This is a genomic window from Grimontia sp. AD028 (assembly GCF_000973155.1).
GTDB classification, from domain to species: domain Bacteria; phylum Pseudomonadota; class Gammaproteobacteria; order Enterobacterales; family Vibrionaceae; genus Enterovibrio; species Enterovibrio indicus.
Genome location: NZ_LASY01000036.1, coordinates 1 through 57,671 on the forward strand (window position 1 = coordinate 1; position 57,671 = coordinate 57,671).

Genomic DNA, 57,671 nt, shown 5'->3' on the forward strand with positions numbered 1-57,671 from the left:
TTCGAGACCTTGAGGGTCGGAGCATCGTTATCGAGGATAGTACCTGTGCCTGTAACGGCATCGGTCTGGCTGTCGGTTTTGCCAGACAGGGTAAAGTCTTCTGTGCTTTCGAACACAGGCTTGCCGTCAGCATCCAGGTTATCTGTGGTGATGACGCCCACGGTGAACTCGGTGTCACCCGGCTTCACAGTGACCTCAAAGGTGCCGTCAGCATTCACCGGTACCTCATCGCCGTTGACGGTGACCGTGGTGCCCGTGAAATCGACGTTTTTGTCGGCACTGCCACTTGCTAGTGTCATGGTGACTGTGGTGTCGGAAGTGCTCTCGTTGGTCAGGGTGACGGTGAAGGTCGCCGTGTCTCCTTCAGTCACGGTTGGGCTGGTGATGCTCGCGACGTCCGGGCGGTCGCTATCATCGGTATTTATAACAGTCTCTACCGCATTAGGCAGTGTTGGGAGTGCTTCAAAACCACCGCCAGTTATGCTCGTTACGCTAACGGTAAATTTGTCATCATCTCCGGCTTCGTATAGGTCGTCGTCTAACGCCTCTACTTTGAAAGAGACACTCGTTGCATCTGCTTCTATTGTTACGGTTTTTTCAACAGGAACGACGTCACCATCCTCTGTTGTTTTGTGGCCGACGACCACAGTAATGGTCATATCTTCAGCCGCGGGCTCTGATAGCGTCAATGTGTATGTTGCATTTTCCCCTTCAGCGACAAACTCATCTCCTGACAAAGTAAGCGTTGGTGCATCATTGTCGTCTACGATATCTACTGTGACCGTGTCGGAGCTCGCTTCAAGGTTCTCAAAGGCATCGCCACCTTGAACTTCGTTAATTGTGGCTGATGCAGTGCTACTTCCTGAATAAACGTCATCGCGATTGACCTCAAACTCGAAACTAGATGAAGAAGTACCACCTTCGATGGTTACTTTTTGAGATGAGCCATTTGGAAGGAGCACTGTTACTTCAACACTGTCACCTTCTGCGACGGTAACTAAGCTACCTTCGGCATCGCGCAGTTCAACCTTGTAGATGATGCTTCCGCCGTCTTCACTAACCTCGGAAGTGTCAGCATTCAAACTAACGGTTACTGTATCAGCATCATCAGTGACAATAGTGGTAACAGGGGTTGAGTCTGTGGTTAAGGAGTCGAAGCTTTCTCCGCCGGATACGCTATTGATTGAAGCACTTGCTTCTTCACTTTCTTTATAAACGTCATCAGCGTCTACGATGTATTCGAAAGTGGCTTCGCTGGAGCCTGAGCCGATTGTTATATCTTGCTCAGTCCCATCTGGGAGTGTGATGGTGACGGTCACTGTTTCCCCGTCAGTGACGGTAAGCGGAGCACCTTCATCATCGACAAGTTCGACTTTATAACTAATGGTTCCTTTGTCTTCGGATACCTCGTCAGTTGATGAAGATAGCTTAAGAGTTGCATTAACAGGGCTAGTCGGGGTAACAGGGGTTGGTTCTGGTGATGTGGCAAATGAGTTAAATGAATCGCCACTGTCTTCTCGTTCAATTCTTGCACTGTTAAACGCTTGATCTATGCCATTTGTGTCATGACCTGCTTGAGCAATGGTTTGTTCGCCAACACGGCCAATGGATTGAAAGCTCCATGAACCTGCTCCGGATGTCGCGTTTCCTCCTGCAGCGGTTGCTTCCAGTACTTCTGTTGGGTCGACACCCTCTTCAATTAATGCCTGGATAGCAGCAATTTCATCATCAAGCGGTGAGCCTAAGATATCTTGCGCAGGTGAGGCTTGTTCACCAACAGGGAATACGGTGCCGTCTTCAAGAGATAGAATGGCGTTGGCACCCTCAGGGATAAAGATTTCAGTGCCGGCGTTTAGGTCTAAAACCTCAGCGATGGGAACGTCTTTCCCGTTCACTTTAATGAATGCGTTGCCGTTAACTGAAATTACTTTTGCAGCCTGCTTGGTGATAATCGAATCCATGAATCTCTTCCTGCGAAAGGTAAATAAAGATGAGTGCGCCATATGTGACGCATAAGTTTCATCCATAATACTATGCAAATAGATTCGTTATAAGGCTTGACGTTAAACAAAATCGCCAAAAAAGTGACGCAAATTGTAAAATTTTTATATTTATCAGCGCTAAGTATCTGAATGAAGATCAAGATGTTATTGCTTTTTGATGCGAGAGGGGTCAAAAAGTGACCGGGCATATTGAGTGGTGTGTCATTTATTGGACAATATATTGACTCTCGTTAGAGGCTTGTTTTGCGGGATGAATTTTCTTGTGAGGCCTGTAGAGTAAGGATTTTGTTGGCGAGCGTTGAGTCTCAACCCGATATCGTACAAAATACCCGCCGATTTGAATTCATCTACACTGCGCGCAGCTCAGTTTCTGCCTGCGTGCTGTTTAACGCGGAAAAGCTTAAGCATGTCAAACTCTCCACTTCAGCAAGAAGTCGGCAAGCGCCGTACGTTTGCGATTATCTCGCACCCGGATGCCGGTAAAACCACCATCACTGAAAAGGTGCTGTTATTCGGACGCGCGATCCAGACTGCCGGTACGGTAAAAGGTCGTGGCTCTAATCAGCATGCGAAGTCTGACTGGATGGAGATGGAAAAAGAACGTGGTATCTCGGTCACCACTTCTGTCATGCAATTCCCGTTCAATGATTGTCTGGTTAACCTACTTGATACCCCAGGACACGAAGACTTCTCAGAAGATACTTACCGTACTCTGACGGCGGTGGACTCTTGTTTGATGGTTATCGATGCGGCTAAAGGTGTTGAGGATCGTACCCGTAAGCTGATGGAAGTGACCCGTCTACGTGACACGCCAATCGTGACTTTCATGAATAAACTTGACCGCGACATCCGTGACCCAATGGAGCTGATGGATGAAGTAGAAAGTGAGCTGAACATCGCGTGTGCACCAGTATCCTGGCCGATTGGCTGTGGTAAAGAGTTCAAAGGTGTCTATCACATCCACCGTGATGAAACGATTCTGTACCAAACAGGTCAGGGTCATACCATCCAGGACTCACGCATTATCAAAGGTCTGGATAATCCAGAGCTGGATGAAGCAGTGGGTGAAAGCCTGGCAGAGCAGCTGCGTGAAGAGCTTGAACTGGTACTGGGTGCATCGCACGAGTTTGATCAGGAACTGTTCCTCAGCGGCGAGCTGACACCTGTGTTTTTTGGTACTGCACTGGGTAACTTTGGTGTTGACCACATGCTGGATGGTTTGACTGAGTGGGCACCTGCACCATTACCGCGTCAAACCCATGAGCGTGCGGTTGAAGCGGGTGAAGAGAAGTTCTCTGGTTTCGTATTCAAAATTCAGGCAAACATGGACCCTAAACACCGTGACCGCATCGCATTCATGCGTATCGTGTCTGGCAAGTATAACCAGGGCATGAAGATGAAGCATGTGCGTACCGGTAAAATGGTGTCGATCTCTGATGCGGTAACCTTTATGGCGGGTGACCGTGCCCGCGCGGCAGAAGCGTTTGCCGGTGACATCATTGGTCTGCATAACCACGGTACTATCCAGATTGGTGATACCTTCACACAAGGTGAAGATCTGAAGTTCTCGGGTATTCCAAACTTTGCGCCAGAACTGTTCCGTCGTATCCGTTTGCGTGATCCACTGAAGCAAAAGCAATTGCTGAAAGGATTGGTACAGCTGTCTGAAGAGGGTGCGGTACAGGTGTTCCGCCCAATGACATCCAATGACCTGATTGTTGGTGCGGTGGGTGTACTTCAGTTCGATGTGGTTGTTGCACGCTTGAAGTCTGAATACAACGTGGAAGCGATTTACGAGCCTGTTAACGTTGCGACAGCGCGCTGGGTGGAATGTGGCGATGCGAAGAAACTGGATGATTTCCAGCGCAAGAACCAAACCAACTTGGCATTGGATGGCGGTGACAACCTCACTTACATTGCGCCAACCATGGTGAACCTGAGCCTGACGCAAGAACGTCATCCTGATGTGAGCTTCCGTGCAACACGTGAGCACTAATCACAAGGCGTAAAAGAAAGCCGCCCCGCAAGGCGGCTTTTTTGTATCCTCTATATATAGAAGTAGCCCACTGAGCCTTTGCCGCAATGATTGATACCCACTGCCATTTTGATTTCCCACCGTTTGCTGACCACCCTGAAGATTGGGTGAGGCGCTCAGTAGCCGCTGGAGTAAACAGTCTTGTGGTACCCGCTGTAGCGACAGAAAACTGGGAGCGGGTCGCAGCATTGGCTGAGGCATTTCCTGAGATCTCGTATGCGGTGGGATTACATCCTGTCTGGATGACATCGCATCAAGACGAAGACATTCAGAAGCTGGATGCGTTTTTGGCTGACGCGCCGAAAGGATTGGTTGCTGTTGGCGAGTGTGGGCTGGATTTTGCGATAGAAAATGCCGACCCAGAGCGACAAATATGGCTGTTGACGGAACAACTTCAATTAGCAGAGAAATATCAGCTTCCCGTGATCCTTCACAGTCGTAAAGCGCACAACGAATTACTGCAAATTCTGAATGGTTTTCCGGCAGTGAAAGGGGTCTTGCATGCTTTTAGTGGCAGCGAGCAGATTGGGCGTGAGTACATAAAGCGAGGTTTTCTTCTCGGGATTGGCGGCACCATCACTTACGAGCGCGCCAATAAGACCCGAAATGCGGTGAAAAAGTTGCCACTTTCCTCTTTGGTTTTGGAGACAGATGCGCCCGATATACCGGTTTTTGGCTTTCAGGGTGAGCCTAATTTGCCGGAGAGATTACCACTGATTGCCCACGCTTTAGCCACGCTAAAAGAGGTCGATGTCGGGGAAATTATTCACGCTACTACACAAAACTCGACAGCATGCTTTGCGTTGAACGTCTAAAAGGCATCGTTTGCCCAAACGTTTGCGTCGTGCATAGCTCACAAAAATAGACCTTCATCACCTTTTTGAGTGAATTGCACTGAATTTTTCACTTCAAGTGTGACTTATGCATTCCTTTGGTCCCCAACCAATGCGTATAATCGCCGCCGGAATAACACTCCCAATTTGTCGAGACGCCAAGACTTTTTTAGGAACCCTTTTATGAGCCTGATTATGAGCATTGTAGGGATGGTTGTGCTGCTGGGTATTGCAGTACTGCTATCTGACAACCGCAAAGCCATCAACCTGCGTACTGTAGGTGGTGCATTTGCGATCCAGTTTATTCTGGGTGGTTTCATCCTGTTTGTCCCAGCGGGCCAAGCAATCCTGAACGGCATGTCTAATGCTGTACAGAACGTGATCAACTACGGTAAAGACGGTATCGGCTTCCTGTTCGGTAGCCTGGTTAACTTCTCTGTAGATGGTATCGGCTTTATCTTTGCGTTCCAGGTTCTGCCTACTGTTGTATTCTTCTCAGCGCTGATCAGCGTGCTTTACTACCTGGGTATCATGCAGTTTGTTATCCGTATTCTGGGTGGTGCACTGCGTAAAGTACTGGGTACTTCTCACGCCGAATCAATGTCTGCAACCGCGAACATCTTCGTTGGTCAAACTGAAGCGCCTCTGGTTGTACGTCCTTACGTGCCAAAAATGACCCAATCTGAACTGTTCGCAGTCATGTGTGGTGGTCTGGCATCTGTAGCAGGTGGTGTACTGGCCGGTTACGCAGCAATGGGTGTACCTCTGGAATACCTGATTGCAGCATCGTTCATGGCAGCACCAGGTGGTCTGCTGTTCGCGAAAATCATCAAGCCAGAAACTGACGAGCCAATCGAGCAATTGGGTCAAGACGGTGACGAAGAAGAAGACAAGCCTGCAAACGTTATCGACGCAGCAGCAGGTGGCGCATCTTCTGGTATGCAACTGGCTCTGAATATCGGTGCAATGCTGCTGGCATTCATCGGTCTGATCGCACTGATCAACGGCATGCTGTCTGGCATCGGCGGTTGGTTCGGTATTGAAGGCCTGACGCTTGAGTGGATTCTGGGTAAAGTGTTCGCACCACTGGCATTCCTGATTGGTGTTCCATGGGCAGAAGCTGACATCGCGGGTTCTTTCATCGGTCAGAAGATTGTTGTTAACGAATTCGTTGCGTACCTGAACTTCACCCCAATCATCGGTGACCTGTCTGAGAAGACTGCAGCAATCATCTCGTTTGCACTGTGTGGCTTCGCTAACCTGTCGTCTATCGCAATCCTGCTGGGCGGTCTGGGCAGCATCGCGCCAACCCGTCGTCACGACATCGCGCGTTTCGGTGTGAAAGCAGTATGTGCGGGTACTCTGTCTAACCTGATGAGTGCAACTATCGCTGGTTTCTTCCTGACTCTGGCTGCACTGTAATCAGCAAGTAAAGAGATTCAAAAAACCGCCTCCTTGTGAGGCGGTTTTTTTATGCCTGTAGCTTCGGGAGCCCATTCGTCAGGAATAAGACAAAGTGATGCGTATTCGCCACTTATAGTGATGCCAGTAACACCTAAAATGTCCGCTCAGGTTTGCACTATCAGCAACAAAGTGTTTTTCAACAGAAACAGGTAACACCTAGTGTAACCAAAGGAAGATTGGTAAAATTGGTGAACGCTGTCAAAGTTTCAGAAGTAGTCTTTCATTAATTTCACTACTGTTTCACAGACAGCGGAAAGGTGAGACATCAAACCTGCCCCAACGTGTAAAAAACTTGCAGCACGATGAGACAGGTGGACACCCGGCAGAATGCCATAGGGTGTGCGGCCAACACGGAATGTTGATTGGCGCTGACCATGCAGCGCGCCAAACTTCAAGGAGCCAAGTCCGCTCATCAGATTATGCCGAGCATTGCCTCGCGTAGTTTGTTACTTGGTTTTGAATATTTACGACTGGAGAAAGTCATGAGCGATCTAAAAGCAGCAGCTCTTCGTGCCCTGAAACTGATGGATTTAACCACCCTGAACGACGACGACACAGATGCGAAAGTTATCGAACTGTGTAAGAGCGCGAAAACCCCAGTAGGTAACACTGCTGCTATCTGCATCTACCCACGTTTTATTCCTGTGGCGAAGAAACAACTTCGCGAGCAAGGCACACCTGACATCAAAATCGCAACCGTGACTAACTTCCCACACGGCAACGACGACATCGAAATCGCAGTGGCTGAGACCAAAGCGGCGGTGGCTTACGGTGCGGATGAAGTTGACGTTGTGTTCCCATACCGCACGCTTATCGCGGGTGATGAGAAAACCGGTTTTGAGCTGGTTAAACAATGTAAAGCAGCATGTGGTGACGTGACGCTGAAAGTGATCATCGAAACCGGTGAGCTGAAAGAGGCAGCACTGATCAAGCGTGCATCTGAAATCTCTATCGAAGCGGGCGCAGATTTCATCAAGACGTCTACGGGTAAAGTGCCAGTAAACGCGACGCCAGAATCAGCAGAAATCATGCTGACTGTGATCAAAGAGATGGGCGTTGCAGAAAAGGTGGGATTCAAGCCTGCTGGCGGTGTACGTACTGCTGAAGATGCAGCGGAATACCTGGCGATGGCTGACCGCATCCTGGGCGGCGAGTGGGCTGACAACGCACACTACCGTTTTGGTGCATCAAGCCTGCTGGCGAACCTGCTTCACACCCTGGGTGAAGGCGAAAAAGCGGCAGAAGGCGGCTACTAAGCACTTCTTTTGGGGAGCTGGCGATTTCGGCTCCCCCTGTTTTTGACACCCAGTACGTGAGGTCGATTATGTACCTTCCCCAAGAAATCATTCGGAAGAAGCGTGACAACATTGCGCTGACTTCTGAAGAAATTAATTTCTTTATCCAGGGTATTGCAAAAGAGACTGTTTCTGAAGGACAGATCGCGGCATTTGCCATGGCAGTGTACTTCAATGACATGACCATGGATGAGCGTGTCGCACTGACGTGCGCCATGCGTGACTCAGGCATGGTGATTGACTGGTCACACATGAATTTTGATGGCCCCATCGTCGATAAACACAGTACCGGCGGTGTGGGTGATGTGACCTCCCTGATGCTTGGCCCTATGGTGGCGGCATGTGGTGGTTACGTACCAATGATTTCAGGCCGTGGTCTGGGTCATACCGGTGGTACGCTGGACAAACTGGAAGCGATTCCAGGTTATAACATCACGCCGAACAACGATGTGTTCGGTAAGGTGACTAAAGAAGCAGGTGTGGCGATTATCGGCCAGACCGGTGATTTGGCACCCGCGGATAAGCGTGTATACGCAACCCGCGATGTGACAGCGACCGTCGATAATATTTCTCTGATCACCGCGTCTATCCTGTCGAAAAAACTGGCGGCAGGTTTAGAGTCTCTGGTGATGGATGTAAAAGTAGGCTCTGGCGCGTTTATGCCGACCTACGAGAAATCAGAAGAACTGGCGAAATCGATTGTGGCAGTTGCCAATGGTGCGGGTACCCGCACCAGCTCACTGCTCACCGACATGAATCAGGTATTGGCTTCAAGTGCAGGTAACGCACTGGAAGTGAAAGAAGCGGTTCAGTTCCTGACCGGTGAATACCGTAACCCTCGCCTGTATGCCGTCACCATGGCGCTTTGTGCAGAAATGCTGATCATCAGTGGTCTGGCAAAAGACAAAGATGAAGCCATGAACAAACTGCAAACCGTGCTGGACAATGGCAAGGCAGCAGAATGCTTCGGCAAAATGGTGGCAGGTTTGGGTGGTCCGCTCGATTTCGTTGAGAACTATAGTAAGTATCTGGCAGCGGCAAACGTGGTGAAACCTGTGTTTGCAAGCCGCGCTGGTTTTGTATCAGCGATGGACACCCGTGCGATTGGCATGGCTGTCGTTGGCCTTGGCGGTGGACGCCGTGTTGCAAGTGATACGATCGATTATTCAGTGGGCTTTAGCGATGTTATCCGTCTGGGTATGCAAGCTGACAGCACCACGCCATTGGCGGTAGTACATGCCAAGGATGAAGCTGCATGGCAACAAGCAGCTGCAGCGCTTCAGGCTGCCATGCGCATCGAAAACGAAGCGCCAGAAGCGACCCCTGAAGTTTACCGCCAGATTGGCCCACAAGACGTCTAAGGAGGCGATCATGAAACGCGCGATTATTTTGGTACTGGATTCCTTTGGGATCGGTGCAACCGAAGATGCTCACAAGTTTGGTGATGTGGGCGCGAATACACTGGGCTCCATCGCGAAAGCGTGTGCGGCAGGTAACGCGAACAATGATGACCGCCAAGGTCCACTGACGCTGCCAAACCTGAATGCACTGGGTTTGGGCAAAGCGTGTGAAGAATCATCAGGCTACTTCCCTGAAGGTCTGGATCCAAGCGCTGAAATCATCGGTGCTTACGGCCATGCGGCTGAGTTGTCTTCCGGTAAAGACACCCCTTCGGGTCACTGGGAAATTGCCGGTGTACCTGTACTGTTTGACTGGGGCTACTTCACTGACAAAGAAAACAGCTTCCCGAAAGAGCTGACTGACCGCATTCTTGAGCGCGCAGGTTTGCCGGATTATCTGGGTAACTGCCATGCATCAGGTACGCAGATCCTTGACGATCTGGGTGAAGAGCACATGAAAACTGGCTTGCCAATTTTCTACACCTCTGCGGACTCGGTATTCCAAATCGCGTGTCATGAAGAAACCTTCGGTCTGGATCGCCTACTGGAGCTTTGCCAGATTGCCCGCGAAGAGCTGGAAGACTACAACATTGGTCGAGTTATCGCGCGTCCATTCATCGGGCCGGGCAAAGGCCAGTTTGAACGCACCGGTAACCGCCGTGACCTATCTGTAGAGCCGCCTTCGGCGACCGTGCTGCAAAAGCTGGTTGATGAGAAACAAGGTGAGGTGGTGTCTATCGGTAAGATTGCAGACATCTACGCGCACGTTGGTATCACCAAAAAAGTGAAAGCGACCGGTTTGGAAGCCCTGTTCAACGCGACCAAAGATGCGATGAACCAAGAAGGTGACAACAGCATCATCTTCACCAACTTCGTCGACTTTGACTCTCACTACGGTCACCGTCGTAACGTGGCAGGCTATGCTGCAGCACTGGAGTATTTCGACAAGCGTTTGCCTGAAATCCTCGAAATGCTGAAAGAAGATGATGTCCTGATCCTGACCGCTGACCACGGCTGTGACCCGACCTGGGAAGGCACGGATCACACCCGCGAGCACATTCCTGTTCTGGTTTACGGTAAACATGTACCAGCAGGTTCGCTCGGTCGTCGTGAGACCTTCGCAGACATCGGCCAGACTCTGGCGAAGTACTTCGGTACTTCAGACATGGAATACGGAAAGTCTTTCCTGTAATTCCACACTAAATTCCGGTCGCAGCCCAGACAATCAGCGAGTGCTGCGACCCGATTAGCATCGGTTGATTCCGAAATTTGATCAAAAGGAAATAGAAAATGGCAACTCCACATATCAATGCCGAAATGGGTGATTTTGCAGATGTAGTTCTGATGCCGGGCGACCCGCTGCGTGCTAAATACATTGCAGAAACCTTCCTGGAAGACGTTAAGCAAGTTTGTGATGTTCGCAACATGTTCGGTTTCACCGGTACTTACAAAGGCCGCAAGATCTCTGTTATGGGCCACGGTATGGGTATCCCATCATGCTCAATCTACGCGACTGAGCTGATCAAAGACTTCGGCGTGAAGAAAATCATCCGTGTAGGTAGCTGTGGTGCAGTGCGTGAAGACGTAAAACTGCGTGAAGTTATCATCGGTGTTGGCGCGTCTACTGATGCGAAAATCAACCGTACCCGTTTCAACGGCCACGATTTCGCAGCGATTGCTGACTTCGAGATGACCCGTAACGCGGTTGATGCAGCGAAAGCAAAAGGCATCAACGTACGTGTCGGTAACATTTTCTCTGCTGACCTGTTCTACTCTCCAGAACCAGATTTCTTCGACACCATGGCGAAGTACGGCATTCTGGGTGTGGAAATGGAAGCAGCGGGTATCTACGGTGTAGCAGCAGAGTTCGGCGCGAAAGCACTGACTATCTGTACTGTGTCTGACCACATCAAGACTGGCGAGCAAACCACTTCTGACGAGCGTCAAACCACGTTCAACGAAATGATTGAAATCGCACTGGAATCTGTACTGCTGGGCGACGCTGAAGAAGCGTAAGTTCTGCTGACAGACCAAGATGAAAAAGGATGGCTTAGGCCATCCTTTTTGCGTTCTGGGGGAAATTTCTTTTAGGACCAAGGGCCGCTCTTCGCTCTGCTAGTCGTTACTCTTTAACAGAAACGTTGAACGCCATAAATCGCGGCGGTTGGCGAAGGTAAAGATCAACAAGGCACCTGTGGCAATCGCGACCAGGATCATGGCGCGTACCAGGTTGATGCTTTGTTCTAGCCGGTTGGAAGCGGCTTTTATCACCTCACCATGCTCCAGCGTGATCCGCACAAAGCCGGAAATATTGCCATCGTCGGCAATGGGTTCAACCAGCTGCTGGCGACCAATACTGGCAACGGAAAGCGGGGTATTGAGCCCTGTTAGCTGCTCCAGTGGCATCGCCCCGAGTGAACTTGCCACCAGATTGCCTTTTACGTCGTAGATCGCGGCATCCAGTATCAGGTCTTCATTTTGTAAGTTGTTCACCAACTGCTGAACCGCATCCATATCATCGCTTGCCAGTGCCGTGTGTGCACTGGCCGCCGCTTGGCGGAGTATGACGCGGGACAGGGATTCTGTCTGGTCAAAAAGCATTTTGTAATTGCGGTTATTTAATTGATTGCTGTACATAAACAGCATCATTATTGTGGAGAAGCAGGCGATAACCACAATAAACTGCCAGAGCCTTTTAAGGCGTTTTTTATTTATTTGAAGCATAAGCTGTCCAAGCTAAGGCGCCTTCCAAGACGAAGTCGCAACAAATCAGCGCTATCTCAGTTTGCTGTTCTGGCTGGAAAAAAGCAAGCAACCGCCTTGCTGTGATCTCAAGCACTCTTTGATATAGTAAAGGCAACTGACTAAAAGGAATTTATGCAATGGATGCATTTTCAGCCTATCCGATCAAAAAACACGTAAAGCTGCTCAACCGTTTCCCTTCTATCCGAGATTTTCGTCCGTCAGATTGCCGTCAGGCAGGGTGGATTCTTTATGGGCTTCATATCAGCCCGGGTTCTTTGGATGACCTTTCCTTTCTGCTCGGTGAGCCAGTATTCCCAATGACAGGTTGGACTGTTGGTCCTTACGAAGTGTTGCTGATGCGTGGAGAACTAACTCCAGAGGTCGTACAACTGTGCGATGCACTGGCGCTGGACTGCGCGTCACTTGAAAACATTCCAAACCTTTATGAGCCAGGCTTGGCACTGTTCGATATGGACTCAACGGCGATTCAGATTGAGTGCATTGATGAAATTGCCAAGCTGGCAGGCGTCGGCGAGCAGGTAGCAGAAGTGACGGAACGTGCCATGCGCGGCGAACTCGACTTTGAAGCTAGCCTTCGCCAACGTGTTGCGACGCTGAAAGGCACGGATGTGTCTGTGCTTGAGCAAGTACGCGATAACATTCCTTACATGCCGGGCATGAAGCAACTGACAGCCTCTTTGCAGGCGCGTGGCTGGAAAGTCGCGATTGCGTCAGGCGGCTTTACCTGGTTCTCGGACAAGCTGAAAGAAGACTTGTCACTGGCCTATGCTGAATCAAACCAACTGGTGATTGAAAACGGCAAGCTGACCGGCGAAGTCGCAGGTTCAGTGGTGGATGCGCAGCGCAAAGCTGACATTCTTCGCGATCTGGCAGACCGCTATGAATTGATGCCTGCGAACACACTGGCGGTGGGTGACGGCGCTAACGATTTAGTCATGATGTCTGCCGCTGGGCTGGGCATTGCTTATCACGCCAAACCGAAAGTGCAGCAAGCGGCGCAGGTGGCTGTACGTCACGCGGATTTAGGGGGCGTGCTTTGTGTGCTATCTGCCTCTTTGCTCCCGCAAAGATTGAGTTGGTAGTAAGGTGTGTTGAGGCTGAAATAATAAAGGGATGTCGACGGACATCCCTTTTTCTTTGATGGTAAGAACTGTTTAGCCGCCGATTTCCAAACGTCTTAGCACTTCGTCGGTAATGTCACTCATTTCTCCATAAGCACAGAGGTCAGTGAATTCCATTTCAAGCTGTCTTGCCCGTTGTGTCGACAAAGTGACCAAAGGTGCCAGCGTTTCCGGTGGCAGCCACTGATTGCCATCATCCAATGGTTGTAGCCAGTTTCTGACCGCAAAAAACTTCCCACGCTTACGTGCCTGTGTAATGAACATTTTGCGCTCTTCGGGAGAGCTAAAGCTTTCCAGTGGGCGCGATGTGACATCGATAATGGCACCGTCTGAGAAGGTCGCTGAAATATAGAACTCATGACGAACCTGCTCTTCCCGGTTGCGTAGGCGTGTCACTGGGCTTACGTATTTCGACAGGTGCTCACCAATCACCGAGCCGAGCGACATCATGCCAGAGCCTGCATTTTTCTGAAGAAGACGACTGAGTTCATTACCAGGGAAGTTCGCGCCAATGGCAGACACCTGAAGCGTTTCCCCGCGACGGACAATAAAGTAAGGCGTGGCAGATAACCGTGTCAGCAGCATTTGATGCATGGCATGCAGCAGCGGGGCGTCCGGCAGTTTCTCGCTGTCGAGCAGAAGCTTATGCTGGTTGTGCTCAATCAGTCGCTGCAGGTAATGACTTCGGTGCTTGCTGTGCCTGTCTTTTAACAGTGCCAGCTTGAGGTTGGTTCTGTCTTCGCTGATCTGCACCACTTTGTAAGGCACGTTACCGAGAGGTGCTTTCGGATCGACCCGTTTCAGATCGGTAAAAGTGATCGATACTTCCTGCTGTTTGCTACCGGTAAAGGGTTTGCTCAGCACCACGTTCAGACCTTGGGTTGAAAAGTCGATGGTCTGGCCCTGCAATTCACCGGTTAAATGGTGCACCAAGGTGGTTTTGGTTCTGTGCTGGTAGCGCGGCTCTTTGCGTTGCGGTGCCAGCACAGAAGGGACTGCTTCAACCGGTAGAATAGGGTCACGCAAGTGCGCGAAACGGTTGAGCTGTTTCACCGGGTGCTTGGGCTTGATTGGAATCCGGAAATCACTGCTGACCTGGGACAAGGTCAAATCCTGAATCGTCGCAATATGGGTCAGCTCATCAATTTGTTGGATGTACGCTGGTGACACTTCCTGCAACCTTCGGGCGTCTTCTTCACTGATTTTAGCCATGGTGACGCGAAGCACACGCCAGGATGGGCGTGAACTGCCGACATGCCAGAACAGGTGACGAAGCTCTGCGTCCAATTCTGTCGGACAGGCAGAGAAGAAGTAGGTTTTTTCACCGTGCTGATGGTTAAAGCAATACACCAGGGTTTCGCTGTTGGTCAGCCCTTCAAGTGCCAGATACTGTAAACGCTTTTCCGAGAACAACTTGTCGATCACCGGCTGATTGCGTTCGTCATGCCAGTAATCCCAAAGCTCGCGGTTTTGTTCGGTCAAAAGGCTGTATCTCAGCCTGTTGCCACAGAAAAACAGTGGCAGTGACGGTGTCTGCTCAAGGAATACCTGTTCATAAGCGCGGGAGCGGGTGGTCAGGAATTTGTCCTCATTTTCCTGGCGGGAGTCCAGATCGTCAGTTTGGGACTTAATCTCAATGGCGTCTTTGATGACATCGGTGCTGCTCATCAAACGAAGGCGCAGGCGCTGGAAGTTGTCGCCGTTGAGGTTAAGTTCCTTTCCGACCACTCGATAGTTCAAGCCGCTGAAAAGCTCTGCCAGCTGGCACTCATCCCCCAATTGAGGAAAATAAATCACCAATGTCGATCCCGTTTCATAATGGAACGATGAAGGTAATTTGATCTGCATGCCTGAATTGGAAATATCAATGGTCGAGCCATTCACTTCCGTGCCATCGGGCAGAAAAGCCTGAATGCGACTAGAGAGCTGAATGCGGTTTTCACTTCTCGACAGGTAGTGGCCAAAACGCAGCGGCACTGCATCAACGGTGTCCAGAGACTCTGTTGCCCGCACATCGCCTTGTCGCTGCAAAACACGGTAACTGTTTGGCGTATAGTGTAACTCTTCCCAAAGCCCGACTGTCATCCGGCCTTGATAGATGTCGACGCGGCGGTGATACAGATTGATGGCAACATCGTCCATCCAGTGATTCACTTCGTGCAGAAAATAACGGCGACACTCGCCAACCACTTTTCCGCGTAGGTCCACGGGTTTGCTGCAAGGAGACATGAGGCGTCGCACTTCCATCTTGGTAATTAACCGTTCGGAAGCGTTCTCATTGGGGGTAAGCTCCGCCAGTACTGCATCAAATGCATCTTGCTCATACAGGGGGAGTAGCTGATCAAACAGCGCCTTGTCGTGGTCCTTCATCTCGATAAAGTCTGGTAGAATCCTGAAATTAGATGACAACATCTGTATCGGCCATAAGTGTCGATAGTTTACCTTTTTTCCCGATCTTGGCGTGAACTTATGCGCAGACTTGCATGCAAGACATGTAAGCATTGGTAACAGGAGCAATCATGGCGAAAACAAAACGTGCTTATGTGTGTAACGACTGTGGAGCAGACTATCCGCGCTGGCAGGGGCAATGCACTGCCTGTGGGTCGTGGAACACCATCACTGAAGTACGTTTGGCTGCCTCTCCGACGGTAGCGCGCACTGAGAAATATGCGGGCTATGCGGGCGCAACCGAAGCCAAAGTTCAGACGCTCTCTGCTATCGATCTTCAGGAAGTGCCACGCTTTACGAGTGGTTTTAAAGAACTCGACCGCGTACTGGGTGGCGGTATTGTGCCGGGTGCGGCGATCCTGATTGGCGGTAACCCAGGAGCGGGTAAAAGTACACTTCTTCTGCAAACTATGTGTTGGCTGGCAAGCCAAATGCCAACGCTGTATGTCACTGGTGAAGAGTCGCTCCAGCAGGTGGCAATGCGCGCCGAGCGCTTGGGTCTGCCGAAAGACAACCTCAAAATGCTGTCTGAAACTAACGTTGAAACCATTTGCTCGATTGCCCGCACAGAGCAGCCGAAAATCATGGTTATCGACTCGATTCAGGTCATGCACTGTGCAGATATTGCCTCTGCGCCTGGCAGTGTCGCGCAGGTGCGTGAGTCCGCTGCCGCTCTGACCCGTTATGCCAAGCAGCATAACGTGGCGATATTTATGGTCGGTCATGTCACCAAAGATGGCACGCTAGCTGGGCCGAAGGTGCTTGAACACTGTATCGACTGCTCCGTGTTGCTTGATGGTTCCAGCGACAGCCGTTTCCGTACTCTTCGCAGCCATAAAAACCGCTTTGGTGCGGTCAATGAACTCGGCGTGTTTGCGATGACAGGGCAGGGACTGCGTGAAGTCAGTAACCCTTCGGCTATTTTCCTTTCTCGCGGTGAAGAAGCCACTTCCGGCAGTTCAGTGATGGTGTTATGGGAAGGCACGCGTCCGCTGCTTGTCGAGCTTCAGGCGCTGGTAGATTACAGTCAACTGGCCAATCCGCGACGTGTTGCAGTCGGCCTTGAGCAAAACCGTCTGGCGCTGCTGCTGGCTGTTTTGCACAAACATGGCGGCCTGCAAATGTCGGATCAGGATGTGTTCGTCAACGTAGTGGGTGGTGTGAAAGTGACTGAAACCAGTGCAGACCTCGCCTTGCTTCTGGCACTGATATCCAGTTTCCGTGACCGTCCATTGCCACGTGATTTGGTGGTCTTTGGTGAAGTCGGCCTTGCCGGTGAAATTCGCCCTGTCCCAAGTGGTCAGGAACGTTTGTCTGAAGCGTTTAAGCATGGCTTTAAACGCGCTGTCGTGCCAATGGCCAATGCGCCTAAAAAAGAAATCCCAGGCATGAAGGTGTATGGGGTGAATAAGCTTTCCGAAGTGCTGACGGTGTTGGATGAGATGGATTAACGGTTACAGACCTTAACACCATTGAGAAAGGCGCCCGGTTGACGTGGCGCCTTTTTTACGTCTCTGCATGACTGGCGAAGGTTAATCTGCGGCAGCGATAGTCACCGGAGTGTCATTCTCGCTTTTCGCTGTGACTGCACCTGATTGCGCCACGGCATCCGCTGCCAGCTGCACTTGGGTGGATACCATGCTTTCAACGATCTCGACCAGGTTCGCCCAGTTCACTTTGTCTTCCTCTTCGAACAGGAACTCAAAGTTATCCGGTGTCCAGGCGATAAAGCGTTTCGGGTTCAACGCGCGGCCAAGGAATCGCACTTCATAATGAAGGTGTGGGCCGGTAGATAAGCCCGTGTTACCCGACCAACCAATCAGGTCACCTTTTTTGACGAACTGACCAGTATTGACGTTGAACTTATCGAGATGGGCGTACAGCGTCATAAAGCCAAAGGCGTGGTCAATTTTCAGCATGTTGCCGTAGCCTTTCTTGCGGCTAGGGCGTTTGTATTCCACCACACCATCGGCGGGTGCATAAACCGGTGTGCCGATGTCTGCAGTTAAATCTAAACCAAGGTGGAACTTCTTGTTGCCGGTCACAGGGTGGGTACGCGAGCCATAGCCTGACGAGCGACGGTAGCTTTCAATCGGTTTGCCGCTTGGAATGAGTTGTAGCATGGTGGCACGCACGGCAGAGTTTATCGCTGCAACATCCAGTCGCTCAGCCAATGGTAAAGATTCATCGCCTTCTTTTTCCAACCCCAATACTTCCTCAACCGTGGAAACGCGCTGGGTTAAATAGCTGAGTTGGCTGTCTTTGTCTTCGATGATCTGGGCGTATTCTTCTTCTTTGTTGTTGATCAGTTGTTCTAGCTGTTGGCGCTTTTGTTTGAGATCTTCAAGCTGACCGACAAGCTCAGAGCTTTGCTCTGTCATGCTCTTGAGCGTCACTTCCGCTGTGGTTGAACGGTGGTTCAGATAATAAATGGTCGCGATGCTGGCGAAGATGCCAACGATGAGGGTGGCTAACAGCGTAAGCAGGACTTTCTTCAGCGAAGGGGAGAGCACATAGTGACGTGATCCATTCGCATGGGAGACGGCGATTCGAATGTTGTGGGGCATGTTACTACTACTTCATGTATATGCGCTTAAATTCATCACCGTGATTATACGGTATCTTTCAGATCTGTCAGTTGTGCTAATTCACGATGAAGCAAATCATCGTTACCGACGTTCAATTCCACCAGACGTTTAAGATGGCTGGCGCTGTCGATATCAATATGGTCGATTTGAAAGCGCAGGTACTCATTGGTTTCCTGGACCAGTTTCAGATCCATGTCTAACTCAATGTCAGTATCCTGGAGGCAGAAGCGAACATCATAGTCTGCTTCATTACCGGCTTCCCAATCTTCTGGCGTTGCCAGCAATGCCCCTTTCAGTGACAGATCCAGTACTTTGGATTCCCAGCTTTTTCCATTTTGCGTGATGGTAGCAGGGGTGCGGTACACCACGCGGGAAAATTTACGACGTTCTGCCATCTAAAAGTCCTCAATTCCTTTTACACCAAGTGTAGGAGAGTCGGCGTTATATCTCTACTTCGACGTTTCGTCTCCGTGATGTTCTGCGCGTCTTATAAATGAATCAATAAATAACGGGTAGATTTTGCGCATAAAAAAGGGCCACATGACGTGACCCTTTCTCTATCAAGCGGTGATTACTTGGTCACGCGCTTGTATTTGATGCGGTGTGGTTGTGCTGCCGCTGCGCCCAGCGTTTGTTTCAGCCACTCGCTGTATTCTGCGTAGTTACCTTCGAAGAAGTTCACCTGACCTTCATCACGGTAATCCAGGATGTGCGTCGCGATACGGTCAAGGAACCAACGGTCGTGCGAGATAACCATGGCACAGCCAGGGAACTCAAGCAGCGCTTCTTCCAGTGCACGCAGGGTTTCTACGTCCAGGTCGTTGGTTGGTTCGTCGAGAAGCAGTACGTTGCCGCCTGCTTTTAGCAGTTTCGCAAGGTGAACACGGTTACGCTCACCACCTGACAAGTCACCGATACGTTTTTGCTGATCGCTGCCTTTGAAGTTGAAGCGCGAACAGTAAGCACGTGCAGGGATCTCGAAGTTATTGATGCGGATGATTTCTGCACCTTCAGAGATTTCCTGATAAACCGTGTTGTTGTCGTCCATGCTGTCACGGAACTGATCAACAGACGCCAGTTGTACGGTTTCACCCATTTCTACAGAACCGCTGTCTGGCTGCTCGGTGCCGCTCAGCATCTTGAACAGAGTAGATTTACCTGCACCGTTGGCACCGATGATGCCCACAATCGCACCTTTAGGCACGCTGAACGACAAATCGTCGATCAGAACGCGGTCACCGAATGACTTGGTCAGGTTATTCACTTCGATAACCTTGTCACCCAGGCGTGGACCCGGTGGGATGAACAGCTCGTTGGTCTCATTGCGACGTTGGTAGTCAGTGGTGTTCAGCTCTTCAAAGCGCGCCATACGTGCTTTAGATTTTGCCTGACGACCTTTAGGATTCTGGCGAACCCACTCAAGTTCTTTCTCGATGGTCTTCTGACGGGCTTTTTCAGATGACGCTTCTTGTTGCAGACGCGCGTCTTTTTGCTCCAGCCAAGAGGTGTAGTTACCTTCCCATGGAATACCTTCACCACGGTCAAGTTCCAGAATCCAGCCCGCTGCGTTATCTAGGAAGTAACGGTCGTGCGTGATAGCCACAACAGTACCGTTGTAATCAACCAGGAAGCGTTCCAGCCAGCCCACAGATTCTGCGTCCAGGTGGTTCGTTGGTTCGTCGAGCAGCAGCATATCTGGGCGCTCAAGCAACAGACGACAGATAGCAACACGGCGGCGCTCACCACCAGACAGATGCTTAATTTTCGCATCCCACTCTGGCAGACGCAGTGCATCCGCAGCGCGCTCAAGGGCGTTATCAAGATTGTGACCGTCTTTTGCCTGGATCAGTGCTTCCAATTCGCCTTGCTCTTTTGCCAGCGCGTCGAAATCTGCATCTGGTTCTGCATAAGCGGCGTAAACAGCATCAAGACGAGACAGGGCATCAACCACGTCAGAAACCGCTTCTTCCACAGTTTCACGAACCGTTTTGTCTTCATCCAGCTTTGGTTCCTGAGGCAGGTAACCCACTTTGATGCCAGGTTGTGCACGCGCTTCACCTTCGATATCGGTATCGATACCCGCCATGATGCGTAGAAGGGTGGATTTACCTGCGCCGTTTAGACCCAATACGCCGATTTTGGCACCCGGGAAAAAGCACAGAGAGATGTCTTTCAGGATCTGACGCTTCGGTGGCACGATTTTGCCAACGCGCGACATGGTATAAACGTACTCAGCCATTCTGCTCGCGTTCTCTTGTCACTAAATGGAAATGATTAGCCGGATATTCTACCTGCTTCGTTGAAGTATTGTAACAGGCCCCAAGTCTCAAACCGCTTTAAGGTCAGACTTTGAGCTGGTCAGAGTATAGTTTTTGGAACCATTTGTTGTTGGGAAAAACAAAAGAAAGAGAGGCATGCTTCCGTCTCACGTGTCCGAGCTCCCGTTTGTCGTTTTCAGTAACAGTTTCTTTGCGGCGGGAGGTCAGGGAGTTTGATATATAGAAGAAGGTGCAACGAACCTGATTTTCCATCTTATTCGATGGATTGGGTATAAGCTTTAAGCTAAGTGCGCCAGGGAGAAGCATCTGAATGCTACTAAGTAAAAAATCAATAATTACAAAAGCGTATAATAAGTCAGTGGATAGATTTAATCTCGTAGCGCCTCTTGGCATGGCGCTCCTGCTTGGCAGCGTTTTGCCTGCCAACGCACTCACGATCGACGAGCAACGTACCCGTTACGAAAAAGCCATTGCTGCGATTGAGCGCAACGACATGGCGACGTTTTCGCGCCTCAAATCAAACGTGAAGGATTATCCGCTTTATCCTTATCTCGACTATCGCGATTTTATGCGTGATATCAATGGTGCCAGCACCAATGAAGTGAATGCATTTCTTAAAAAATATGAAGATCTGCCTTTCACTGGCACTGTTCGGGCGCGCCACCTCAGTGCATTGGCCTCACAAGGTAAGTGGTCGCAGCTGGTGGCTTTTCAGCAGACTGTGCCGCGCGGCGAGAGTTATCAATGTAACTACTACTATGCACACAGCAAGGCTGGCGACAAAGCACTGGCTTTGTCTGGTGCAAAATCCTTGTACCTGTCCGGATCCTCTGTCGATAGGGCGTGCGACAAGCTGTTTGATTACCTTGAAGCTAATGGCAAGCTGACGGATAACCTGGTGCTTGAGCGCATGTTGTTGGCATTTGATAACCGCAACAAGTCGTTGATGACCTATCTTCAGAAGCAACTAACGACTACTCACGCCAAACGTCAGGCCAAAGAAGTCCTGGCGCTTTATAACAAGCCTCAAGGCGTGGCGGATTTCTCCAAAAAAAGCAAAGTCACCACGTTTAACCGACACCTGACCCGCATAGCCTTTGAGCGCCTTGCGCGCAGTGATTCTGAAGAAGCAGTGAAACAGTTCAAACGCACGGTTGAAGGTCAGCATTACGACAAGCATGAACGTCAGGAGATGGCGGACTATCTTGCTGGTCGTTTGATGTCGACGGAAGATGCATCCCTTGCCGCTTGGCGTGATAAGCAGCTTAAGCAGTCAGTGAATCAGTCGCTTCTGGAGCGCCGTGTGCGCATGAGCATAGTGGAAGCGGATTGGAAAGACGTTGGCCGCTGGATTGATGTGATGTCTGAAAAGGAGCGCGACACGCTGAAGTGGAAATACTGGCGGGCACGCGTGCTGAAAGAAAGAGGTAAGACAGCCGAAGCCAACGCGATTTTTGAATCCATGATTGGGGAGCGTAACTTCTACAGTGTTGCGGCCGCAGACGAATTGGGCAAACCGATTGATATCCCTTACCAAACCACGAAGCTTAATCCGGGAGCACTCGCGCCTTTCAACAAAGCCTTAAAGCGCGTCGATGAGTTGCTGACGTTGGATAAAATCACCGCTGCGAAACGCGAATGGCAATACATCCTCCGCAATGCAGACAGGGATCAGAAAGCCAACCTTGCTGCGTATGCCTCGGACCAAAAGTGGTATCACCTCTCTGTGCAGGCAACGATCGCCGGAAAACTCTGGGGGCATCTGGAATACCGCTTTCCAGTGGCGCATCGCTGGTGGTTTGAATTCTTCAGTAAAGAGCGTGAACTTCCACTGACGACTTTGCTGGCTTTATCACGTCAGGAGAGTGCCTTCTACACCCGCGCGGTATCGCCTGTTGGCGCACGTGGTTTAATGCAGCTCATGCCAGCGACGGCGAAGGAAACGTCGAAGAAGCTGGGTTTCCGCTATCTGGGCAAGAGCACGCTGAACGATCCGGGTATCAATATCCGTTTAGGCAGTGGGTACCTTCGCATGTTGCTTGATCAGTTTGATGAAAACCGCATCCTGGCGCTTGCCGGTTACAACGCTGGTCCTCACCGTGCCACTCGCTGGTTGGCGAAATCAGACGGCAATCTGGATGCCATTGCGTTTATCGAAGCCATTCCTTTCCGGGAGACGCGAGGTTACGTGCAGAACGTGCTGATGTACGACATCTACTACCGTAAGTTACTGGGTCAACCACTACAGTTCCTGACAGAAAGTGAGTCTAATCGTCGCTATTGAGTCATGATTGTCTAAGAAACAGAGAGACTTGGAGTATAATGACGGCGTTATTAGTACCGATTTCTACGAGGTGACCATGAAAGCGACGCCGGAATATTCTGACTGGCAAGATGTGCTGGATTTGATCCACAGAGCAAGTGACAACGGGGACGAAGCTAAACTCTTGAAGATGTTGCTGACGCCCGACGAGCGCAGCGCGCTGATTTCCCGGGTCAATATTCTCAACGAGTTGTTGAAAGGTGAGGTGAGCCAGCGACAACTCAGTCAGATGCTTGGCGTAGGCATTGCTACCATCACCCGTGGCTCTAACGAATTGAAGCAACTGGATGATGCGCAAAAGCAGTGGTTGCTTGAACTCTTAGATAAGTAAAGATCAGGAAAAGAAAAAGTGCGGCAACTGTCTATTAGCAGTGCCGCTTTTTTTATTCAATGTCGTATGAGGGCCTAGGACCTAGGACCCTAGATATTTTCAATGCTCTTCCGTCGGAAACAACTCCGGATTTATAAACGGAATTAAGGCAAGGATCAGCGCCTGATGATAGACCGAGCTTCTTGTCAGCAGATGCCCGGTCAGCATGCCAATCGCTCCGCCTTTCTGCTTCACGTTTTGCTCATTGAACATTTCATCCATCACATCGCCCAGCTCTTTGCCTTCTTCTAACATTTGGAGTGCGGCGGGTGGCAAAGGCACGGATGCTGAGCGTGATTCGCCGATACGATTGGCAGACTCCACCACCATCCAGGCAAAGGTGTAAGGGGCGTCAAGCCCAGCTTCCACGCCCACATAGAAATTACCATCAACCACCTTTTTGGCGTTATGGACGCGGTTTCTGGCACCTGCCAGCGTTTCCTCGCTGGTCATGGGTTGATCCGGTACACCGCTGGCAACAGACACACCTTCAAACGTCATGTCATTGTTAGGAAATACTTCTTTGAAGGCAGCTTCAACAGCCGCAATTTTGGCAGGGTTAAGCGAAGTGACGATCACTTTAGTCATGGGCATCCAGTCCTGAATCAGAGGGAATTATTATGCTGTTTGTTCTCTGGTGCGCGTTTAAATAAGCGAAATGGCAAGGCGAGTAGACCTGTTAACCACACCACATGTTTCTCTTCCCGTTGGCTTTTAATGCCGATGGTCATGCCGTAATGACCCTCTTCGGGTTGCGCGCGGTAAGTGTTGAACAGCCGGTCCCAGATAGCAAGATTAAAGCCGAAGTTCGAATCACTTTCGTAGCGGTGAATAGAGTGATGCACGCGGTGCATATCCGGCGTCACCACCACTTTGCGCAGCCAGCGGTCTATCGACAAGGGAATGGCCACGTTACTGTGATTAAACAGCGCCATACCGCTGAGTATCACTTCAAACAAAATCACTGCGACGACAGGCACGCCTAACAGCGCAATGGCAGCAAACTTGATCAGCATGGAAAGCAGAATTTCAATCGGATGAAAGCGGGCGCCGGATGTAACATCCAAATCCCGATCGGCATGATGAACTGCGTGCAAACGCCAAAGTAAAGGAACGGTGTGAAAGAGTTTGTGCTGGAACCAGATGATACCGTCGAGAAGGACAATGCTAAGGATCACTGACAGCCAAAGTGGTGAGTCAAACACATTGAACAAACCGACCCCCTCAAGGGTACACCAAGCGGCAAAACCCGCCGCGGCGAGAGGAAAAATAGCGCGTAGCACCGCTGTGTTAAGCATCATGAGGGCAACGTTATTCAGCCATCGTTTCGCTTTGCTGACCGTCAGAATTCGCTTTGGGAACAGCCACTCTGCAGCTGCCATGACGCTAAAAATGGAAAAAAAAGTCAGCAAACGGAAAACACTTTCCTGTGATTCGATAAAACTCAGCACTGACACTCCCGCATGAATAATCCTTTCGAACAGCTTAACACATCCCAAAACATCTTCGGTTTGGGTATAGATACGTGACGGGAAAGAAAAACGGGCACTTTTAACAGTGCCCGTTTGTACTTTGGTGGGGACGAATCACCAAACCCGTTTAATGGTGACTTTCGCGCCTGGGTTCAGAAACCGGTGACGGTAATTCAATGCTGAATCTTCCAATCCGTCATCAGCGGATAGCACGCCAGGGTGAATGCGCAGACGGTCTACATCATCGCGTGCAGCATTGAAGCCTTCTCCACCTGCAGCGGGCCCAGGAATGGTGCCTTGGGTTTCCGAGTTAGCTTCTGTGCCGGCATCCCACACTGGCAATGTGATGGTGATGCTTTGACCTGGACGCAATTTACGTAGGTCGATATCAGACTCGGCCACGATGGCATCATTAGTATTGACCAGCATAGATGCCACAGAAAGGTAACGTGTCTTCTTGCGGTTCAGTTGTACAGTGAAGCTTTCTGATGCGCCCGGAGGAAGCGGCGATGCGCCAGAGAGAGCATCTTCCACGTGGCGAAGTTCTTCATAAGCAAGAACATCGCTGTTATCACCACCTTCCGCCAGTTTTTCCAGTGCAACAGAAACCGGTTGGCCAACTTCAAACAGCGTGTTGGTTTTGCTGTGGGTCAGCAGCGCGACCGGAGACATAGGTTGCGCATCCGTCAGGTTTTCTACGGTGACCGTGTATTGACACCCAGCCAGTGCCAGCGCTGCTGCGCCAATGAGAGCAAAGCGATACATACTGCGCCCTCCTTAATAAACGGTGACGGTGATGATGGCAACTGGGTTGAGCCAACGGTGTTTGGTGCTGTCAAAGTCGCTTAGACCACCTGTCGCATCAGTATCACCAAGGTTGCCCGGGTGAATGTGAACTGTGCTGTTTGCTACTTCGGTATCTACGCCCGTGCCGCCCTCACCGAAAGTGATGAAAGGTGGCGTAGGAACACTGCCAGCCAGCTCATCATTGGCTTCTGTACCTGCGTCATAGCCGTTGGCTTTGATGACATAGGTGCCTTTTTTCTTTGGGATTTTCCAGCTGTCTACACCGATAAATGCATCGTTAGAAGGTAGCAACATCGCAGCGATAGAAAGCACATCGCCATGATTTGCATAAAGCGTGGTGGAAGTTGATGCGCCTGGGTCCAGAATGCCTTCTGCCGGGTTGGCCTGTACATCAGCGCCCACGCCTGCAGCCAGTGCAACCAGACCAGAAATATCGCCACCTTCTGCCATGGCTTCAACATCAGCAGATGCTTCTTCGCCGGTTCGGAACAGATACGCGTCCGGGCTGTGAGCAGCAACGATCAGTGGGGTGAAATAAATACCATCGGTGGCATTGGTGATTTTAACATCGACGTTGGCGGCCTGCGCGGTGAATGCTGCGCCCATTGCCATGCTGAGAAGTAAGGTTTTCATTTTTCGCTCCCTGTACGTTGGATTATTCCAAGCATGGCGCGAAAAAATGGCGAAGCCTTCGCGAATTTCTCTCAAAACTCTCGCAAAGGCCTAGTGAATTAATATCAGGGTGTTACGCGGTGTTTTTCTCCTGAGGGTCATCACTCTCCCCAAGCTCAACGTGGGTGACGACACGGTTTCTCCCTCGCTCTTTTGCCAGATAGAGTGAAGAGTCGGCCGCTTCGATGATGCCTTCAATGGAATCGAACTCTGGAAAAGTGGCGATCCCCGCGCTTAAGGTCGCGGTGAAGTTTTCAGGCCCGTTTGAGAATGGCGTTTTAGCAAAGGTGCTACGGAATTCATCAATCAGCCTCAGGGCGATATCTGCGGGCGTATCGGGCAGGATCAGTGCGAATTCTTCACCACCATAGCGGGCGCTGGTATCAGTCTTACGGAAGCGGTAATTGAGCAGGCGAGCCACCCCTTTTATCACTTTATCACCGACAGGGTGGCCGTATTTGTCGTTGATGGATTTGAAGTGGTCGATATCAATCATCACAAAACTGACGGGAGATTTATGACGTCTGGCGCGGGAAAGCTCTCGTTCCAGCGCCATTTTCAGGTTGGAGTGATTGAGCAATCCGGTCAGGCTGTCCCTGTCCATCATGGCACTGAGTGCACGGAAACGGCGGGCACGAATGGAGACGGCCTGTGTCAGGTGTAAGTCGTTAATTGGCTTAGTCAGAAAATCATCGGCACCGACCTGCAACGCTTTCATCTGAAGCTTCAAGTCTGTTTCACCGGAAAGGTACACGATAGGGACATTGGTGTGCGCGGCATGCTGACGGATCACGCTCGCCGCTTCCACCCCTGAGCAACTGGGCATGTAAAGATCCATCAACACCAGATCCGGATGAAACTCACCCAGCTCATCAAGCAAGTGAACGGGGCTGTCTACAATGCTGGTTTTCATCCCGGCGCCTTGAAGCACAATGGAATAATGTTCCGCGAGGGTACGATCATCTTCGACGATCAATACGCGATATTGAGCATTGTGCGTTTCCCACAGCGAATCGAGCAGGCCGAGAATATCATCGTATTCGACAGGTTTATGGAAGAAGGTAAACGCACCAGCTTTGGCGGCATGTAGGCGACTTTCCCAGCATTCAGTTGCACTCAGCACGACCAAAGGGATCCCACTGTTTTTACGCCAGACTTTGGTGATTTCGTCGAGGAGTTTAAAGTCATCAAGGTCAACAATCAGCACCGAAGGTGACTCTTGATCGAGAGCAACTTTAAGTTCGGCAGCTGTTGCAAACATTGCTACTTCGTAATCGATATACTGAAGTTGTTCGACCATTTCGGTGGCATCTTCAGGTTTTTCTGCAACTACGTAAACCAGTTGCTTGGTGCGGTCTTGCTCGTGAAGTAAGGTCACTTCACCGTATGTTAAATCATCAGGGCGTTTGGGTTCGATTTTGGCGATATCGTCAATGCCTGAAATCAGGCGTTCTATATCTTCATCACCGATGGGCAGCGTTTGATTCTCAATGTGTGGTTTCAGTAATACTTCAATATCACGGCCGCATTCTCCAAGATCGACAAAGCCCAACGTAGTGGCTGTGCCGGCAAGTTTATGCGCTTCCATGACCAATTCTTCCAGCTCGCAAAAATCAGCGGTTTTCTGCGTTTGGATTTTATTCCACAGCGTTTTAATACGCTTCGTGCGTTTAGAGACGCTGCTGGCGAACTTGGTTTGTTGCTCCTGAAACTTTTTGACTTGAGAAGGTCTCATACACTGCGCCTTTCCATTATTTTTTTGATTTCGTCTGCCAGTAGCATTGGGTCAAACGGTTTACTGATAACGCCTATAGCACCACACTCGTGATAGGACTTTATTTCCGAAGGTTGTACCTTGGCAGTCATAAAAATGGCTGGCGTCCTTTCCAAATGTGGCATTTCCCTGAGATGTCTTAGCGTCGTAGGGCCATCCATATCGGGCATCATGACATCTAACAACAGAAGGTCAGGGCTTGATAACGCGGCTTTTTCGAGCGCCACATCGCCACACTCACATGACAAAAGGACAAAGTCGTCACCTTCCAATGCGAGTTCCGCTACATCGCGAATATCCTCATCATCTTCAACGTAAAGCACAGTAATTGGCCTATCCATTACATTGTCTCTCTGGGAAATGTTTTCTTAAGTATAAGACGCAGTTCAGATTTAAGACTGTTGATGTTCAGAGTATCAATACTGTGTGCGGCGATCACGATACCGAGATCGGGCACATCCTGTTCCCCGTGGGTGAGTAGAACAACAGGGATATGGCGGCGACTGAGTTGATCCATCAGTTTATCCAGAGACTCCAGGAAGGGGAATTCCACTAACGCGAGCTCAAAGGGCTGTTGGCCTAACGCCAGATTGGCTCGCGATACCGATTCTGCCGTTGATATTTCGCACTCGGGGTAGAACTGGTTCCTGAGATCGCCAACTAGCTGATCATCCGATCCCACAAACAGCATTTGAAAGGCAGAAAGTCTGCTGCTTTGGAGTCGTTGATTGTTTGGTTGTGCACTGTCTTTAGGAAGGGTGAAGAAGAAGGTCGAACCCTCTCCAAGTGTGGAGAAAAAATCGATATACCCTTTATGGGCTTCAATGATGGATTTGGTAATCGCAAGCCCGAGGCCAGTCCCTCCGACTTGGCGGGTATCAGAGCTGTCTGCCTGGGAAAAACGCTCGAAGAGCTGCTGATGAAACTCAGTGGGAATACCTGCACCGGTATCTGTCACTTCTACCCGATAGGCTTTGCCTTGTAGGGCGAGAGAAACGGTCACGGTACTTCCGGCGCTGGAGTATTTAATGGCATTGGAAAGCAGGTTCGCCATCACCTGCTGAAGCCTTGTCGAATCGGCATTGATATAGGCATTTTCAATGTCGGCATGAAACGATAACGAGACCTTGTGTTGGCGTGCATATCCTTCGTTGTCTTCTAATGAGCGGGTGATGATGCTGTAGAGGTTATTTCGGTGGAAGCTATACACCATTTGATCGGACTCTAGCTTTTCGATATCCAGAATATCATTAATAAGCAGAGTCAGGCGTTCACAGTTTCGGAGCGCAAGTGTCAGCATTTTTTGGGTTTTGGGCGGAAGCTCATCGGTGAACTTGCCGAGGATCAGACCAAGCGCACCCCGAATGGAGGTGAGTGGGGTGCGAAGCTCATGGCTCACCGTGGCAACAAATTCGCTTTTTAAGGCCTCATCTCTCTTTCTAGAGGTGATGTCTCGAATGATACCTGTAAACATCTTATGCCCTGATATCTGCATTTCACTGACAGAAAGCTCGGCGGGGAAGGTGCTGCCATCTTTACGTTTGGCTGTCACTTCACGCCCCACGCCAATAACTTTTGCACGTTTGCCTGACAGGTAATTGTTAACATAAGTGTCGTGCTGGCTGGCGAATTCTTGCGGCATCAGCATGTTGACCTTGTGACCGATGACTTCTTCTGCTCGGTAACCAAACAGCCCCTCAGCCGCCGGGTTGAAGGTTGCAATATGACCTTTTGAATCAATGGTGATGATGGCATCGATTACGGTGTCGACAATGGCCAATAATTGACTTTGCCCGGACTGCCTTTCTTCCTGAATACTGAGCTCGTTGATCCGTTTAATTTCCCGAGTGGTATGGTTAAAAGCTTCAGCGAGGGTACTCAGTTCTTCATCAGAGGCAGAGGTGGTAATCGGATATGTTCCTGCTTTAACTTCGTTAGAAAGTGCAACAATGGGGGTGGCCATTCTTTTTCCGAGACGACGGGTAATGATTACTAGAGGTATCATGGCGATGAGCGCCAGGATACTGAAATTCGTCAGCCAGGGGGTAACCTCTCCAAGCATGGAAATATAAGGCTTATTCATCGTGACGGATATGTCGAAGTTGCTGATTAACATGTTTTGAGTAGGCTGCATTGATACTCGGATACCCAGAGAATCGAGGTTACCTTCTGTATATCCCCACTTTTGATGGATCTTGAGAGCATAGTTATGGCTAAGGTTTGCCAGCGCGCCCTCAGTGAGTTTGTCCAGATTAATTTTTGCAATGATGCCGCCCTGAACGGCGTAGTAATAACTAATGGGCTCGATAATATAGAAGCTTCCGTTGATGAATTTGACGTGTCCACGACCTGAGGTCAGCGTTTCTGTCACTAGCTTAGGGCTATACCATCTAACATCTTCTTCTCTCTCATCGAGTGCATTCCCGACATAGTCAAAAAGCAACGCGTCTTCGATGGCGGTATATAGCGTGAGATCTTCCAACGCGTGGTGGAAGTAATATTGTCCGCTGCCAATATTAATTAGGCTATTAATGGAAAGCTGGCTTTGCGCTGTACGAGAAACCGCCCGCTGCTGGGTCTTCAGTTCTAGATCAAGTAGGTTTAGCGTATTGAAAGCTTCTGAATGGAGCTTGCTTTGTAGTTGTCGCTCGACACGAAACATTTCCATGATCGTAGTGGCGCCCACGATGACAAGTAGGAAAGAAACCAGCAGTAAAAGCAGATGTCTGGAAAAGCGTGTGGCAATACTGGTTTTTGATGCCATTAGCGATCACTCTTAAGGGGGTAAAGGCTCCCGTCCTTATAGAAAGCAAACAGATAATCCTCAGCGGTCAGCGCGTCTTGCATGCCCCGACCGAAAGGAGAGAGATATTGCTTCATCAACCCATCGTATCGCTCCAGTTTAGTGAGCTCTTTCTGGATAGCGGACATGTCGGCTGAACCAGCTTTCTCTGCAGCAATAGCGAGCATGTGCATCAGGTCATAGGCATGTGCGGTGCCAGATGGGGCATAGATATCAGACTCATCTCTGGTGCCATAACGTTGATGATATTTCTGCGTCAACACTTTGGCAGCGGGAGTGTCGTTTTCTACGAAAGTGAAGGTTTGCAGGACCCGAAGATCGACGGCTTTGAGCGCTTGCTTAGAGCGGTGGGCGAACTCTGAACCAGTGATCCCCCAATGTGAAAATACAATCGGTGGGTTTGGGTGCTTGGCTAAGTGACTGACAAATTTTTCACCTTCCACAGAATTACCGACAAAAATGATGGATTCAACGCCTTTTTGGACGAGATTTTTAACTTTGTTTTCCATGTTTTTCTCGCCCCAGTCAAACCACTCCATGTGAACGGGAGCAAGCGAACGTTTTTCCATTTCCTTTGTCAGTCCTTCAAAATTGCTTCTTCCCCAGCCATTATTGACCAGCAGGAAGCCGACTTTTTCAGAAACACCCAGAGCACCATCGAGCAAAAACTGGGCAGCATATTCATCCCTGACTGAGACTCGGAAAACGAAGTTGGGTGATTGACCATTACTGACAATCGGTGTGGCTGCCGCCCAGGGAGCGAGCATGAGAATTCTGTGTTTATGGAGTAATTCCAGCTCTGCCAGTACGACAGGGCTACTGATACCACTAAACACCGCGAGAAGATTTGGCAACGTTGCGAAGACTTTGATGTTATCCAGGCCCCGCGAGGGCACCATGGAGTTGTTTCTGACAACCAGCTTCACCTCTTTACCTAACACTCCACCATTTTGGTTTATTTCATCCAGAGCAAGCTCAATGCCACGGCGAATAGATAAACCTGAAATCGCCGAACCACCGATCATATCGGCATCTAGCGCAACGATGAGTTTGTCGGGGTGAAGGTGGCTCCAGTTCTCTTTTCCTTGAAGTACCTGTTCAATGATTGCAGTGCCGATATACATCCTTTTTTGTTCCATAACGCCCGAAGAAGCTTGCTTCATCCAATCCAATAACGGTGTCGCTGGCTTGCGGGTGATTCCTTCTTCTTTTAGGTTTGCCAACGCAATGTTGTCTTTTCTACGTGCGATTTCGTACTGGAAAGATGTGGCAATATTGGCGGCGCTTTCGATGGTCTCTTTTTGGAACTGAGTGAGTTTTGCTTTGGTTTTCAGCGACATAATTAGTGTCAGGGTTTGGTGGCCGTGATGGGTGAGGTAAATATTTTGTCCGGTCATCCTGCGAGCTGATAACTGGCTGAGTGTGATCTCTTCACCGTCCAAGTCGCCATTCGCAAAGGCTTGAGTGAGCATTTCATCGGACACGGGAATGGCTAGACTGCGCCACGTGGCGAATTGCTGGCGTATGGTTGTACTTTCTGGGACACGGAAACGACGCCCATTAAATTGAGAGGCACTTTCCAAAGGGAATGTGGTGACAAGGTGCTTGAAGCCTCCGTCCCAGAATGCCACTCCATGAATGTCATCTTTGTTGAGTTTACTGAGTAACTGCCTGCCTGTGGGACTGCTGTAAACTTGCTTGACCTGCTGTTGGTTGGCAAAGAAAAAGGGTAAATCAAACAGCTCAAGTGCAGGGGAAAGGTAAGATATCTTGGAGCTGGAAATAACTGCAAAGTCCACATCGCCATTTTGGACGGAAGCAATCAACTCCCGTTCGCTGGCGTTGTCCGTCTTAAACGACGTAGAGACAGTCAGTTCACCTTTAGATTTTTCTTTCACCAAAGATGCAAAGTACTGAGCAGCTTCTGAGCTTGCACTACCCTCATGGCTTGAAACAACGAGTTTTAGGTACTGAGTCGGTGTTTCCTCCATGTGATCTGTTTTGGATGAGTTCCGACTGTCGCAGCCATTCAATAACATCAACAACGCAGTGAGTATGAAGATGTATCTCATTGTTTTCCCCGCCTGAACAAGACTTTTATGTCTTATAAAAGATTAGGAATGAGACAGGTGTTTTTCCAGTGGGAGGGTGATGAACGTAGTGCGGTAAACCAGCCCTCAGACAGGGCTAGTGGAGAAGTAAGCGCTAACGTTGTGTAACTTGATGAATATTAAACAAATCACTGTTAATCGTGGCGATGGTGTACTCGAAGGGGGTGCCATCATCAAAAGAGACCACTTCGCGAAGCTCGATCATGGCTTGTCCTTCATCGACATTGAGAAGCTCTGCCAGCTCTGAATCCCGCAGATTAAAGGCGGAAATATCCTGTTCGCGGGTCTGTACTTTCTTGCCTGTCATCTGCTCCATGTACCCGTATTTTGAGTGTTCTATCTGGTTGAATTCAAAGCCATCGCAAACGGCGACCGGGATATGGGTTTGCTCAAAAGACACTGGCATGTTGCCAAAGCTCATCAAACGCTCGATGTAATAAACTTTTTCGTTGGGTTTGATGCGAAGGGCATGAGCGATTTGTACATTCGGCACTTCGATGATCGCGCTGGAAATGACACGTCGAACCGCGCTTTGTCCCGCTTTCTGCGCCTGCTCATCAAAAGGGGAAAGCGCATGGAAGTTGCCGCTCGGCGCAGCTTGGCCAGTACCCACATAAAGGCCGGAACCTTTCACGCGGTAAACCATGCCTTGCTCGACCAGATAGCGTGTAGCTTCACGCACGGTTACGCGCGTAATACCAAGATGTTTAGCGATACCTGCTTCGGTATCCAATTTGTCGCCGGGGGAAAGGTTGGCGCTCGCAATTTTGCGCTCAATGAAGTCGATGACTTCCTGTTGCTTCCCTGTCACTTTTAACGTCATAGCGTCTCTTTATTCGTTATTTATTAGCCGACTGACTGCAATGTTATTGAGTGTTGCTAGGGTCTGTTGACCTTTGTTTGCAGATCTAAAAACGGCGGATCCCTGATCCGCCGCTTAGTTTATGTTATCGCAAGGTGAATACAAACTGTCGCTTGCGTAGTGCGACAGTTGAGGGCTAGGCGCTTAATAAGGTGGTGCAGAAATCCGCAATGCGTTCGGCGCTGATGCCGTATGCATCTTTCAGAAAATCGAGTGAGCCCACCTGACCGTATTGCTCCTGCACGCCAAGCTTATGGAAACTTTGCAGTGCAACGCCGCCAGACAGCAACTCAGAAGCTACCGCATCACCCAGACCACCAATCACATTGTGGTTTTCAATCGTTACCACACGGCCTGTCTTGCGCGCCTCTGCAATCAAAAGCTCGGTATCCAGCGGTTTGATGGTGTGCATGTCGATAACCGCAACAGTTTTACCTGTGTTAGCTTCGATTTGCTCTGCCGCTTCCAGCGCGTCATGCACACAGATACCCGCCGCGATGAGGGTGAGATCCGTACCCTCTTTCAAAAGATTGCCCTTACCGATCTCAATCTCATCTTCTGAGCCATAAATCGCCGGCAAATCTTTGCGGGTGGAGCGTATGTAGTTCACACCTTTGTGCTCGTAGGCATAACGCATTGCTGCGCGAAGCACCGATTCATCTGACACATCAATCACAGTCGCATTCGGCACCAAGCGCATCAGGCCTGTGTCTTCAAACGGCATATGGGTGCCACCATTGGTGACAGCGGTAACGCCCGCATCACTGCCGAAGATATTGATATGTTGGCCTGCGTAGCCGCCTGCAAGGAAAATCTGATCGTAACAACGACGGGTGGCGAAGCAGCCGAATGAGTGAACGAAGGGCACTTTGCCAACGGCTGAAAGGCCGGATGCCACGCCAATCATATTGGCTTCGGCAATACCACAGTTCAGGAAGTGATTCGGGAAAGCGTCCGCGAATTTCTTGGTGCTTACACTGCCTGCAAGGTCGGCTTCCAGCACCATCACATTGTCGTGTTGCTCAGCCAGTTCCATCAGCATTTCTGCATGGATAACGCGAAGTTCTTTGCTCATTTCAGCTCCTCGATTTTTTGTTCCAGCATCGCAATGTCAGCGTCAATGGCTGCGCGCAGGCTGTCGTCTAAACGCAAATGGTGGTTGGCTTCAATCGCTTCCACAGTTGGCATGCCCTGGCCTTTTTCGGTATCGAGAATGATGGCGGTTGGGCGCTTAGTTTCAGTCTGTGCGGTTTCAATCGCGGCGCAGATGGCTTCGACGCTCTTGCCGTCAACACCAATCGCGTTGAAACCGAAGGAAGCGAACTTCTCGCGAAGATCGAACGATGCCAGAATCTCATCAATGTAGCCGTCGAGCTGGCGTTTGTTGTTGTCGACAAACACCACCAGATTCGACAGCTTGTGGTGTGCGGCAAATTGCGCCGCTTCCCAGCACTGACCTTCCTGAAGCTCGCCGTCTCCGACGATGGTGTAAACCGTTGATTCGGTGCCCGCCGCCATACCCGCCGCACATGAGATGCCCTGACCCAGAGAGCCGGTTGTCATATCCACGCCCGGCGTTTTGTTCATGTCCGCATGGCTTGGCAGGTTAGTACCGTTACCGTTTATCGTTTTCAGCCATTCGATATCGAAGAAGCCGCGAAGGGCCAGGGTAGCGTAAAGCGCCGGACCCGCATGGCCTTTAGACAGCACAAACAAATCACGGTCTTGCATTTTCGGGTTGGCCGGGTCGTGCTTTAGGTAGCGGCCGTACAGACAAGCCAGTGTTTCAGTGACAGACAGGCAACCGCCAAAGTGTCCGTAACCCATGTTCAGTAAAGCCTTTGCCATTTCTTTTTTGATGGACAGATTGAAGGCCTCAATCTGACGCAGATCGAGTAAAGATTGCATAGTTACCTCGGAGAAAGAGAAGGGCGGGCTGGTGGTCAGCCCGCGCTGAAATTAGATGTTTTCTGCTGTCTCGGCGGTTTTCTTGCCGATGAAATTGGTGCTCAGAACCAGTGCAGCAACGGCTGCCACACCCAGAATGACCGCCTCTTTGCCCAGCATCGCCAGATAGCCCAGGAAGATACCGGTGATAGCGAAGTCAGAGTCGGAGAAGGTGGTGTTGGCAAAGCCCAGGTCGCCCAGTACCGGCAGCAGCCACAGGGTCAGGAAAGTAATGACCACACCGTTGATGAATGCGCCCACTGCCGCGCCGCGACGGCCACCGGTAGCGTTACCGAACACACCTGCCGTTGCGCCGGTGAAGAAGTGAGGGACCACGCCCGGAAGGATAAGCGTCAGCTCCATCACACCCAGTACACCCATGCTCACCAGACCGCCAAGGAAGCTACACAGGAAGCCAATCAGTACCGCGTTTTGTGCGTAAGGGAATACGATTGGGCAGTCCAGCGCTGGTTTCGCGTTTGGCACTAGTTTCTGGGAGATACCGGTGAATGCCGGCACGATCTCTGCGAGTACCAGACGCACACCCTGAAGGATAACGAACACACCCGCTGCGAAGCCGATAGCCGTCAGAATCGCGTAAACAATCGGGTTCTGGCCGTTACTCAGGTTTTCGGTGACGAAATCACTGCCTGCTGCCATCACGAGGATCAGGTAGATGATGCCCATGGTCAGCGAGATAGAGATAGATGAGTCACGCAGGAACACCAGGTTCTTCGGCAGGTTCATCTCTTCGGTGCTCTTTGAGCCTTTACCGACCAGTTTGCCGACAAGGCCAGAAGCCACGTAACCCACGGTAGAGAAGTGACCGAATGCCACATCATCACTGCCGGTGATCTTACGCATGAATGGCTGTGCCATGGCCGGGAACAGCACCATGATAAGGCCCAGAGACACAGAGCCCAGGAACACCAGAGACGCGCCGCTAAAGCCTGCCACGCTCAGGATGATCGCAATCATACATGCCATGTACAGGGTGTGGTGGCCCGTCAGGAAGATGTATTTAAACTTACTGAAACGGGCAAAGAAGATGTTCGCCACCATACCGAACGCCATGATCATGGACGTTGCTGCACCGAATTCCGCCATTGCAGTGGCGTAAATCGCTTCGTTGTTCGGGATGACGCCGCGAAGGTTGAAGCCTTCTTCCATCAGCACACCCATTGGGGTAACAGCACTCACCAGAATGCCGGCACCGCCGCCGATCACGATGAAACCAAGGACAGTTTTTATCGAGCCTTTGATCACGTCAGAGCTCGATTTTTTCTGGATAGCAAGACCAATCAGGGCCACGATACCGATGAGGATCGCGGGTGTACTTAGAATGTCAGTGATGAAGTCGAGCATAGCGAAACCCTCAATTAACGGTTCATGTAAGCGACGAGCTGTTCTTTCATTGCGTTCTTGTCGGTGATGTTAGGGATAGAAATCACGTCACCGGCATGAATGCTGTCTGCCAAATCGCGGGTGCAGATGAACACATCTGCCATGTCTGGCGTCACTGAACCCAAATCGGTGTGGTTCACTTCTGCCTCAACGCCCAACTCACGCATAACTTCCTTCACTTTCATTTCGATCATGAAAGAAGAACCCAGACCTGTGCTACAAACGGCCATGATACGCATAGTGTTACCCTCAATATTTTTTAATAATTTCAATGATGTCTTGTGTGTTCATCGCTTCGGTGACGGCTAAAACGTCTTCATCGGAGCAGAAGAACTCAGAGATTTTGGTGATGAGCTCGATGTGCTGATCGCTGTCTTTTGCAGCCAACAGAAGCAGCAGTTTCACCGGGTCGTTTTCTTCACTGTGGAACTCGACGCCATTGCGGACGACGAGCAGGGAAAGCGCGTTATTGTTCACGCCCTGTTCCGGGCGGGCATGTGGCATGGCAATCATTGGTGCCAGCACGTAATAAGGGCCAAGCGACTCAGTGGTGTCGATAATGGCAGACTGGTAATCAGGCTCGATATCGCCGGATTTCACTAAAGGCGCACACACCTGATGAATGGCGTCTTTCCAGTCAGAAACGGAATCTACCACCGCTATGCGGTGCTCGGAGAGTAAGGTTGAAAGCATACATACCACCATGCTTATACAGCTAATAAGTTGTCTATACAGGTGGCAATGTAGCGGTTTGAAAACCACTTTTTCGTGATGGAGGTCTAACCTGTTGCCGGATACTTTTGCAATATCTCCACAGTGTTTTCATGGTCACAATGGCGACTTATTTCGTATCACATTCGTATTAAAGTGAGATCTTCTGACGAGTATTGGGAATGACTTGATGATATGTGCGTGAGTGCTTATGTGAATTCAGGGTTATTTTTGCATCGATGTCCGTATAGAAGTTTGCCAAAGCGTTAACGCCGCGATCTGGGCTAGTATGTTAATTGTGTGGTTAATCAATAAGCGGCAACCTATCGCTAATAAAAATGAAACCACCTTTGTAGTCAGCCAGAATTAAGGGGCGGTTTATGCTTTACCAATTCAACGCAACCTATATGGATGCCATCAAGCCTTTGAACAGTTGGGTCAAATTTATCAGGGATGTGAATGCCGCGCCCTGGAACCCAATGAAAACCTCTCCGGTAACCCGAACGCTTGATGCCTCCATGGAGCTGGTGGAGCGGCTGACAGACTGCTACGACGAACCTGCTTGGGGGCTTGATACCACCGTCATCAACGGCGAGAAGCTTGCGATTCAATACAATGTGATTGCCAATAAGCCTTTCTGTAATCTGCTGCATTTCCGCCGCAGCAAAGCGCAACCTAATCAGCCTAAAGTGTTGTTTGTCGCGCCGCTTTCCGGTCATTTTGCCACGCTATTGCGCGGCACCATTGATGCCTTCCTGCCGGATCACGATGTGTATGTCACCGACTGGCGTAATGCCCGCGATGTGCCGCTCACAGAAGGGGAGTTCCACTTCGATGATTATGTGGATTATTTGGTCGAGTTCTTAGAGCTTCTGGGGCCAGACACCCATGCCATTGCGGTATGCCAGCCGAGTGTACCGCTGATGGTGGCGACAGCGCTGATGTCCGCCGAGAAGAATCCTGCCGCGCCTGCAACAGTGACCTTGATGGGCGGCCCTATTGATACCCGCATCAATCCCACCGAAGTGAATGATTACGCCAGCGGCAAGGACTTGGAGTGGTTTGAGTCTAACGTGATTTGTACTGTGCCCGAGCAATACGAAGGTGCAGGACAAGTGGTGTATCCGGGGTTTGTTCAGCTTTCGGGTTTTATGTCGATGAATCTTGATACCCATGTGCAAAAGCACTTTAAGTTTTTCGGCGATCTGGTCAAAGGTGATGGTGATAACGCGGAAGCGCACCGCAAGTTCTACAACGAATACTTGGCGGTGATGGATTTGCCTGCTCATTACTACCTCGACACCATCCGCAAGGTGTTTTTGGAACATGACCTGCCAAACGGCACCATGACTTATCGCGGCAAACCCATCAATCTTGCTGCCATTAAAAAGACAGCACTCCTGACCATTGAAGGGGAGCTGGATGATATTACCGGCCGAGGTCAAACAGCTGCTGCGCTCGACATCTGCCCTGGCATCCCTAAATCCAAGAAAATGCATTACGAGCAAAAAGGCGTCGGCCATTACGGTATATTCAACGGCCGCCGCTACCGCGAGGCGATAGCGCCGAAGATCAAAGGGTTTATTAAGAAGTACAATCCGAAGATGGTAAAGGCGGCATAGCCCATTCTTACACGCCAGTGGAGAAAACACTTTTGCCACTGGCGTGATTCTGTTCCTTCATGATCGTCGCTATAAAAGAAACAAAACGGTTTGAGAAGGAACAGCGGATGTTACGAAAACTACTTCCCGTCATTGTGATGCTGGCAGGAGTTGTCAGCATTTCCACGGCCGATGCCCATGGCCCATCAAGGCTAAAAGTCTCTGAGTCAGTCACCATCAATGCCCCGGCTGACAAAGTTTGGAAAACCGTAGGAGCTTTCGACAGTCTTTCCTGGTTGCCACCTGTGACCAAAGTGGTCATGGAATCAGGAAACCCGACCGAGAAAGGGGCGGTGCGTGTAGTGTATGTGGGCGATCAAAGTGTGACGGAAGAGATCAAACGCTACAACCCTGACGCCATGATGCTCAAATACAAGATCACCAAAGAAAACACAGCCCTGTTGCCCGTCACCAATTACCAGTCCACCATCAAAGTGAAAGCAGAAGGTGACAAAAGTGTGGTGACGTGGAAGGCCGGATTCTACCGTGGCTATCCGAACAACGATCCGCCTGAAAACCTCAACGATGCAACAGCCATTTCAGCCATCACCGGCCTCTATAAAGCGGGGTTAGACAACCTGAAAGCAGAGATGGAAAAGTAAGATTTACTCCCATTTAACCCCATCCTTGGTTCTCCCGTTTAAAGGGAAGGACACAACCGGTCTTGGCTCACCCTTTTCAGGGGAGAGGCGAGGAGGGGTTATCTTCTTCAACTCAATTCCTGAGAGCCGCCACCGCTGACAGTCAGCACCTGACCACTCACCCAAGACGCCGCTGGCGAGCACAGAAACAGTGCGGCCAGCGCAATATCATCGGTTTTCCCAAGCCTTCCGAGTGGCGTGTGTTTCAGCATGGCTTTTTCAATATCCGGGGTGAGCACTTTCTCCAGCGCCGCAGTGCGGATTGCCCCCGGCGCAATAGCATTCACGCGAATGCCCTTGGTCCCCAAATCAAAAGCGGTATTGCGGGTGAGGTGATTGATAGCGGCTTTTGAAGAGCCATAAGACGCCATCATCCAGTTTTTATTTTCACCAGCCATCGAACTGATATTAAGCACCGCGCCTCCGCCGGCTTTTTCCATTTCCGGCGCGCAAAGCTGCATCAACCTGAAAGGGGCAAACACATTGAGTTGATACGCCCACTCAAAGTCTGCCATTGGCATGTCGAAGGGTTTTGGGCCGCCACCGCCTGCATTGTTGGCAAGGATAGTCACCTTGCCAAATGTCGTGACAGCACGTTCAACCAAAGCGGCTCTGTCTTCTACTTTGGTGACGTTGCAGGCTGCGGCGATAGCATGTCTGCCCGTCGCATTGATATTGCAGGCGACTTCGTTAGCGGCATCCAAATCGAGATCGCTGACCACCACCTCTGCGCCTGCATCAGCAAACACTTCTGCTATCCGGCGACCAATCCCGGCGGCTGCGCCAGTGACAATGGCGACTTGACCATCAAGGCTGAACTGTTGAATGACTGACATGACAAACCCTCATTGAAAAGAGATGCATTGAGCCTAGATGTGGGGGGCAGAAGCGCGCGCGTTATTCTTGATACAAAGCGGGATGGAGGAAATGGGAAGGAGAGTTTTTGGGAAAAGAAAGCAAAGAAGGAGCCTTGTGGCTCCTTCTCTCAATCTGGTGTGTTATCCCGCGTAGCGGAAGTAATCCAGACCCTCGACATTACTGGTGATCTCTTTGGAGATGATTTGCGCCAGCAGATGACCAGAGCCGCATGCCATGGTCCAGCCAAGCGTGCCGTGACCTGTATTGGTGAACAGATTGTCGAACGGTGTTTTACCAATCAGCGGCGTGCCGTCTGGCGTCATCGGGCGGAAACCCGTCCAGAACTCGGCTTTGTCGAAATCGCCACTGTGAGGGAACAGATCTTTTACCACCATGGAAATCGTCGCTTTGCGCTTTTCCGGAATAGAAGGGTCGAAGCCTGCCAACTCAGCGGTGCCTGCGACGCGGATACGATCGTCAAAGCGGGTCAGGGCGACTTTGTAGGTTTCGTCCATCACTGTTGATGTCGGTGCCTGCGTTTCGTCAGTGATTGGCACGGTGAGCGAGTAACCTTTCACCGGGTACACAGGAATGCTCAGGCCGAGACTTGCCATAAATTTGGTCGAGTAGCTGCCCATCGCGACCACATAAGCGTCTGCTTCCAGTTCGCCTTTGTCCGTCACCACGCTGACAATGCGGGTGCCTTCGCGTTTCACACTCTTCACTTCGGTGTCGAACATAAACTCCACGCCGTGTGCTTTGGCAAGCTCAGTCATTTGTTGGCAGAACAGGTAGCAATCACCCGTTTCGTCATCCGGCAGGTAGAGACCGCCTGTCAGCTTGTGGCTCACAGATGCCAATCCCGGCTCTTGCTTGATGCAATCTTCGACCGTCATACGCTGATAACGGGTGCCGCTTTGCTCCAGAAGGGCGATGTCTTTTTCCACCGCATCAAGTTGCTTCTGATTACGGAAGATTTGCAGTGTGCCTTTCTGACGGCCTTGATATTCGATGTTGTGCTTGTCACGAAGCGCGAGCAGACACTCTCGGCTGTGGTTAGCAATGCCCAGCATGCGCGACTTGTTCACCTGATAACGATCAAGCTGACAGTTAGACAGCATTTGTGTCGCCCATTTGATCAGCTGTGGATCCAGCGTCGGCTTCACCTTCAGCGGTGCGTGTTCCTCCATCAGCCAGCGAATGGCCTTTTGCGGAATACCGGGTGCCGCCCAAGGGGAGGAGTAGCCATAGGAAATTTGCCCAGCATTGGCGAAACTGGTTTCTTCGCCCGCTTTAGATTGGCGATCAACAACAGTGACTTTGTAGCCTGCCTGCTGTAAATACCAGGCGCTCATTAAACCGACAACGCCACTTCCCAATACCAGTGCTTTCATGATTATTCTCCCCAATCAGACAGGGCGAGTTTGCGTTGTTTACATAACCCTAACAATCGATTTAAATTAATCACTGTGTATAGAATTTCTAAAAGCAAAGATGCAAACACTCAAAAGCCAACATCTCGGTGCCCTTTATACTTTTTCGGAAGTTGGGAGGCACAACACATTAACCAGTGCCGCTAAAGCCATGCACCTGACTACTGGGGCGGTTAGCCAACAGTTACTGCAGCTGGAGCAGCAGTTGGGTTTCACTCTGCTTGAACGTCACTCCCGTGGTATTCGTCTGACCGAAAAGGGTAAACAGCTTCACCAGAATGTGAGTTTCCATTTAGCAGAAATTGATGCGGAAATCGCCAGCTTGCAACGTAACACCGGAAAGAAACAGGAAATCCGCCTCAAGCTCACGCCCTCTTTTGCGTTCAAATGGCTGGTGCCAAAACTCGAAAGCTTCCACGACGTTTACCCCGACATTCAGGTACAAATTTTCGCCGAAGGCGCACTGGTGAACGCCGACACGCGGGACTTTGATCTTGCCATCGACTATCGCCCACACACCTTCAAACATCCGAATACCGAACTTCTGCTGGACGAATACCTGCTGCCGGTGATGAACCCAAGATATCTGGAGCGTCACCAGTGGCTGCAAAACGATGCTGGTAAATCCGAATATTGGCAAGGCGTCACTTTGCTGCACGATGCCATGCCGTGGGAAAAAGCCGAGAAAGATTTGGAGTGGAGAAACTGGGCCAAAGCAATGCAGCTTTCAGTACCCACCGACCGCGGCCACTTCTTCAACCGGACTGATATGGCCATGTCAGCCGCCGAAGCAGGTGTAGGCATCGCCATGGCGCGGATGGCGCTTATCGACAATGAGCTGGCAACGGGAAGGTTGGTGTCACCGTTTTCGCCCATCAAAGCCAACGCAGGGTATTACCTGATCAGCAATGTGCAGGACGAAAGCACAGAGAGCTTTGTGAAATGGTTGGAGGGGATGATTGGGTAGGGCTGATTAAAGCCCTATTTGTTTCCATCAAAAGGCGTATCAGACTGTTGCGCTTTTCCTCGGTATAGAACGACGCCGTAATCTTCTATTTCGGGGATATACTCCCAGCGTTTTTCTGGATCTTCTGAAATCGTGCACACACCATCTGGTAGCCAGCAAAATTCAGTGTAGAAGATGCCAATGTTCGGTCCGTTCAAAATTATTCTGACTCTGCTGCCTTTTGGATACCCATCATAAGCTTCTCTCCGAAAGGCCTGAATGTTTGACTCCAATTGAGCTGGGTTTTCTATCTTATGCTGGAGTGCGTAGTAATTGTATTTCCAGTCTTCCCAATCGTCTTCTGGGTTAATAGTTTCCTGCCAATTAGCAGTAACTTGCGCGGGTAGTTCGACATTGTCATCTGCTGTTGAACCATCAAGGTCAACAACCTCATAACTGCTGACTTCTCCATGCTGAACCATTTCCCAATCCAATCTGCGTGTATCAAAAGGGGACTTTGGAAAGGCTGTTGCCGATGCTTCACCTAAGCCATCGAAAAGAACGACAACATCTGCCCCTCCTTTAGGATCTTTAACAACCCACCCATTGGGGTCAGCATTAATTTTGGGAGTGCAATCAGCTACTTTGGAGTAGCATCCCAGAGAATACAGTAGCATGGCTCTTTCGCCATCGACTACAAACTGCATGAGTGAATAAGGGCTTTTGAAGTTTTCGTAATAGGCATCCAGCGTTTCAATTTTTTGTCTAGCTAGTTCACTGTCAACAGGAGATGCGATATGAAAAAAACGGGCGTGAACCTTTGCTTCAGGAGCTCCCTTTTTGGCCCAGTAGCCTTCAATATGTGAAGGAATACCTATTCCTCCCAGATCGGCGGTTGCGCCAGGGAAGCTGCTTACCGCACCAAACCCGAAACCAGAGCCTCCGCCTGACACATCAGTGACCCGAATGGTTGGTAGGCTATAGGGGCCATCTAAGCTACCTGCACTATTCAATTTCGCTGTTAGGCGTTGTTCATCTGAACAGCCCCAAAAGATTATAAATAGTGGTAATACAAGAAGGTATTTATTTATCGCTATGCGCAATTAATTCCCCTTTACCTTCAAACAATACAACAGCATAACGGCCGAGTTCGTCAAAGTAGCGCCAGCGGTTTTGTGGGTCTTCGGCGACTTTGCATTTCTCTCCGATTTTTTCAGTGAGACAGGCTGCACTGTAGGTAATGAGCAGACGGTCGTTTTTGGCGAAAACGTCAAAGGTACTGGATTTCAAATAACCATCAGTGGCTTTGCGGTAGGCTTGGATTGTCTTTTCATTGTCTGAGGGGGAGTTCAAATCGCTACTCAACTGATAGCGATCAAATACCCATTGAGAATAGTCTGCGTCAGGGTTTGTTTTCTTCGCCCAAGAAATATCAAAGGAAGATGGAAGCTCTACACTATCACCTAAAGTTTTTGGCTCTCCGTTTTTATTTTTAAGCTCAAGCTCAGTGATATTAGTACTAGCGATACTCTTTGCTCTGATTAGTCTTTGATCATAAGGAGAGGCAGGAAAAGCAGTTTGAGAAACGTTTCCTTTCCCTGAATACAACATGACGACGTCAGTATTCCCATCCGGGCTCGGTTGTATCCACCCATTCGGGTCTGAACCATCTTTTTTTGAACAATCGTCATAAACTTCGAAGCATTTAAATGTGTAGAGGACCTGAATCTGAGCTTTGTTTACAACAACTTGAATAGTTCCAGGTTTATCTTTTAACGCTGTGTACGCACCTCTGAGAGTTTTGATTTTTTGGCTCGCAAGTTTGGCGTCAATAGTGTTATCGAGGTGGTAATACGCTGCTGGATGCGGGGAAGCCTCGGAAGGTTTACTCCAGTATGCTGAGATGTGAGCTGGAACCCCCAATCCTGATATACCAGCACTTGCTCCTGGGTAGCCGTTAACTGAGCCATACCCGAGGTTTGAAAAGGCACCCGAAGTATCTGTGATCAATACATCACGGATACTGTAAGTACCATCTAAAGTGCCAGCATTGCCAAATTTTGCGTTTAGAAACTGCTCATCAGAACAACCAAAAACGAGTGATGCCATGCAGAATACAAGAAGGTACTTATTAATCACTTTGAGCAACTAAAGTTCCTTTTCCTTCAAACAATACAACGGCATAACGACCAAGCTCGTCAAAGTAGCGCCAGCGATTTTGTGGGTCTTCGGCGACTTTGCAGCGCTCTCCGGGGGTGTCGGTTAAGCAAGCCGCACTATAAGTGATAAAGAGATTTTCATTTTCAGCAAAGATATCAAATGTGCTGGTTTTGACATAACCGTTCATGGCGTTGCGATAGGCATGAATACTTTCTTCCATAGTATCCAGTGCAGAAAGGTTACCAGTGAGTTTGTAGTTATCGAATTGCCATTGGGAATATTCAGCGTCTGGATTTAGCTTCTTCCGCCAAATTACGGAGAATGTAGCAGGTAATACAATCTGGTCGTTGACTTCGTGGTTTGCTAAATCGATATCCTGAAGAGTGGCTTCGCTGACAACTGTTTCACCTACGTTGACGGCTCTTATTATGCGGTTGTCATATGGGGATTTTGGGAAGGGCTTAAGTGAAGTCTCTCCATTACCAGAGAAGAGCACAACGACATCAGTAATATCTTTCGGGCTTCTCACTATCCATCCGTTTGGATCGCTTCCCTCTTTTTTGGAGCAGTCATCAGAAGAGTTGAAGCAGTTGAAAGTATACAAAATTTTCAGATGAGCATTGTCTACTACGACTTGTACAGCTGCCCCTGAATGCTCAAAGTTTTTATAAGCGTTCTTGAGCGTTTTTATTTTTCTTAGAGCCAGTTTGCTGTCTATTGCACTATCAATTCGATAATAGATTGGGGAGTCTGTTGTTGATTCAGGGTCCTTGCTCCAGTAACCCTTGACGTGAGTTGGTATGCCTAAACCTGAAATGGTTGCGTAAGCGCCAGGATAGCTACTTACAAAACCATAAGCAAAATCTGAGAACCCACCAGATGTATCAGAAACAACCATTTCTTTAATGCCGTAGGGGCCGTCTGTGCTCCCTGCATTTCCAAACTTAGCTCTAGGGACGCTGTCATCCGTACAACCTGCAAAAGGGATTAATGCCAAAAGCATTGTCAGACTGATTAAGATTCTACTCATTATCAAAAATCTCCCTGTACATATTCCCTTTCGAATCTCGGTTAACGTCGTTTGCAAGTGCAGCTCTGATATTTGAGAAACCGGGGTTTATTAGAGGGTCATGAGGCCTGTGTATCCAAAGAAGCTTATTTGGCGCTATTTCACTTTCCCAGTGGCTTGCATTGACTTGCCCAGGCTCTATTGCCAATAGTTTTGCATTAAGTGAGGAGAATTCGGCATGTTCATTGAAGTCTTGAGGCATTTCATAGTTGCTCATTTGCCATTGGATGCCAGCAATTGCACCTTGTTGCCTCATTCTTTCCTGTGCCAAGCCTTGAAGTCCATTATTGATTGGTTGAAGCCTGTAGTAATACAGGGTATTTCCAACATTTTTAACACGGCCATATTGCGTTGGATTTTTGAAGTTTTTTTGCACTTCTTTATCCCAAAATTTTTCTTCACGGCTGGCTAGCATATACATATCTCTAGGTTGCAACCCGATATGCTTGGTTGTTTTTAACAATTCTCTGTTGTAAGTGTCATTAATAGGGAAATCTAGGTGCTCTGGTAGCCCCTTTTTTCCATATTGGGACATAGAAGGGTAACCGCCACCAACATCTGCATGAGCTCCCGGATATACCTCTTCGAAGAAGTTTTCGGCCAATTCACCATCAATCTTCAATGAGGTTAATGGGAAGTTCTCTCTGTATTCATGGTGAGCTGTTATGTGATAAACAGTTTCAGCACTAGAAGGTGAAAGGACTAAATTAAAACCATCTTCATCATTGTCTCCAGGGATACCGAAGGAACCAACTGTATCGAATAGGCCAACAAAACGAACGCTGACACTTCTCGATTTGTCGATATAGTAGTGGCACCGTCTACCTGCTCTTGTGTGCTCGCTGCTCAAAAGGTGAGGGACAACATCGACACTAAATTGATCCTGCTTTTGACGACGATGATGACGTGGTCCGTGACTGGGCTTTGGGGGAGGTACAGGAGAGTTGTAATCAGGGAATCCGACATTTGCTGCATTGACGAAATGACGAGCCAACGCAGCTCCACGACTAAACCCGAAAACATCAAATTCTATGTGATTGATATTTTCATAGTGTCCAGTTTCTTCGAGGGACTTTGTGATACTCCTTAACGCTCCAATAAGAGATGTCCACTTATCAAAAGCATCTGAGTCACCAAAGAAATCCCAAGAGCCGGTGGCCATGCCTGTTAGCTCCATATCTTCGTCATTGTCTATCGCTTTGATCGCTTCTTCAAGGGAATCAAAGTCTAGGGTACCCACCCCTGAAACATAGATTTTGGCGATTTCACCTTCCTTTTCAGGATAAGCTTCAAACAGTCTTGCTATATTGGTGCGGGAAGCATTGCCTCTTCCTTCCTTGTACTTATCGTTCTCCAGATTATTCCCCGTCCCATCAAAGAACACCCCGATGGTGAGTTTATTATTTGGCAACTTTTTGATGTTAACCACCGGCAACCCACTCTCTACCAATCGTTCATTGTTGATGGCTTTGAGTGTTGAACCGTTTAGCAGGCGTTCTTTATGATCGTAGACGACGTCAACTGGCGCATTGTAGGTTTTCGGTTTGTAGGGCTTCTTGGAGGCCGTCGTGGCTTTCTTGGCATCAAGCAGGCTCGGGACGTCTATCATCACGCCATGCTCACTCAGCCATTGGTCATTCACATTACCCAGTTGCTCAATCGTGATTGGGCTGTCGAGATAGATAAGATGCTGGTCAATAACGACTTTGCTGTCGATTTTCCAGTAGAGCAGGATCGCGCCCTGGTATTTATTCAGCCCGTTCTCTGTGTTCAGGCTAAATGGCGTTGAACGTGTAGCCTGAAATGCCCAGCGGCCTTCACCGAGAATTTTGTATTCCTGAACCAGCTTCTTTTTGTGGAAATGGTAGAAGTAACCTTCAGTTGGAAAGCCTAAACGGTCGCCAAGTTGAAGGGCAGGGATCACCGGAATAAACGCTTCCCGAACGGCGTCTGTGCCTTTGGGTTTGAGCTTAACAGGAGGCTGGTTACTCACGCCTTTTTCTGCACTCGCAACTTTAGCGATAAGTTTACGGGGCGTGTCGTCAGTGGCTTTGGCAGAAAAAACCGTCCCCATTTCAGAAGGCTTGGTTTCCCAGCTGACAATGCTTGCTTCCTTCTGCGTTTTACCTAGCGCAAATTGACACCCCACTTCGCTGGCAAGTACCTCTTCCGAGCAGGCAACCTCAAACAGATATTCATAATCCTGTGCAGGCTTTTCCTGTTTTTCTTCCACTTTAGGTTCAGGGGTGTAAGGCGCTTCGGCAGGAGCTTGAGATTCGGAACCCGAGCGAGAGGTAAAACCTTTTGCTTTTGTCCGGGACGTCAGCGCAGATTTGGCTTCAGGGGAAAAGCTGGATTCGGCATCAGGGTTCACCTGCCAAACCTTATCACCCATCGAGTCAGTTGTGGATTTCAGAGCTGGCGTGACAGGCGCATCACTCAGTAATACATACTCGCCAGATGCGAGCTGAGATTGGAACTTTTGAATGGTGACACCTTGAGGCACCGCGGCTTCCAATGCCCGTTCACTCAGTGTCGAAAATCCACCTTCAACTTTGCCGAACTCGTACGATGCAAGTTCGGTCATTTTTACAACCCTGTACGCCACTGACTCTTCCCTGATTTGCTTTTGTTTTTGGTTAAATACCGAACAAACGAGAGCAGCACAACGAAGCGAAAGCAAAACCGAAAGGCAGATCAAACAGGGGCAATTTCTTGCTCAATTTCTTGGCAGGAAGCGGCTAGGAGAGGGACTAATTCAACCCAAACTCAGACACGAATTTGCTCTTAAGATACATATCCGTCGATTGTTTCAGCCAGTTCGGATTTTGCTTAAACCAGCTATCGAGAAGTGGCATCACTTGCTGCTCTTTCATGCCTGCATTAACACCTGACGAATAGAGTAATCGGAGCAAGGTGATATCCAGCGTTGTCATCACATTGTTTTTAGAACCATCGTTAAAGATGGAAGGGAAGACCTTGTCAGAGTCATTCGGCAATCCCATCGCCTGCGTCAGTTCTTCGACCACACAGGCGAACAGCTTGCCGCGTTCGCGGGCGAGATCGACCGGGATAACAATCAGTGCTTCTTCGATTTCTGCCTGAGGTGATGAAGAAAAGTGCGCCATGCAGATAGCACCGCGAAATGGAAAGTCTTTCTGTTTCGGCCAAAGTTCGCGGGTCTCGTTCTGCCAGCGGCTCTGACGGGTAAACACCATGCGGAGGTTAGCGTTTTCCTGCGAATTCACCACCTTGATGTCGTGGCCCGTTGCCCGCACCAAATCTTCAATCTGGGTATTGGCCAGCATGCTATGAAGCTCTTTGTCACCGACGCGATGGTCAATATAGATACGTATCGGCTTTTGCCACTTGCGGACAGGGTGCTGGTGATTGTCATACTCATTGCTGAGGGCAATGATTTTAAAGGCCCTTTTGACATACTCAGGGTCATTCCATTTTGCCAGAGCGGGGGCAGACAGCAGTGACAGCATCAGCCCCCAGATAAGAATTCGCATTTGGCTCTCCGTGGCCCATTCAGAAATGTCGTCGAAATCACGACGACTCAAGATTAATAATGACAATCAGTAGGTAAGGTTTCCAGTTGGAAGGTGAGATGTCCAGATCCCATCGTCCAAAACATTTTTGTGTGGGGGATGCGGATAGCGCAGGAGGAGCCGTAATGAGTAAACTTTGCGTGACTCTTGGAGCCGAATCTACTGAAGCGATATTGCGCTCAACGCAAACTATTTCAGGTGGTTTTGGGGCAGCTGTGATTGGCCCAGCACTGCAACAACGAGAATGCAGCCGTTTTCCTTGGTGTAGTAAGCAGTATGTTTGCCAATGTGGAAATAGAAGCCATTCTGGTAAATTTCGCTGCAGGTTCTTCCCATATCTGGGTTGTCAGCTAACATCTGAAACCCAGAAAGCAGTATCTCTTTGTAATTGTGCCACTGCAATTCAGAAAAGTTTTCGACGGTGTAGCTTTTTACTTTGAGTAAATGGGATTGAGCTAACTGACTTAACTTATATTTATTCTTATTCATCATATAATTACAGTGAACTTAGAAAGCTTTCCCCGTCGACAGTTTTACCGTTGTTGAGCTCTTCTTTGGCTGAATGAAAGCAGTGCTTGAGGTACTCGACTTTCATAGCTTCAAGCTCTTCAAAGTCCCTGATAGACATGACGACAACAGCGTCTTTACTGTTTTTACTGATTTTCACTGGTTCCCGCTGAGCGCTCAGAAGTAACTCTCCAAAATTACGCTTGGCGTCATTTGCTGTTAGTGTCTGCATGATCGAGCTCCAATTTGAAAGTACAGTCAGAGTATAACTTGTCGCACTAAATGTGCAATTTGATTAAATCGTGCGATCTGGGTGATATTTAAGCGTTATCCATTGGCTTTTTTCCAAGTGGGTATAGAAGAAGGTTTATACGTGGTAACTAAATCTAAGCCATAAATCTGTATTAATCCGTTGCTCTTTCACCCTGCAATAAAGAGTTCAATGTACTGGCTGAGGTTGGGAGCAAGCCCACTTTCAAGCCAAATGGCTTAAATGCTTTGTTCAATATGTCCGTTTTATAACTGCCTCTATCGTTCTCAATGTCCGAAAGCGTTTTTCGGGAAATGTCGACCAGTTTGGCAAACACATCTTGCTTTAATCCCAGCACATCTATCCTAAGCGCCTTTAAGGCTTGCCCTTGGGTTAATTCCCCGAACAGCAATTGCTTGATGATTCGGTTGGCAACATTTTTGCGCTCAGCTGCGTTAACCGGTGTCTTGTTCTTTGACACCCGTTGAGTCACCCGAGAGTTTGAAGTGGTCTTTTGTGTGGCTTCTTTGGTATCTGATTGAACTTGTGAAAGCTGTGCTCGGTTGGCTTTCAGGCGAGCGACAGTCGCTCTAGCTGATTCGTTAAGTAACGATTTGTTTGTGCTCATCGAAGCCCCCACTTAGCCAGTTTGTCAGAGATATGGTTGAACCCAATACCCGGTAGTTCGAGAATTTTTTCGGGTACCCCTTTTGCTGCCAGTCTTTGCTTTAAACCCATACATTGGTTCGCCGTATCACGCAGTGCTTGAAGCAAGTTTTCACTAGGTACCAGGTCAGACAAAGTGTTTGCTATTCCAACAAAATCATAGGTTCCGCCAACCTCTAGCGGTGCCTTCCATTTGGTTGTTCTTGGTATGCCTGATGGGTCTGCTTTCATTGGCGCAAAGTCGTAAATGGGCGCGAGTTTGATGTGACCATTTCCTTTGAGAAATGAAGTGTTTCGCCCATGGTTATCACTGTTTCCGAAGAGGATATTGAGAAGATCTCTTTTAACCCATTCGATAACGAATGCCTGAATATCAAAGTGGTATCCTTGGTTCGTCACCATATGACTCTGAGTGATTTTATCGATGAGTGCTCTGATGGTTTCTTCATGGTAAAGGGTAACACCAGCACTTTTACCCAAGATGGAATAGACCGATTCCATGCCAAATCTTTCGATTTGCCCTTGAGAGTTATAGCGAATGTCAAAACGAGGCAGCCACAATGAGGGGTAGTGCGATCCTTCTTCCAGGCGCATGTGCTCGACTGGGATAGTGTCAAACCCCATTTCTGTAAGTTCATGATAGTAATGAAACTCTGCGCGGAGAATATCGCAGTCTATAACACTTCTTGAGCCACGAGGGTATTTAACTAAATAGTGCAAATCCCGATTGCTGTTGTCGTCCTGATACGGGTCTATCCATATTTTCCAGTGATTTGGATTATCTTCGATAGCCGCGCGAAGAAGAAGCTTGGGCGCTTCTCCTCCTGCACCTGTTGCACCGCCTGCCGCAGCACCTCTCTGTTGGGCATAATCTAGAAAGTCACTGGCGCGGCTTTTCACATCTTCCACCGAGAAGAACAGATTATCGGCAAGATCAAAACGATCTGGGAGAGAATCTTTGACTCTAAGGTTGCCAACAGGGCACATGGTGCCATATCTCAACAAGACGTAGTCTTGCTCGGCACGGGGAAGATCTTCAATGTCTAATTGCTTAACCCAGTATTTCCTGCTGGCACCACTGGGCATGATGTCGTCGAGAAACTTCAACCAACCGGGTTCTCCTTTATCATCAAAGAAAAAAGCGACTGGGTGGTTAATGGAAACTGCGTGCAGGTCATCTTTTTCATAATGATCAATCGCATAGTCCTGCAAATAGTCAACAGCGGTGACTTTGTAGTTGTGTAGGTCACTTTCAGGGAATGAAATGATGGCGATATCGAGCCATTGTTCATTGATAAATGCCTGAATCGTCAGTTGTTCCATCATCATTACCCCAGAGTTCACTAATGGGTATTAATTTACGCATAAACTCATAAAAATTCAATTAATGAGTATTTATCTACTCAAAAGTAGATGCCCGACTTAGATTGTAGTGAAAAGCTCTCTGAGAAAAAGCCGCTGCGCAAAAAACGAGTAGATAGTTACTCGTAATATTAGCAATAAACACCTAATGAGTGATTTATTGCTCATTAAACTGAGGCTTAATTAAATCGTGCGTTTTGGTTGATGTTTGAGCGGGCGACATCAGCTCTTATCCCCAAGTGGTTATAAAAGAAGGTTTATCCCCGATAAGGGATAACGGAGATAAACCTTTGTGTTTCCGATTTAAGAAGGCGTAAAACCGGGTCCTTTGAAGACTTTCACAGGATTGCCTCTTTCCAGCTCCCAGTGCTGCTGCCTTCGGGATTTGGTTTGCGCAGAGAGCGATGCCTGTTTCTCGTCTTCAAGCTTTTTGTAGAGCAGAGCAACCGCCAGACGCTTATTGGCGTGTTGGCTGCGCTCAGACTCCACTCTGACCGAAAGGCCAGATTCGACATGTGTTGCCCTGATGGCAGAGCTTGTGGTGTTCACATGCTGCCCTCCCGCGCCGGAAGCACGGCATGCCCGAAAGCGAAAATGGTGCTGTATGTCGCTTTCATCCACCTCATAGGTCTCGCCACCAAAGAACCAGTTTTTCCGTTTATGCCTTGGCCGGAAAGGGCTAGGGAATACCCAGAGCATCGGCCCTTGCCAGTCTGTCGCCAGCTGTTTTGCTGCTTCTGGAGCAGTGGCATCCAGACGCACCAATACCGACTTATAACAGCCTGACTTACCCGCAGAGACCGCTTCAACGACTTCCAGTGAAACTGCCTTATCAGCGCACTGTTTTTCCAGTGTGCTGAGTGCAAGCCCGACCGCTTTGCAGCATTCCAATGGCCCTTGTCCGGCAGAGAGTTGCAACAAGATCATGATGCGCACCCTCCCTGCGTTTTAAAGGTCAAAACCGGACGCGTTTTGGCGATCACATCGATCAAATCGGCATTCACCAGATCGCTGATCACCGACTCGCCCTTCTTGTAAGCCTGTGGCGCTTCATCATAAAGCAGCTCTTTGTTCCCGCAGATCACCCGGCTACCCAATGCAGTTTTCAGCAGATCTTTCGGCTTAAAGGTGCTGTCTAAGCGGCCTTTACAGGTGCCGCGTTGCCATTTTCTCCCCGCACCATGGGCGAGGGAGTACAGGCTTTGAGCCGCCACTCCGTTGTGTCGCGGTTTCACCAGATAGCTAAAGTCACCTCTGGAGCCCGGGATCATCACCAAGCCTTTATCGCTGGGCGTCGCCCCTTTACGGTGAAGCCACCCCAGACAGCCGTTGATCTCAACCTGCGTCACCAGGTTGTGGTTCACATCCAACATAAATTGCCCGTCAGATCTGACCGCAGACAAAAAGCGTTGCGCAATCAAGTACCGGTTGAGCTCGGCCCAGCGAACGGCTTCATTGTGCTCAGAGACATATTGCGCCAGCGCATCACTGCCTTCCGCGAGGCCTGCATGGCCATGCTCAGACACATGCTTGGTTAAAATGGCTTGCCCAAGTCCGCGGGAGCCAGAATGCACCAGCAATTGAAGCTGCTGGGTATTCAAGCCGGAAGCTTTGAATGCCGCAGCATCATAAACCTCGTCGATACGTTGAAACTCAGCAAAATGATTGCCGCCGCCAATGGTGCCAAGTGCCATGTCGAACCCCTCGGATTCGACATCCCGCGCCTTTTTAAGCTGCAAAATGTCATCAGCCCAGTTTTCACCGAGCGGCCCTTCGACCTTATCCAGCCGTTTGGCGAGTTTATCCAGGTTCAGCTTCGCCACACGAAGAGAGGTTTGCCACAGCGACATACCACAGCCGATATCGTTACCCACCAATGCTGGATAAACACGGCCGACAGAGAAAAATGACGCTCCGACAGGGTAGCCCCGGCCGGGATGCAAATCAGGCATGCCGACAACCTGCTTCATGCCTTCAAGTTGTGATGTTTTTAAAAGTTGTTGTGTTGCCAGCCCCTCAATCCAGCTCTCATTCGAGGCGATCAGGCTGACAGAGTCAGAAAGTGTTTGGACGAAATTGCCCATAGAGCCAATTCCTTATTCAGGATTGAAAAAGATTAATCGAATTGGCAGGTCGCTTCGCTTCAACGCGAGCGAAGGGGGGATAAAGCGGAGGGCTTTAAAGCTACGTCGGGTTGATTAGCAAACAGCGCCTGCAAAGGATGGGGATGTATAAGTCATGATGATTCTCCTTTGCTGATGTTGTTGAGTGGTCGCATAGTAATCAAATGCGTTATTGATAGCAAGTGAGCTCGGGAAGAGTGCGCAGAGCAGCAGTCGCTGTCTGCGCACTTTATTTCAATGCCGGTTAACCCAAACTCATTGAGAGAATCCACTAATACGGATGACTTCCCGGAGTTCATTCTCCAAGTCCGCAGAGTTTCTGAATGGCAGCGTGTAAGGGCTCTGTTTGAGTAACTCAGACTCCCACGAAATATCAGGCACTACGCCCTCATTCAACCTTGAGCCGTCTAACCGACGAAACTCCTGCACGGGGTAAGACATGTATCCAAGCTTCTCATCATACAAGTCATAGATATGGTGAAGTGAGCGGAACTGCATCACTAAGGGCGCGCCCGCAGTTGGCTTGCCAATCACCGTCGATTCAGGTGAACTTTGAATCCCAGCAGCCAATATTTCCCCGCCGGAATTTGTCTGTACATCGGTCAACACCAACACTTTCCCGTCGAATACCTTGCTGGTCTCGGAAGAAACGCGCTTACTTCTGCCAAAGGCATCGTAATAGACTCCGAAGTCTTCATCCCCAAGAAACAGGCCCGCTAAACCTGTCATCTCTGGCAGAGCGCCGCCTTGGTTTCCTCTTAGATCGAACACTACAAGTTCGGGATTATTGGATACTAAAAACTCTCCGGTTGCCTCAGCGATACCATCGTAAAAATGAGCCATCCAAATGTAAGCGACGCGCTTGCCGTCGATGTTCAGCAGGGAGAAATCAACGCCTTGCGTGTGGATGCCATTTTCACTGGAGGTGAAATCCGCCAGTGTGTCCAACTGTAACGGGACAGGAATATCAAGGAAGGTAATGTTTCCCCCGTTATTGCGCAGAACATGGAGCGTGACTATTTCACCGCGCATTCCTGTGACAAGCTCTTGGAGCTTTGCATTGTCGCTGTCTCCCAGAACTGAAAAGTCCCCGGCTCTCGTCACACCAACTATACAGTCCAGCGGCCTTAAACCTGCATCAAGGGTGGATGTGTTGGTAATCCCCATGACGGAGTAACACGCAGGTTTTTGAGCCAACGTCGCGCCAATGTGCGGAACGGGAGGAAGCGTCGTTTGTTCATACTCTTTTTCAGAAACATAGCGAACACCTGTCACTGAATGAGGAAGCAGGGCACCAATAAACAGCCCGATGTTGGAAAAGTCGACGCGGTCAGTTTTCGACTGAAGGTAGTCCAATTGCCCTTCAATAATGCGCAGCGCCTCTGCCGGGTTGTCAGTAAACCCGTTGATAGCGACCAGCTTATAGGTCAGGAATGCTGCTCTTCTGTCGTCTATCAGATCGCCATCGTCTGCCGAGATAAAATTCAGCGCATTGTCTGGTGCATTTTTTAAAACCTCAGCCCCGTTTTCGGCCAGCCAGTTTTTCATCTCGCTAATGGCGAGGTTTTCCTTTTCCCGATAGTCGGTGTAAAAGTCCTGAGCCTCTTTGGTGGAAAGGTTTAGAGGGTAAACGAACAGATCGCGATAGCGATCCTCAAACGCCTTTTTCTCTTCATCCGTTAACACCACACCGATGGGGTCCAGATTGAAGAGAAGCCGAGAAAAAGCCTGCCCAACACTTTCGCGGTTGTTCGCCAGGGGAGTGAGCGTATCGAGTGATGACTTGTAATAGCGTCGGATAAACCGATTAACCATAGCATTCAGCGCATCGTTATAGCCTTGTTCTGCACTGGCAGGCGTGGAGGGAGCATATGCTTTGGGGGAATTCTCTTTCGGGGCTTTAGCGCCTCCCGTTGACTGACAGCCAACAAGTAAAGAGACGCAAACTAAGCCAAACACCCAAAACGGTTTGCACACGGTTTTTCCAAACAGCACTTTCATCGGCATCATCCCTGTTATTACCACTTTGTGAAAGCTAGCTTATCTTTGAGCGCGTTGCCGTGATCTGTGTTTTTGCGCACTGCTAATTCGTTGGTTTGTATCAGTTTGGAGGCGGGGCTAAAAATTCCTAGCTGGTGGGGGGAGTGGTGAGGTTAATCTGCTTTTAGATTCCATAACGCCTGAGCGCGCTCATTCACGGCTTCCAATCCTTTCCCGCTGAGTTCCCCAAACACCGCGCCGGACTTTATCCAGGTTGAAATCAGCATGAAGATAGATGGCTCCGGTAACCGCTCTTTTCCTTTGAGGGCGCACTCCCAAACTACCAAGACCCTTTTTCCGTCTTTCAGAAGGGCAGACATGTTCCTTTTGTCTCTGGCGGCATTGCCAGTGAGCTTATCGTTCCAGAACTGTTTTCGGGTATTAGGGATGTGGGATAAGTGGCAAAGGTGAAGATGCCAGAAGCAACCGTTGATAAATATTGCTGTGTTGTACTTAGGCAGCCAGATATCGGGCTTTCCGGGAAGACCTTTGTGAGCGATACGATAGCGAAAGCCTCTGGAATGCAGCCCTTGGCGGATCAGCAATTCCGGTTTTGTGTCTCTGGCTTTAATCGCCCGCATGTTCCGTTTACGGGCCTCGGATAGTTCTTCCATAACCCTGCATTTTGGTGTGAGGCGTAGTGATACCTTACACAGAAATACAGAAGAGAAGTGTATGAGTTACGCTAACTGGTGTGTGTAATCACAAGGTGCTCATCTACCCACTTTTGAGCCATTGAAAGGGCAAGCTCTGCATCTGCGGTGATTCCTTGTTCCTGAATTTCGGTTCCATTCGAAATACAGAATTCAAAGCCACCTCTGTAAACATCTGGGTTTTCGTCGATGTAGATAGTGAAGCCTTTGTAGACTTCCTCTGTTTCTGCCCTGCAGCTCATAGCTGGATTCCCATTGAA

51 protein-coding genes are annotated in these 57,671 nt (G+C 49.6%); 14 read left to right on the forward strand and 37 right to left on the reverse strand.

Going from position 1 to position 57,671, the window contains the following annotated elements; genetic code table 11:
• On the reverse strand, positions 1-1,961 hold a 1,961-nt coding region (locus RN22_RS09045; protein ID WP_046304009.1), incomplete at its 3' end, for a retention module-containing protein.
• 448 nt (positions 1,962-2,409) lie between these two features.
• Between RN22_RS09045 and prfC the strand changes: the two genes are divergently transcribed.
• From prfC to RN22_RS09060, 3 genes are all read left to right on the forward strand, one after another.
• Positions 2,410-3,999: a peptide chain release factor 3 gene (prfC, locus tag RN22_RS09050; protein ID WP_046304010.1), complete on the forward strand. Its 1,590-nt coding sequence runs from the start codon at positions 2,410-2,412 to the stop codon at positions 3,997-3,999.
• Between the two features lie 86 nt (positions 4,000-4,085).
• Positions 4,086-4,853, forward strand: a complete 768-nt coding sequence (locus tag RN22_RS09055; protein WP_046304011.1) for a TatD family hydrolase — start codon at positions 4,086-4,088, stop codon at positions 4,851-4,853.
• Between the two features lie 201 nt (positions 4,854-5,054).
• The gene (locus RN22_RS09060; protein WP_002538940.1) at positions 5,055-6,293 is read left to right on the forward strand and encodes a NupC/NupG family nucleoside CNT transporter; all 1,239 of its coding nucleotides are present in this window, start codon (positions 5,055-5,057) and stop codon (positions 6,291-6,293) included.
• 248 nt (positions 6,294-6,541) lie between these two features.
• Here RN22_RS09060 and RN22_RS24970 read toward each other — a convergent pair whose 3' ends face one another.
• A complete protein-coding gene (locus RN22_RS24970) occupies positions 6,542-6,748 on the reverse strand; it encodes a hypothetical protein (RefSeq protein WP_152442369.1) in 207 nt (68 codons plus the stop codon).
• Between the two features lie 69 nt (positions 6,749-6,817).
• Here RN22_RS24970 and deoC point away from each other — a divergent pair, with 69 nt between their 5' ends.
• The 4 genes from deoC to deoD all read left to right on the forward strand — a co-directional run bounded on the left by deoC (position 6,818) and on the right by deoD (position 11,046).
• Positions 6,818-7,591 (forward strand): deoxyribose-phosphate aldolase, encoded by a 774-nt coding sequence (deoC, locus tag RN22_RS09065; protein ID WP_046304057.1) that lies wholly within the window; start codon positions 6,818-6,820, stop codon positions 7,589-7,591.
• A gap of 68 nt (positions 7,592-7,659) precedes the next feature.
• Positions 7,660-8,991, forward strand: a complete 1,332-nt coding sequence (deoA, locus tag RN22_RS09070; RefSeq protein ID WP_046304012.1) for a thymidine phosphorylase — start codon at positions 7,660-7,662, stop codon at positions 8,989-8,991.
• Between the two features lie 10 nt (positions 8,992-9,001).
• A complete protein-coding gene (locus RN22_RS09075) occupies positions 9,002-10,222 on the forward strand; it encodes a phosphopentomutase (RefSeq protein WP_046304013.1) in 1,221 nt (406 codons plus the stop codon).
• 98 nt (positions 10,223-10,320) lie between these two features.
• Positions 10,321-11,046: a purine-nucleoside phosphorylase gene (gene deoD / locus RN22_RS09080; protein ID WP_002538934.1), complete on the forward strand. Its 726-nt coding sequence runs from the start codon at positions 10,321-10,323 to the stop codon at positions 11,044-11,046.
• A 99-nt stretch (positions 11,047-11,145) separates the two neighbouring features.
• Here the strand turns inward: deoD and RN22_RS09085 are convergent, their stop codons facing one another.
• Entirely contained in the window at positions 11,146-11,754 is a 609-nt protein-coding gene (locus RN22_RS09085) for a YtjB family periplasmic protein (RefSeq protein WP_046304014.1), read from the reverse strand.
• Between the two features lie 158 nt (positions 11,755-11,912).
• Between RN22_RS09085 and serB the strand changes: the two genes are divergently transcribed.
• Complete coding sequence (gene serB, locus RN22_RS09090) at positions 11,913-12,878, forward strand: phosphoserine phosphatase (protein ID WP_002538931.1); 966 nt, start codon at positions 11,913-11,915, stop codon at positions 12,876-12,878.
• 72 nt (positions 12,879-12,950) lie between these two features.
• Here the strand turns inward: serB and RN22_RS09095 are convergent, their stop codons facing one another.
• Positions 12,951-15,329, reverse strand: a complete 2,379-nt coding sequence (locus tag RN22_RS09095) for a PilZ domain-containing protein (protein ID WP_197076274.1) — start codon at positions 15,327-15,329, stop codon at positions 12,951-12,953.
• 107 nt (positions 15,330-15,436) lie between these two features.
• Between RN22_RS09095 and radA the strand changes: the two genes are divergently transcribed.
• A complete protein-coding gene (gene radA, locus RN22_RS09100; protein ID WP_002538929.1) occupies positions 15,437-16,816 on the forward strand; it encodes a DNA repair protein RadA in 1,380 nt (459 codons plus the stop codon).
• A gap of 81 nt (positions 16,817-16,897) precedes the next feature.
• On the opposite strand, the gene RN22_RS09105 is transcribed toward radA, so the two are convergent.
• The 3 genes from RN22_RS09105 to ettA all read right to left on the reverse strand — a co-directional run bounded on the left by RN22_RS09105 (position 16,898) and on the right by ettA (position 20,192).
• Positions 16,898-17,932 (reverse strand): M23 family metallopeptidase, encoded by a 1,035-nt coding sequence (locus RN22_RS09105; protein WP_046304016.1) that lies wholly within the window; start codon positions 17,930-17,932, stop codon positions 16,898-16,900.
• A 44-nt stretch (positions 17,933-17,976) separates the two neighbouring features.
• Positions 17,977-18,348, reverse strand: coding sequence for a PilZ domain-containing protein (locus tag RN22_RS09110; protein WP_046304017.1), 372 nt, complete (start codon positions 18,346-18,348; stop codon positions 17,977-17,979).
• 176 nt (positions 18,349-18,524) lie between these two features.
• On the reverse strand, positions 18,525-20,192 hold the full coding sequence (gene ettA / locus RN22_RS09115; protein WP_002538926.1) for an energy-dependent translational throttle protein EttA: 1,668 nt from the start codon (positions 20,190-20,192) through the stop codon (positions 18,525-18,527).
• A 350-nt stretch (positions 20,193-20,542) separates the two neighbouring features.
• On the opposite strand from ettA, the gene sltY reads away from it, so the two are divergent.
• Both sltY and trpR read left to right on the forward strand, forming a co-directional pair.
• On the forward strand, positions 20,543-22,516 hold the full coding sequence (sltY, locus tag RN22_RS09120; RefSeq protein ID WP_046304018.1) for a murein transglycosylase: 1,974 nt from the start codon (positions 20,543-20,545) through the stop codon (positions 22,514-22,516).
• 76 nt (positions 22,517-22,592) lie between these two features.
• Positions 22,593-22,886, forward strand: coding sequence for a trp operon repressor (gene trpR / locus RN22_RS09125; protein ID WP_046304019.1), 294 nt, complete (start codon positions 22,593-22,595; stop codon positions 22,884-22,886).
• 99 nt (positions 22,887-22,985) lie between these two features.
• Here the strand turns inward: trpR and yjjX are convergent, their stop codons facing one another.
• The 14 genes from yjjX to RN22_RS09195 all read right to left on the reverse strand — a co-directional run bounded on the left by yjjX (position 22,986) and on the right by RN22_RS09195 (position 37,470).
• On the reverse strand, positions 22,986-23,513 hold the full coding sequence (gene yjjX / locus RN22_RS09130; protein WP_046304020.1) for an inosine/xanthosine triphosphatase: 528 nt from the start codon (positions 23,511-23,513) through the stop codon (positions 22,986-22,988).
• A gap of 17 nt (positions 23,514-23,530) precedes the next feature.
• Positions 23,531-24,376: a sterol desaturase family protein gene (locus tag RN22_RS09135; RefSeq protein ID WP_046304058.1), complete on the reverse strand. Its 846-nt coding sequence runs from the start codon at positions 24,374-24,376 to the stop codon at positions 23,531-23,533.
• Positions 24,377-24,511: 135 nt separating this feature from the next.
• Positions 24,512-25,162: a spondin domain-containing protein gene (locus RN22_RS09140; RefSeq protein WP_046304021.1), complete on the reverse strand. Its 651-nt coding sequence runs from the start codon at positions 25,160-25,162 to the stop codon at positions 24,512-24,514.
• 12 nt (positions 25,163-25,174) lie between these two features.
• Entirely contained in the window at positions 25,175-25,837 is a 663-nt protein-coding gene (locus tag RN22_RS09145; RefSeq protein WP_046304022.1) for a spondin domain-containing protein, read from the reverse strand.
• Positions 25,838-25,949: 112 nt separating this feature from the next.
• Complete coding sequence (locus RN22_RS09150; protein WP_046304023.1) at positions 25,950-27,611, reverse strand: diguanylate cyclase; 1,662 nt, start codon at positions 27,609-27,611, stop codon at positions 25,950-25,952.
• Positions 27,608-27,991, reverse strand: a complete 384-nt coding sequence (locus RN22_RS09155) for a response regulator (RefSeq protein ID WP_046304024.1) — start codon at positions 27,989-27,991, stop codon at positions 27,608-27,610. The genes RN22_RS09150 and RN22_RS09155 overlap by 4 nt, the downstream gene beginning before the upstream one ends.
• Positions 27,991-30,414: a PAS domain S-box protein gene (locus RN22_RS09160; RefSeq protein ID WP_046304025.1), complete on the reverse strand. Its 2,424-nt coding sequence runs from the start codon at positions 30,412-30,414 to the stop codon at positions 27,991-27,993. The genes RN22_RS09155 and RN22_RS09160 overlap by 1 nt, the downstream gene beginning before the upstream one ends.
• Positions 30,414-32,525, reverse strand: coding sequence for a TRAP transporter substrate-binding protein DctP (dctP, locus tag RN22_RS09165; protein WP_046304026.1), 2,112 nt, complete (start codon positions 32,523-32,525; stop codon positions 30,414-30,416). Before dctP ends, RN22_RS09160 begins: the two co-directional genes overlap by 1 nt.
• Positions 32,526-32,658: 133 nt before the next feature.
• A complete protein-coding gene (locus tag RN22_RS09170) occupies positions 32,659-33,387 on the reverse strand; it encodes a GntR family transcriptional regulator (RefSeq protein WP_046304027.1) in 729 nt (242 codons plus the stop codon).
• Positions 33,388-33,562: 175 nt separating this feature from the next.
• Positions 33,563-34,501, reverse strand: coding sequence for a transketolase family protein (locus RN22_RS09175; protein WP_046304028.1), 939 nt, complete (start codon positions 34,499-34,501; stop codon positions 33,563-33,565).
• The gene (locus tag RN22_RS09180) at positions 34,498-35,334 is read right to left on the reverse strand and encodes a transketolase (RefSeq protein WP_046304029.1); all 837 of its coding nucleotides are present in this window, start codon (positions 35,332-35,334) and stop codon (positions 34,498-34,500) included. The genes RN22_RS09175 and RN22_RS09180 overlap by 4 nt, the downstream gene beginning before the upstream one ends.
• 51 nt (positions 35,335-35,385) lie before the next feature.
• Entirely contained in the window at positions 35,386-36,738 is a 1,353-nt protein-coding gene (locus RN22_RS09185; protein ID WP_046304030.1) for a PTS ascorbate transporter subunit IIC, read from the reverse strand.
• A gap of 14 nt (positions 36,739-36,752) precedes the next feature.
• The gene (locus tag RN22_RS09190; RefSeq protein ID WP_002536881.1) at positions 36,753-37,016 is read right to left on the reverse strand and encodes a PTS sugar transporter subunit IIB; all 264 of its coding nucleotides are present in this window, start codon (positions 37,014-37,016) and stop codon (positions 36,753-36,755) included.
• A 10-nt stretch (positions 37,017-37,026) separates the two neighbouring features.
• The gene (locus tag RN22_RS09195; RefSeq protein WP_046304031.1) at positions 37,027-37,470 is read right to left on the reverse strand and encodes a PTS sugar transporter subunit IIA; all 444 of its coding nucleotides are present in this window, start codon (positions 37,468-37,470) and stop codon (positions 37,027-37,029) included.
• Positions 37,471-37,868: 398 nt separating this feature from the next.
• Between RN22_RS09195 and RN22_RS09200 the strand changes: the two genes are divergently transcribed.
• A complete protein-coding gene (locus tag RN22_RS09200) occupies positions 37,869-39,110 on the forward strand; it encodes a polyhydroxyalkanoate depolymerase (RefSeq protein WP_046304032.1) in 1,242 nt (413 codons plus the stop codon).
• A 107-nt stretch (positions 39,111-39,217) separates the two neighbouring features.
• Positions 39,218-39,751 (forward strand): SRPBCC family protein, encoded by a 534-nt coding sequence (locus RN22_RS09205; protein ID WP_046304033.1) that lies wholly within the window; start codon positions 39,218-39,220, stop codon positions 39,749-39,751.
• A gap of 107 nt (positions 39,752-39,858) precedes the next feature.
• Here the strand turns inward: RN22_RS09205 and hdhA are convergent, their stop codons facing one another.
• Positions 39,859-40,626, reverse strand: a complete 768-nt coding sequence (gene hdhA, locus RN22_RS09210) for a 7-alpha-hydroxysteroid dehydrogenase (RefSeq protein WP_046304034.1) — start codon at positions 40,624-40,626, stop codon at positions 39,859-39,861.
• A 162-nt stretch (positions 40,627-40,788) separates the two neighbouring features.
• A complete protein-coding gene (locus tag RN22_RS09215; RefSeq protein ID WP_046304035.1) occupies positions 40,789-42,042 on the reverse strand; it encodes a D-amino acid dehydrogenase in 1,254 nt (417 codons plus the stop codon).
• Positions 42,043-42,142: 100 nt separating this feature from the next.
• On the opposite strand from RN22_RS09215, the gene RN22_RS09220 reads away from it, so the two are divergent.
• Positions 42,143-43,048, forward strand: a complete 906-nt coding sequence (locus tag RN22_RS09220; RefSeq protein ID WP_046304036.1) for a LysR substrate-binding domain-containing protein — start codon at positions 42,143-42,145, stop codon at positions 43,046-43,048.
• 14 nt (positions 43,049-43,062) lie between these two features.
• On the opposite strand, the gene RN22_RS25115 is transcribed toward RN22_RS09220, so the two are convergent.
• The 14 genes from RN22_RS25115 to RN22_RS09290 form a co-directional block, all read right to left on the reverse strand.
• Entirely contained in the window at positions 43,063-44,130 is a 1,068-nt protein-coding gene (locus RN22_RS25115) for a hypothetical protein (RefSeq protein WP_197076275.1), read from the reverse strand.
• Positions 44,111-45,175 carry a hypothetical protein gene (locus RN22_RS24485; protein ID WP_052737513.1) on the reverse strand — a complete coding sequence of 355 codons (1,065 nt, stop codon included), beginning with the start codon at positions 45,173-45,175 and terminating at the stop codon, positions 44,111-44,113. Before RN22_RS24485 ends, RN22_RS25115 begins: the two co-directional genes overlap by 20 nt.
• A complete protein-coding gene (locus RN22_RS24975) occupies positions 45,159-46,217 on the reverse strand; it encodes a hypothetical protein (RefSeq protein WP_052737514.1) in 1,059 nt (352 codons plus the stop codon). The genes RN22_RS24485 and RN22_RS24975 overlap by 17 nt, the downstream gene beginning before the upstream one ends.
• A complete protein-coding gene (locus tag RN22_RS25435; RefSeq protein WP_082111388.1) occupies positions 46,210-48,843 on the reverse strand; it encodes a DUF2235 domain-containing protein in 2,634 nt (877 codons plus the stop codon). The genes RN22_RS24975 and RN22_RS25435 overlap by 8 nt, the downstream gene beginning before the upstream one ends.
• 166 nt (positions 48,844-49,009) lie before the next feature.
• On the reverse strand, positions 49,010-49,771 hold the full coding sequence (locus tag RN22_RS09245) for a DUF2927 domain-containing protein (RefSeq protein WP_046304037.1): 762 nt from the start codon (positions 49,769-49,771) through the stop codon (positions 49,010-49,012).
• A 228-nt stretch (positions 49,772-49,999) separates the two neighbouring features.
• Positions 50,000-50,299 (reverse strand): type II toxin-antitoxin system RelE/ParE family toxin, encoded by a 300-nt coding sequence (locus RN22_RS09250; RefSeq protein ID WP_046304063.1) that lies wholly within the window; start codon positions 50,297-50,299, stop codon positions 50,000-50,002.
• Between the two features lie 7 nt (positions 50,300-50,306).
• The gene (locus RN22_RS09255) at positions 50,307-50,549 is read right to left on the reverse strand and encodes a type II toxin-antitoxin system Phd/YefM family antitoxin (protein WP_046304038.1); all 243 of its coding nucleotides are present in this window, start codon (positions 50,547-50,549) and stop codon (positions 50,307-50,309) included.
• 172 nt (positions 50,550-50,721) lie between these two features.
• Positions 50,722-51,195, reverse strand: coding sequence for a helix-turn-helix transcriptional regulator (locus RN22_RS09260; protein ID WP_046304039.1), 474 nt, complete (start codon positions 51,193-51,195; stop codon positions 50,722-50,724).
• Positions 51,192-52,556 carry a type II toxin-antitoxin system HipA family toxin gene (locus RN22_RS09265; protein WP_046304064.1) on the reverse strand — a complete coding sequence of 455 codons (1,365 nt, stop codon included), beginning with the start codon at positions 52,554-52,556 and terminating at the stop codon, positions 51,192-51,194. The genes RN22_RS09260 and RN22_RS09265 overlap by 4 nt, the downstream gene beginning before the upstream one ends.
• A 342-nt stretch (positions 52,557-52,898) precedes the next feature.
• On the reverse strand, positions 52,899-53,522 hold the full coding sequence (prfH, locus tag RN22_RS09270; protein ID WP_046304040.1) for a peptide chain release factor H: 624 nt from the start codon (positions 53,520-53,522) through the stop codon (positions 52,899-52,901).
• On the reverse strand, positions 53,519-54,679 hold the full coding sequence (locus tag RN22_RS09275) for an RNA ligase RtcB family protein (protein WP_046304041.1): 1,161 nt from the start codon (positions 54,677-54,679) through the stop codon (positions 53,519-53,521). The genes prfH and RN22_RS09275 overlap by 4 nt, the downstream gene beginning before the upstream one ends.
• Before the next feature lie 294 nt (positions 54,680-54,973).
• A complete protein-coding gene (locus tag RN22_RS09280; protein WP_046304042.1) occupies positions 54,974-56,719 on the reverse strand; it encodes a S41 family peptidase in 1,746 nt (581 codons plus the stop codon).
• 152 nt (positions 56,720-56,871) lie between these two features.
• Positions 56,872-57,372: a very short patch repair endonuclease gene (locus RN22_RS09285; protein ID WP_046304043.1), complete on the reverse strand. Its 501-nt coding sequence runs from the start codon at positions 57,370-57,372 to the stop codon at positions 56,872-56,874.
• A gap of 71 nt (positions 57,373-57,443) precedes the next feature.
• Positions 57,444-57,653, reverse strand: a complete 210-nt coding sequence (locus RN22_RS09290) for a hypothetical protein (RefSeq protein ID WP_046304044.1) — start codon at positions 57,651-57,653, stop codon at positions 57,444-57,446.
• Between the last annotated feature and the right edge of the window lie 18 nt (positions 57,654-57,671).

What these genes read in the sequence shown, in the direction of transcription:
- prfC (WP_046304010.1), top strand. Translation starts at nt 2,410, where the DNA reads ATGTCAAACTCTCCACTTCAGCAAGAAGTCGGCAAGCGCCGTACGTTT.
- RN22_RS09055 (WP_046304011.1), top strand. Translation starts at nt 4,086, where the DNA reads ATGATTGATACCCACTGCCATTTTGATTTCCCACCGTTTGCTGACCAC.
- RN22_RS09060 (WP_002538940.1), top strand. Translation starts at nt 5,055, where the DNA reads ATGAGCCTGATTATGAGCATTGTAGGGATGGTTGTGCTGCTGGGTATT.
- RN22_RS24970 (WP_152442369.1), bottom strand. Translation starts at nt 6,748, where the DNA reads ATGAGCGGACTTGGCTCCTTGAAGTTTGGCGCGCTGCATGGTCAGCGC.
- deoC (WP_046304057.1), top strand. Translation starts at nt 6,818, where the DNA reads ATGAGCGATCTAAAAGCAGCAGCTCTTCGTGCCCTGAAACTGATGGAT.
- deoA (WP_046304012.1), top strand. Translation starts at nt 7,660, where the DNA reads ATGTACCTTCCCCAAGAAATCATTCGGAAGAAGCGTGACAACATTGCG.
- RN22_RS09075 (WP_046304013.1), top strand. Translation starts at nt 9,002, where the DNA reads ATGAAACGCGCGATTATTTTGGTACTGGATTCCTTTGGGATCGGTGCA.
- deoD (WP_002538934.1), top strand. Translation starts at nt 10,321, where the DNA reads ATGGCAACTCCACATATCAATGCCGAAATGGGTGATTTTGCAGATGTA.
- RN22_RS09085 (WP_046304014.1), bottom strand. Translation starts at nt 11,754, where the DNA reads ATGCTTCAAATAAATAAAAAACGCCTTAAAAGGCTCTGGCAGTTTATT.
- serB (WP_002538931.1), top strand. Translation starts at nt 11,913, where the DNA reads ATGGATGCATTTTCAGCCTATCCGATCAAAAAACACGTAAAGCTGCTC.
- RN22_RS09095 (WP_197076274.1), bottom strand. Translation starts at nt 15,329, where the DNA reads ATGTTGTCATCTAATTTCAGGATTCTACCAGACTTTATCGAGATGAAG.
- radA (WP_002538929.1), top strand. Translation starts at nt 15,437, where the DNA reads ATGGCGAAAACAAAACGTGCTTATGTGTGTAACGACTGTGGAGCAGAC.
- RN22_RS09105 (WP_046304016.1), bottom strand. Translation starts at nt 17,932, where the DNA reads ATGCCCCACAACATTCGAATCGCCGTCTCCCATGCGAATGGATCACGT.
- RN22_RS09110 (WP_046304017.1), bottom strand. Translation starts at nt 18,348, where the DNA reads ATGGCAGAACGTCGTAAATTTTCCCGCGTGGTGTACCGCACCCCTGCT.
- ettA (WP_002538926.1), bottom strand. Translation starts at nt 20,192, where the DNA reads ATGGCTGAGTACGTTTATACCATGTCGCGCGTTGGCAAAATCGTGCCA.
- sltY (WP_046304018.1), top strand. Translation starts at nt 20,543, where the DNA reads ATGCTACTAAGTAAAAAATCAATAATTACAAAAGCGTATAATAAGTCA.
- trpR (WP_046304019.1), top strand. Translation starts at nt 22,593, where the DNA reads ATGAAAGCGACGCCGGAATATTCTGACTGGCAAGATGTGCTGGATTTG.
- yjjX (WP_046304020.1), bottom strand. Translation starts at nt 23,513, where the DNA reads ATGACTAAAGTGATCGTCACTTCGCTTAACCCTGCCAAAATTGCGGCT.
- RN22_RS09140 (WP_046304021.1), bottom strand. Translation starts at nt 25,162, where the DNA reads ATGTATCGCTTTGCTCTCATTGGCGCAGCAGCGCTGGCACTGGCTGGG.
- RN22_RS09145 (WP_046304022.1), bottom strand. Translation starts at nt 25,837, where the DNA reads ATGAAAACCTTACTTCTCAGCATGGCAATGGGCGCAGCATTCACCGCG.
- RN22_RS09150 (WP_046304023.1), bottom strand. Translation starts at nt 27,611, where the DNA reads ATGAGACCTTCTCAAGTCAAAAAGTTTCAGGAGCAACAAACCAAGTTC.
- RN22_RS09155 (WP_046304024.1), bottom strand. Translation starts at nt 27,991, where the DNA reads ATGGATAGGCCAATTACTGTGCTTTACGTTGAAGATGATGAGGATATT.
- RN22_RS09160 (WP_046304025.1), bottom strand. Translation starts at nt 30,414, where the DNA reads ATGGCATCAAAAACCAGTATTGCCACACGCTTTTCCAGACATCTGCTT.
- dctP (WP_046304026.1), bottom strand. Translation starts at nt 32,525, where the DNA reads ATGAGATACATCTTCATACTCACTGCGTTGTTGATGTTATTGAATGGC.
- RN22_RS09170 (WP_046304027.1), bottom strand. Translation starts at nt 33,387, where the DNA reads ATGACGTTAAAAGTGACAGGGAAGCAACAGGAAGTCATCGACTTCATT.
- RN22_RS09175 (WP_046304028.1), bottom strand. Translation starts at nt 34,501, where the DNA reads ATGAGCAAAGAACTTCGCGTTATCCATGCAGAAATGCTGATGGAACTG.
- RN22_RS09180 (WP_046304029.1), bottom strand. Translation starts at nt 35,334, where the DNA reads ATGCAATCTTTACTCGATCTGCGTCAGATTGAGGCCTTCAATCTGTCC.
- RN22_RS09185 (WP_046304030.1), bottom strand. Translation starts at nt 36,738, where the DNA reads ATGCTCGACTTCATCACTGACATTCTAAGTACACCCGCGATCCTCATC.
- RN22_RS09190 (WP_002536881.1), bottom strand. Translation starts at nt 37,016, where the DNA reads ATGCGTATCATGGCCGTTTGTAGCACAGGTCTGGGTTCTTCTTTCATG.
- RN22_RS09195 (WP_046304031.1), bottom strand. Translation starts at nt 37,470, where the DNA reads ATGCTTTCAACCTTACTCTCCGAGCACCGCATAGCGGTGGTAGATTCC.
- RN22_RS09200 (WP_046304032.1), top strand. Translation starts at nt 37,869, where the DNA reads ATGCTTTACCAATTCAACGCAACCTATATGGATGCCATCAAGCCTTTG.
- RN22_RS09205 (WP_046304033.1), top strand. Translation starts at nt 39,218, where the DNA reads ATGTTACGAAAACTACTTCCCGTCATTGTGATGCTGGCAGGAGTTGTC.
- hdhA (WP_046304034.1), bottom strand. Translation starts at nt 40,626, where the DNA reads ATGTCAGTCATTCAACAGTTCAGCCTTGATGGTCAAGTCGCCATTGTC.
- RN22_RS09215 (WP_046304035.1), bottom strand. Translation starts at nt 42,042, where the DNA reads ATGAAAGCACTGGTATTGGGAAGTGGCGTTGTCGGTTTAATGAGCGCC.
- RN22_RS09220 (WP_046304036.1), top strand. Translation starts at nt 42,143, where the DNA reads ATGCAAACACTCAAAAGCCAACATCTCGGTGCCCTTTATACTTTTTCG.
- RN22_RS24975 (WP_052737514.1), bottom strand. Translation starts at nt 46,217, where the DNA reads ATGAGTAGAATCTTAATCAGTCTGACAATGCTTTTGGCATTAATCCCT.
- RN22_RS25435 (WP_082111388.1), bottom strand. Translation starts at nt 48,843, where the DNA reads ATGACCGAACTTGCATCGTACGAGTTCGGCAAAGTTGAAGGTGGATTT.
- RN22_RS09245 (WP_046304037.1), bottom strand. Translation starts at nt 49,771, where the DNA reads ATGCGAATTCTTATCTGGGGGCTGATGCTGTCACTGCTGTCTGCCCCC.
- RN22_RS09250 (WP_046304063.1), bottom strand. Translation starts at nt 50,299, where the DNA reads ATGAATAAGAATAAATATAAGTTAAGTCAGTTAGCTCAATCCCATTTA.
- RN22_RS09255 (WP_046304038.1), bottom strand. Translation starts at nt 50,549, where the DNA reads ATGCAGACACTAACAGCAAATGACGCCAAGCGTAATTTTGGAGAGTTA.
- RN22_RS09260 (WP_046304039.1), bottom strand. Translation starts at nt 51,195, where the DNA reads ATGAGCACAAACAAATCGTTACTTAACGAATCAGCTAGAGCGACTGTC.
- RN22_RS09265 (WP_046304064.1), bottom strand. Translation starts at nt 52,556, where the DNA reads ATGGAACAACTGACGATTCAGGCATTTATCAATGAACAATGGCTCGAT.
- prfH (WP_046304040.1), bottom strand. Translation starts at nt 53,522, where the DNA reads ATGATCTTGTTGCAACTCTCTGCCGGACAAGGGCCATTGGAATGCTGC.
- RN22_RS09275 (WP_046304041.1), bottom strand. Translation starts at nt 54,679, where the DNA reads ATGGGCAATTTCGTCCAAACACTTTCTGACTCTGTCAGCCTGATCGCC.
- RN22_RS09280 (WP_046304042.1), bottom strand. Translation starts at nt 56,719, where the DNA reads ATGAAAGTGCTGTTTGGAAAAACCGTGTGCAAACCGTTTTGGGTGTTT.
- RN22_RS09285 (WP_046304043.1), bottom strand. Translation starts at nt 57,372, where the DNA reads ATGGAAGAACTATCCGAGGCCCGTAAACGGAACATGCGGGCGATTAAA.
- RN22_RS09290 (WP_046304044.1), bottom strand. Translation starts at nt 57,653, where the DNA reads ATGAGCTGCAGGGCAGAAACAGAGGAAGTCTACAAAGGCTTCACTATC.